Source organism: uncultured Draconibacterium sp., assembly GCF_913063105.1.
GTDB lineage: Bacteria > Bacteroidota > Bacteroidia > Bacteroidales > Prolixibacteraceae > Draconibacterium.
Genome location: NZ_CAJXYQ010000015.1, coordinates 57672 through 115342, shown reverse-complemented (window position 1 = coordinate 115342; position 57671 = coordinate 57672). Strand labels below are relative to the sequence as shown.

General features: G+C 39.9%; 61 protein-coding genes (2 of these 61 cut by a window edge). 29 read left to right on the top strand and 32 right to left on the bottom strand.

Translation table 11 applies throughout. From position 1 onward, the window contains the following. From QZ574_RS14490 to QZ574_RS14455, 8 genes are all read right to left on the bottom strand, one after another. Positions 1–162, bottom strand: the 5' end (the start) of a protein-coding gene (locus tag QZ574_RS14490) for a glycosyltransferase (protein WP_297090759.1). It extends 1677 nt beyond the left edge of the window; the window shows 162 of its 1839 coding nt (coding positions 1–162); it begins with the start codon at positions 160–162; its stop codon lies off the left edge, out of view. A gap of 347 nt (positions 163–509) precedes the next feature. Continuing rightward, on the bottom strand, positions 510–1034 hold the full coding sequence (locus QZ574_RS14485; RefSeq protein ID WP_297090757.1) for an OmpH family outer membrane protein: 525 nt from the start codon (positions 1032–1034) through the stop codon (positions 510–512). A 200-nt stretch (positions 1035–1234) separates the two neighbouring features. Continuing rightward, positions 1235–1747, bottom strand: a complete 513-nt coding sequence (locus QZ574_RS14480; protein WP_297090755.1) for an OmpH family outer membrane protein — start codon at positions 1745–1747, stop codon at positions 1235–1237. A gap of 66 nt (positions 1748–1813) precedes the next feature. After that, positions 1814–4534 carry a POTRA domain-containing protein gene (locus tag QZ574_RS14475; RefSeq protein ID WP_297090753.1) on the bottom strand — a complete coding sequence of 907 codons (2721 nt, stop codon included), beginning with the start codon at positions 4532–4534 and terminating at the stop codon, positions 1814–1816. A gap of 4 nt (positions 4535–4538) precedes the next feature. Next, positions 4539–5285: an isoprenyl transferase gene (locus tag QZ574_RS14470; protein WP_297090751.1), complete on the bottom strand. Its 747-nt coding sequence runs from the start codon at positions 5283–5285 to the stop codon at positions 4539–4541. Then, a complete protein-coding gene (locus QZ574_RS14465) occupies positions 5285–6052 on the bottom strand; it encodes a DUF6089 family protein (RefSeq protein WP_297090749.1) in 768 nt (255 codons plus the stop codon). Before QZ574_RS14465 ends, QZ574_RS14470 begins: the two co-directional genes overlap by 1 nt. A gap of 315 nt (positions 6053–6367) precedes the next feature. Continuing rightward, the gene (locus QZ574_RS14460; RefSeq protein WP_297090746.1) at positions 6368–7249 is read right to left on the bottom strand and encodes an NAD kinase; all 882 of its coding nucleotides are present in this window, start codon (positions 7247–7249) and stop codon (positions 6368–6370) included. Positions 7250–7262: 13 nt separating this feature from the next. Continuing rightward, positions 7263–7925, bottom strand: coding sequence for a CBS domain-containing protein (locus tag QZ574_RS14455; RefSeq protein ID WP_297090745.1), 663 nt, complete (start codon positions 7923–7925; stop codon positions 7263–7265). 71 nt (positions 7926–7996) lie between these two features. Between QZ574_RS14455 and QZ574_RS14450 the strand changes: the two genes are divergently transcribed. Both QZ574_RS14450 and QZ574_RS14445 read left to right on the top strand, forming a co-directional pair. Then, positions 7997–8710, top strand: coding sequence for a pyridoxine 5'-phosphate synthase (locus QZ574_RS14450; RefSeq protein WP_297090743.1), 714 nt, complete (start codon positions 7997–7999; stop codon positions 8708–8710). A gap of 36 nt (positions 8711–8746) precedes the next feature. Further along, complete coding sequence (locus tag QZ574_RS14445) at positions 8747–9550, top strand: alpha/beta fold hydrolase (RefSeq protein ID WP_297090741.1); 804 nt, start codon at positions 8747–8749, stop codon at positions 9548–9550. Positions 9551–9709: 159 nt separating this feature from the next. On the opposite strand, the gene malQ is transcribed toward QZ574_RS14445, so the two are convergent. The 4 genes from malQ to QZ574_RS14425 form a co-directional block, all read right to left on the bottom strand. Next, entirely contained in the window at positions 9710–11188 is a 1479-nt protein-coding gene (gene malQ / locus QZ574_RS14440) for a 4-alpha-glucanotransferase (protein WP_297090739.1), read from the bottom strand. Next, positions 11178–12278 carry a Gfo/Idh/MocA family oxidoreductase gene (locus tag QZ574_RS14435; protein ID WP_297090737.1) on the bottom strand — a complete coding sequence of 367 codons (1101 nt, stop codon included), beginning with the start codon at positions 12276–12278 and terminating at the stop codon, positions 11178–11180. The genes malQ and QZ574_RS14435 overlap by 11 nt, the downstream gene beginning before the upstream one ends. A 116-nt stretch (positions 12279–12394) precedes the next feature. Next, a complete protein-coding gene (locus QZ574_RS14430) occupies positions 12395–14479 on the bottom strand; it encodes a S9 family peptidase (RefSeq protein WP_297090735.1) in 2085 nt (694 codons plus the stop codon). Between the two features lie 124 nt (positions 14480–14603). After that, a complete protein-coding gene (locus QZ574_RS14425) occupies positions 14604–15302 on the bottom strand; it encodes a NigD-like protein (RefSeq protein WP_297090733.1) in 699 nt (232 codons plus the stop codon). Between the two features lie 188 nt (positions 15303–15490). Between QZ574_RS14425 and QZ574_RS14420 the strand changes: the two genes are divergently transcribed. Next, the gene (locus tag QZ574_RS14420) at positions 15491–15985 is read left to right on the top strand and encodes a thioredoxin domain-containing protein (protein WP_297090731.1); all 495 of its coding nucleotides are present in this window, start codon (positions 15491–15493) and stop codon (positions 15983–15985) included. A gap of 76 nt (positions 15986–16061) precedes the next feature. Here the strand turns inward: QZ574_RS14420 and hutH are convergent, their stop codons facing one another. The 4 genes from hutH to QZ574_RS14400 form a co-directional block, all read right to left on the bottom strand. Further along, positions 16062–17564: a histidine ammonia-lyase gene (gene hutH, locus QZ574_RS14415; RefSeq protein ID WP_297090729.1), complete on the bottom strand. Its 1503-nt coding sequence runs from the start codon at positions 17562–17564 to the stop codon at positions 16062–16064. Positions 17565–17789: 225 nt separating this feature from the next. Further along, complete coding sequence (gene hisS, locus QZ574_RS14410; RefSeq protein ID WP_297090727.1) at positions 17790–19151, bottom strand: histidine--tRNA ligase; 1362 nt, start codon at positions 19149–19151, stop codon at positions 17790–17792. A gap of 79 nt (positions 19152–19230) precedes the next feature. Beyond that, positions 19231–19707: a WbuC family cupin fold metalloprotein gene (locus QZ574_RS14405; protein ID WP_297090725.1), complete on the bottom strand. Its 477-nt coding sequence runs from the start codon at positions 19705–19707 to the stop codon at positions 19231–19233. Position 19708: 1 nt separating this feature from the next. Further along, a complete protein-coding gene (locus QZ574_RS14400; protein WP_297090723.1) occupies positions 19709–20065 on the bottom strand; it encodes a DUF4870 domain-containing protein in 357 nt (118 codons plus the stop codon). 90 nt (positions 20066–20155) lie between these two features. On the opposite strand from QZ574_RS14400, the gene QZ574_RS14395 reads away from it, so the two are divergent. From QZ574_RS14395 to QZ574_RS14380, 4 genes are all read left to right on the top strand, one after another. Continuing rightward, positions 20156–20617, top strand: a complete 462-nt coding sequence (locus tag QZ574_RS14395) for a GAF domain-containing protein (RefSeq protein WP_297090721.1) — start codon at positions 20156–20158, stop codon at positions 20615–20617. A 351-nt stretch (positions 20618–20968) separates the two neighbouring features. Further along, on the top strand, positions 20969–22270 hold the full coding sequence (locus QZ574_RS14390; RefSeq protein WP_297090719.1) for an aminotransferase class I/II-fold pyridoxal phosphate-dependent enzyme: 1302 nt from the start codon (positions 20969–20971) through the stop codon (positions 22268–22270). A 236-nt stretch (positions 22271–22506) separates the two neighbouring features. Beyond that, positions 22507–23268, top strand: coding sequence for a 23S rRNA pseudouridine(2604) synthase RluF (gene rluF / locus QZ574_RS14385; protein ID WP_297090717.1), 762 nt, complete (start codon positions 22507–22509; stop codon positions 23266–23268). A gap of 135 nt (positions 23269–23403) precedes the next feature. Continuing rightward, a complete protein-coding gene (locus QZ574_RS14380; protein ID WP_297090715.1) occupies positions 23404–24672 on the top strand; it encodes a metallophosphoesterase in 1269 nt (422 codons plus the stop codon). A 15-nt stretch (positions 24673–24687) separates the two neighbouring features. On the opposite strand, the gene QZ574_RS14375 is transcribed toward QZ574_RS14380, so the two are convergent. Then, positions 24688–27237, bottom strand: coding sequence for a TonB-dependent receptor (locus QZ574_RS14375; RefSeq protein ID WP_297090713.1), 2550 nt, complete (start codon positions 27235–27237; stop codon positions 24688–24690). Positions 27238–27448: 211 nt separating this feature from the next. On the opposite strand from QZ574_RS14375, the gene QZ574_RS14370 reads away from it, so the two are divergent. The 5 genes from QZ574_RS14370 (at position 27449) to QZ574_RS14350 (ending at position 31005) form a co-directional block, all read left to right on the top strand. Next, positions 27449–28969, top strand: coding sequence for a serine hydrolase (locus QZ574_RS14370; protein ID WP_297090712.1), 1521 nt, complete (start codon positions 27449–27451; stop codon positions 28967–28969). Positions 28970–29059: 90 nt separating this feature from the next. Beyond that, positions 29060–29635 (top strand): hypothetical protein, encoded by a 576-nt coding sequence (locus QZ574_RS14365; protein ID WP_297090711.1) that lies wholly within the window; start codon positions 29060–29062, stop codon positions 29633–29635. Between the two features lie 52 nt (positions 29636–29687). After that, entirely contained in the window at positions 29688–29984 is a 297-nt protein-coding gene (locus QZ574_RS14360) for a DUF6787 family protein (RefSeq protein ID WP_297090709.1), read from the top strand. Next, entirely contained in the window at positions 29981–30574 is a 594-nt protein-coding gene (gene msrA, locus QZ574_RS14355; RefSeq protein ID WP_297090707.1) for a peptide-methionine (S)-S-oxide reductase MsrA, read from the top strand. The genes QZ574_RS14360 and msrA overlap by 4 nt, the downstream gene beginning before the upstream one ends. 26 nt (positions 30575–30600) lie before the next feature. Next, entirely contained in the window at positions 30601–31005 is a 405-nt protein-coding gene (locus tag QZ574_RS14350; RefSeq protein WP_297090705.1) for a YciI family protein, read from the top strand. Between the two features lie 65 nt (positions 31006–31070). Here QZ574_RS14350 and QZ574_RS14345 read toward each other — a convergent pair whose 3' ends face one another. From QZ574_RS14345 to rfbA, 5 genes are all read right to left on the bottom strand, one after another. Next, the gene (locus QZ574_RS14345) at positions 31071–31829 is read right to left on the bottom strand and encodes a DUF1080 domain-containing protein (protein ID WP_297090703.1); all 759 of its coding nucleotides are present in this window, start codon (positions 31827–31829) and stop codon (positions 31071–31073) included. A gap of 136 nt (positions 31830–31965) precedes the next feature. Next, entirely contained in the window at positions 31966–33708 is a 1743-nt protein-coding gene (locus tag QZ574_RS14340; RefSeq protein WP_297090701.1) for a phospho-sugar mutase, read from the bottom strand. 2 nt (positions 33709–33710) lie between these two features. After that, positions 33711–34568: a dTDP-4-dehydrorhamnose reductase gene (gene rfbD, locus QZ574_RS14335; RefSeq protein ID WP_297090698.1), complete on the bottom strand. Its 858-nt coding sequence runs from the start codon at positions 34566–34568 to the stop codon at positions 33711–33713. Between the two features lie 5 nt (positions 34569–34573). Next, on the bottom strand, positions 34574–35128 hold the full coding sequence (rfbC, locus tag QZ574_RS14330) for a dTDP-4-dehydrorhamnose 3,5-epimerase (protein ID WP_297090696.1): 555 nt from the start codon (positions 35126–35128) through the stop codon (positions 34574–34576). Positions 35129–35150: 22 nt separating this feature from the next. After that, positions 35151–36032, bottom strand: a complete 882-nt coding sequence (gene rfbA, locus QZ574_RS14325; protein ID WP_297090694.1) for a glucose-1-phosphate thymidylyltransferase RfbA — start codon at positions 36030–36032, stop codon at positions 35151–35153. A gap of 365 nt (positions 36033–36397) precedes the next feature. On the opposite strand from rfbA, the gene rpsA reads away from it, so the two are divergent. Genes rpsA through QZ574_RS14310 form a run of 3 tightly spaced genes read left to right on the top strand, consistent with a single transcriptional unit; the run spans position 36398 to position 39647 of the window. Beyond that, the gene (gene rpsA / locus QZ574_RS14320; RefSeq protein WP_297090692.1) at positions 36398–38335 is read left to right on the top strand and encodes a 30S ribosomal protein S1; all 1938 of its coding nucleotides are present in this window, start codon (positions 36398–36400) and stop codon (positions 38333–38335) included. A 39-nt stretch (positions 38336–38374) separates the two neighbouring features. Continuing rightward, entirely contained in the window at positions 38375–38728 is a 354-nt protein-coding gene (locus QZ574_RS14315) for an STAS domain-containing protein (RefSeq protein WP_297090690.1), read from the top strand. 7 nt (positions 38729–38735) lie between these two features. Further along, positions 38736–39647 carry a ribonuclease Z gene (locus tag QZ574_RS14310; protein WP_297090688.1) on the top strand — a complete coding sequence of 304 codons (912 nt, stop codon included), beginning with the start codon at positions 38736–38738 and terminating at the stop codon, positions 39645–39647. Here QZ574_RS14310 and QZ574_RS14305 read toward each other — a convergent pair. Next, on the bottom strand, positions 39640–41076 hold the full coding sequence (locus tag QZ574_RS14305) for an AAA family ATPase (RefSeq protein ID WP_297090686.1): 1437 nt from the start codon (positions 41074–41076) through the stop codon (positions 39640–39642). The two genes, QZ574_RS14310 and QZ574_RS14305, sit on opposite strands and share 8 nt — an antisense overlap. A gap of 92 nt (positions 41077–41168) precedes the next feature. Between QZ574_RS14305 and QZ574_RS14300 the strand changes: the two genes are divergently transcribed. Genes QZ574_RS14300 through QZ574_RS14290 form a run of 3 tightly spaced genes read left to right on the top strand, consistent with a single transcriptional unit; the run spans position 41169 to position 43183 of the window. Beyond that, positions 41169–41801, top strand: a complete 633-nt coding sequence (locus QZ574_RS14300; protein ID WP_297090684.1) for a hypothetical protein — start codon at positions 41169–41171, stop codon at positions 41799–41801. 3 nt (positions 41802–41804) lie between these two features. After that, positions 41805–42617, top strand: coding sequence for a DUF3822 family protein (locus QZ574_RS14295; protein WP_297090682.1), 813 nt, complete (start codon positions 41805–41807; stop codon positions 42615–42617). 5 nt (positions 42618–42622) lie between these two features. Then, positions 42623–43183 carry an RsmD family RNA methyltransferase gene (locus QZ574_RS14290; RefSeq protein WP_297090680.1) on the top strand — a complete coding sequence of 187 codons (561 nt, stop codon included), beginning with the start codon at positions 42623–42625 and terminating at the stop codon, positions 43181–43183. Positions 43184–43276: 93 nt separating this feature from the next. Here the strand turns inward: QZ574_RS14290 and QZ574_RS14285 are convergent, their stop codons facing one another. Beyond that, positions 43277–43885 carry a thioredoxin family protein gene (locus QZ574_RS14285; protein ID WP_297090678.1) on the bottom strand — a complete coding sequence of 203 codons (609 nt, stop codon included), beginning with the start codon at positions 43883–43885 and terminating at the stop codon, positions 43277–43279. A 143-nt stretch (positions 43886–44028) separates the two neighbouring features. On the opposite strand from QZ574_RS14285, the gene pdxH reads away from it, so the two are divergent. Next, positions 44029–44664, top strand: a complete 636-nt coding sequence (gene pdxH / locus QZ574_RS14280; RefSeq protein ID WP_297090675.1) for a pyridoxamine 5'-phosphate oxidase — start codon at positions 44029–44031, stop codon at positions 44662–44664. 10 nt (positions 44665–44674) lie between these two features. On the opposite strand, the gene QZ574_RS14275 is transcribed toward pdxH, so the two are convergent. Both QZ574_RS14275 and QZ574_RS14270 read right to left on the bottom strand, forming a co-directional pair. Continuing rightward, positions 44675–45253, bottom strand: coding sequence for a hypothetical protein (locus QZ574_RS14275; protein ID WP_297090673.1), 579 nt, complete (start codon positions 45251–45253; stop codon positions 44675–44677). A 68-nt stretch (positions 45254–45321) separates the two neighbouring features. Further along, positions 45322–46425, bottom strand: a complete 1104-nt coding sequence (locus tag QZ574_RS14270; RefSeq protein WP_297090671.1) for a DNA polymerase III subunit gamma/tau — start codon at positions 46423–46425, stop codon at positions 45322–45324. A gap of 97 nt (positions 46426–46522) precedes the next feature. On the opposite strand from QZ574_RS14270, the gene QZ574_RS14265 reads away from it, so the two are divergent. Continuing rightward, a complete protein-coding gene (locus QZ574_RS14265) occupies positions 46523–47074 on the top strand; it encodes a glutathione peroxidase (protein WP_297090669.1) in 552 nt (183 codons plus the stop codon). Here QZ574_RS14265 and QZ574_RS14260 read toward each other — a convergent pair. Together QZ574_RS14260 and QZ574_RS14255 are read right to left on the bottom strand one after the other, a co-directional pair. Continuing rightward, positions 47071–47388, bottom strand: coding sequence for a hypothetical protein (locus QZ574_RS14260; RefSeq protein ID WP_297090666.1), 318 nt, complete (start codon positions 47386–47388; stop codon positions 47071–47073). The genes QZ574_RS14265 and QZ574_RS14260 overlap by 4 nt on opposite strands. Positions 47389–47394: 6 nt before the next feature. Further along, positions 47395–48069, bottom strand: a complete 675-nt coding sequence (locus tag QZ574_RS14255; protein WP_297090664.1) for a GPP34 family phosphoprotein — start codon at positions 48067–48069, stop codon at positions 47395–47397. Between the two features lie 64 nt (positions 48070–48133). Here QZ574_RS14255 and QZ574_RS14250 point away from each other — a divergent pair, with 64 nt between their 5' ends. The 5 genes from QZ574_RS14250 to yajC all read left to right on the top strand — a co-directional run bounded on the left by QZ574_RS14250 (position 48134) and on the right by yajC (position 51951). Further along, positions 48134–49168 carry a low specificity L-threonine aldolase gene (locus QZ574_RS14250; protein WP_297090662.1) on the top strand — a complete coding sequence of 345 codons (1035 nt, stop codon included), beginning with the start codon at positions 48134–48136 and terminating at the stop codon, positions 49166–49168. A gap of 167 nt (positions 49169–49335) precedes the next feature. Then, positions 49336–50025 carry a rhomboid family intramembrane serine protease gene (locus QZ574_RS14245; protein ID WP_297090660.1) on the top strand — a complete coding sequence of 230 codons (690 nt, stop codon included), beginning with the start codon at positions 49336–49338 and terminating at the stop codon, positions 50023–50025. Positions 50026–50240: 215 nt separating this feature from the next. Next, positions 50241–51188, top strand: a complete 948-nt coding sequence (gene nusB / locus QZ574_RS14240; protein ID WP_297090658.1) for a transcription antitermination factor NusB — start codon at positions 50241–50243, stop codon at positions 51186–51188. Next, positions 51188–51616, top strand: a complete 429-nt coding sequence (locus QZ574_RS14235; protein ID WP_297090656.1) for a DUF1573 domain-containing protein — start codon at positions 51188–51190, stop codon at positions 51614–51616. Before nusB ends, QZ574_RS14235 begins: the two co-directional genes overlap by 1 nt. 11 nt (positions 51617–51627) lie before the next feature. Further along, positions 51628–51951: a preprotein translocase subunit YajC gene (yajC, locus tag QZ574_RS14230; RefSeq protein ID WP_297090654.1), complete on the top strand. Its 324-nt coding sequence runs from the start codon at positions 51628–51630 to the stop codon at positions 51949–51951. A gap of 100 nt (positions 51952–52051) precedes the next feature. Here yajC and ychF read toward each other — a convergent pair whose 3' ends face one another. Next, positions 52052–53152 carry a redox-regulated ATPase YchF gene (gene ychF / locus QZ574_RS14225; RefSeq protein ID WP_297090652.1) on the bottom strand — a complete coding sequence of 367 codons (1101 nt, stop codon included), beginning with the start codon at positions 53150–53152 and terminating at the stop codon, positions 52052–52054. 154 nt (positions 53153–53306) lie between these two features. Between ychF and QZ574_RS14220 the strand changes: the two genes are divergently transcribed. From QZ574_RS14220 to QZ574_RS14205, 4 genes are read left to right on the top strand one after another with little or no spacing between them, the layout of a single operon-like run. Then, positions 53307–54053: a hypothetical protein gene (locus QZ574_RS14220; protein WP_297090649.1), complete on the top strand. Its 747-nt coding sequence runs from the start codon at positions 53307–53309 to the stop codon at positions 54051–54053. Positions 54054–54099: 46 nt separating this feature from the next. Beyond that, entirely contained in the window at positions 54100–54648 is a 549-nt protein-coding gene (locus QZ574_RS14215; RefSeq protein ID WP_297090647.1) for an RNA polymerase sigma factor, read from the top strand. 55 nt (positions 54649–54703) lie between these two features. Continuing rightward, positions 54704–55153, top strand: a complete 450-nt coding sequence (locus QZ574_RS14210) for a hypothetical protein (RefSeq protein WP_297090645.1) — start codon at positions 54704–54706, stop codon at positions 55151–55153. 6 nt (positions 55154–55159) lie between these two features. After that, a complete protein-coding gene (locus tag QZ574_RS14205; RefSeq protein WP_297090643.1) occupies positions 55160–55633 on the top strand; it encodes a hypothetical protein in 474 nt (157 codons plus the stop codon). Between the two features lie 47 nt (positions 55634–55680). Here the strand turns inward: QZ574_RS14205 and QZ574_RS14200 are convergent, their stop codons facing one another. From QZ574_RS14200 to QZ574_RS14190, 3 genes are all read right to left on the bottom strand, one after another. Continuing rightward, on the bottom strand, positions 55681–55971 hold the full coding sequence (locus QZ574_RS14200; protein ID WP_297090641.1) for a hypothetical protein: 291 nt from the start codon (positions 55969–55971) through the stop codon (positions 55681–55683). Positions 55972–56070: 99 nt separating this feature from the next. After that, positions 56071–57348: a PQQ-binding-like beta-propeller repeat protein gene (locus tag QZ574_RS14195; RefSeq protein WP_297090638.1), complete on the bottom strand. Its 1278-nt coding sequence runs from the start codon at positions 57346–57348 to the stop codon at positions 56071–56073. Between the two features lie 28 nt (positions 57349–57376). Continuing rightward, positions 57377–57671 carry the 3' portion of an arylsulfatase gene (locus tag QZ574_RS14190; protein WP_297090637.1) on the bottom strand. It continues 1247 nt past the right edge of the window, so 295 of the gene's 1542 nt are visible here — the last part of the coding sequence; its start codon lies beyond the right edge, outside the window; it ends in the stop codon at positions 57377–57379.

The window sequence follows — 57671 nt, the reverse complement described above, 5'->3', positions numbered from 1 at the left end:
ATTATCGTGCCCCCTCTGTGTGATTACCGATGGAACTTTTGAACGTATAACCGTATATATACCACCAACCTGGTTACATACTTCCCAGGCGATTTCAAATAAAATGGTTTTGTCTGTTTGTTCGTTCGTATCCTTTTCCTTTTTTAATTTAGTTGCTGCCATGTGTTCAATTTAGTTAGATCTTTGTTTTTCATTTGAGCATTCAAATACTCTCAACTGCTCATTCTTCCTGCCATTTTAATTCCAATAAATATAGTTTTTATCTATTATCATTGCAATATGTTTTAAAATAAAAAAGATTATTCGCTACCAATACCTAAAATATGCTTAAAATTTATTACATCAAACAGCCTTCTTTTCTACCGTGTACTTTTGGCACAGTTAAAAATGATAGTGGCAATCTACCGCTCGCAAAATTCTTCCGGTCGCTATTTTTATATTAAAAAAAGGCATAAAAAAACCGCTTAACTTTCGATAAGCGGTTTTTTGTTATATGCTAATGGTATGTTTTACTGTATACCTAATTTTGCTTTAACCAATGGAAGAACATCCACGCTCTGGTTTGATTTGTACAAAATTGTTCTGTTTCCTGTACCTGCGTCAAAAACATAAATTAACCCTTGTTCTTTTGCTACTTCTTCAATTGCCTTTTCTGCTTTATCAAAAACAGGAGTAAGCAGTTCGGCTTGTTTTTGCTGAACTTGTTGTTGAGCTGTTACCTGGTAATTCTGAATGCGTTGTTGTACATCCTGAATTTCTGCAATTTTTGCATTTCTTTTTATTTCTGATGCTGCTTCTCCCAATGCTTCAAATTCGGCTAATTTCGCCTGATAGTCTTTTTGCATTTCGCCAAGAATTTCTTCCAGTTCTTGTTGAAAGGTGTTAAATTCTGCTTCTGCAGCAGCGCGCTCGGGCATTACTTGTACCAGGGCTTGCAAATCAATGTGTCCAAACTTTAAGGCTTGCGCATTGGCAGCAGTATATGATGCTACAGTGAACACGAGCACTGCCATTAGTTTCATTAAATTCTTCATAATCAATGTGGTCTTAATTTTTGCTTGCAAATATAGTATTTAATACCAATTATAAAACGAGCATTTCAAATAATTACACTCAAAAGTTTAATTAAACAAAAGCCCGTTCATTACTATACTGCTTAAAATAAATAATTAATTTTTATGGTATAAAATAAATTCTGCGATTCAATTTGAATCCACCATCCTATTTCGGTCTATTACTTGTATCCCAGTTTTTGCAATACCTGGTCGCTCAAATCGTAGCGCGGGTTGGTAAAAAACAATGTTGCATCGCCTGATTTATCAAAAATAACAGCATAACTGCCATCGGTAGCAATTTCCTGAACGGCATTAAAAATGTCGTCTTGAATAGGTTTAATTAAACCCTGCCGCTTTTTAAACAAATCGCCGTTAGGGCCAAAGTATTTGCGCTGCAATGATTTATATTCTTTCTCTTTTGTAATAATAACATCTTCGCGTTTGCGTTTCATATCTTCCGATAACAGTACGCTTTCAGCCTGAAAATCCTGGTACATCTGTTCTATTTCCGCGTGCATGGATTCCAGTTCTTTTTGGTACTGCGACGACAATTGGTTCAGCTGCTCCTGTGCTGCGTTAAACGAAGGAATGTTTTCCATAATATATTCTGAATCGATGAAAGCAAATTTTTGTGCATTTGCAAAAACGGTAACTGAAAATATTACGGCAAGTGTTAAAATTATTTTCTTCATGGCAAATTCTTTTTTAGTTAAACTGGTTTTTGTCTATCATATTTTATGCCAAACCTGTTTCTTGGTTTAAAACTGTTGTCCGATAACAAAGTGGAACTGACTGCCTGCAGCATCGGTAACACCAGGTACTTCGTCGAAACCATATCCCCAATCGATACCCATTAATCCAAACATTGGCAAGAAGATACGAACACCAACACCAGCCGAGCGGTGTAATTTAAATGGTACATAGTTTTGGAAACTTATACCTGCATTACCGGCCTCAAGGAAAGCCAGGGCATAAATGGTTGCACTGGGTTTCAAGGTTATTGGGAAGCGCAATTCGGTAGTAAATTTCGAGTACATATTCGATCCGTTGTTCGGGCTTAAGCTGTAGTCTTTGTAACCACGCAGGGCAATATAATCGGTACCGTAAATATTGTACCCCGACATACCCGAGCCACCAACAATAAATCCTTCGAATGGCGATTTTCTGCCTTCGTCAAAGTAGCCAAGAAATCCCATCTCGAGTGCGGTTTTAAGTACCAGTGTATGATCGCCTCCCGGGTTGGTAAGAGGTGTAAACCATTGGGCCTTTAACAACCATTTGTGGTATTCAATCCACTTGTAACGCTCTTCGTTTGAAATGCTTTCATCCGAGTAGTCTTTATCGTTAAACCACGAGTATGGCGGTGTAACTTTCAATGCCAATGAAATGTTCGACCCTCTCCTTGAATACAAAGGATTATCAACCGAGCTTCGTCCGAAAACGGTTTTAAAACTCAGGTTATTAAAAGTACCGTTCACCTGTCCGGTTTCGTCGGCAAGGAAGTAAAAATAACTTCCCATGTTTCTTAAGTTATAGTGCTCGAGCGACAACTCGTGATAAACCGTAAAGTAGTCATCGGGCCACGATAAGCGGTAACCATATCCCAGGGCAAGCGCTGTGGTTTCCCAAATCTGGTCATCTTCCTCGTTGTCATCTTCCGAATCGTAATTGTAAGTATATTGCGGATAGCCATAACCTCCGTATCCGCCATACCCATAGGGCGAATAACCGGAACCATAGGGCGAATAACCATAACCTCCATAGCTGCCACCGTAGCCATAAGGCGAATAGCCGTAACTGCTTCCGTACCCGTATGGATTGTAGCTTTGGTAATATTTATTAGCACTGTAGTTTATGCGCGAATGTGAAAGAGATACCGAGAACGAGTTTGGTTTTTTACCACCAAGCCAGGGCTCGATAAACGATAAACTGATTGTACGGTAATATTTTCCACTGGTTTGATAACGTAAACTCAGTGTCTGCCCGTCACCGGTTGGCAACGGACGCCAGGCTTCCTTATTAAAAATGTTACGAACCGAGAAGTTGGCAAATTTTAAACCAACCGAGCCCACAAACATACCGGCTCCCCAACCTCCTGATAATTCAATCTGGTCGTTGGCTTTTTCCTGCAACTGGTATTCAATATCAACAGTTCCATCTTCGGGGTGAGGTTGTACATCTGGATTAATGGCTTCAGGATCGAAGTGCCCGAGCTGTGCCAGTTCCCTGTACGATCGCATCAACAAGGTTTTGCTAAACAAGTCTCCCGGATAAGTACGAAGTTCGCGTCGGGCAACATGCTCGTGTGTTTTTGTGTTTCCAACAATTCGCACTTCGTTAATGGTTGCCTGTTTTCCCTCGAAAATACGCATTTCGTAGTTTATGGTATCGCCGTTTACATTTACTTCAACCGGATCGAGATTAAAAAACAGGTAACCACGATCGAGGTAAACGTTATTTAAACCTTCTTCATTATCAAATAAGCGTTTATCCAAAATTTTCTGGTTAAACACATCTCCTTTTTTTATTCCTAAACGTAAATCAAGATAATCAGATGGATAAACCGTGTTTCCCACCCAGCGGATATCGCCGAAGTAATATTTGTTCCCTTCTTCAATGTCAATATCTATATTTACCCGTGGTTTGTTCTTCCGCCCCACCTCTACCTGGTAAATCGAATCATTTGTGATTATAGCATCACGGTAACCTTTTTCGTTGTATTTATCAATAAGGTTAGCCTGATCGTTCTCGTATTCTTCCTGCAAAAACTTTTTGGTTTTAAAGAAGTTGCGCAACGATTTTTCGTTGGTCTTTTTCATGGCCCGTTCAAGCGTAATATCCGTTAGCGCCTGGTTGCCAATAATGTCAATATTATTAACCTTTACTTTCTCCTTTTTATCCACATAGATATCGAGCACCACACTGTTGTTTTGTGTTGTGTCATCGCGCTGAACAACGTTTACCTCGGTATTTAAGAATCCTTTCCCGTGGAAGAGGTTCATAATGGTTCGTTCGGCACTGTTTACCTGATGATCAGTAATCTGACTTCCCCGAAGTAGTAATACTTTTTCGGTAATATCATCTTTCTCTGATTTTGATACCCCGTAAAAATTTACATCTGCCAAACGCGGACGTTCCTGCAGGTAAATATCCAACCAAATCTGACTTCCAACTATTTTTGTGGCCTGAATTTTCACATCGGAAAACAGGCCCTGCTGCCATAGTTTTTTAATTGCCAGTGTAATCTCGTCTCCCGGCACCATAATTTCATCGCCAACCTTTAAACCTGATAGCTGAACCAAAACGGTTTTATCCAGATACCGGATTCCTGAAACCTGCACGTCGGCAATGGTGTATTGGCGTGCACTGGAATAATAAATCGAAAAGTTTGTACTATCAGCGTCTTGTGCAAATAGCTGTGGTACAAACACCGTAAAAAGGAATAAAAAGGCGACTAATGGTCTTTTAATTCTACTCATAAAATTAGCTCGTTAACTGTTCACTTGTTTTTCCAAATCTTCTCTCTCTGTTCTGATAATCAATAATGGCTTCAAATAAATCCTGTTTTCTAAAATCGGGCCATAATTTATTTGTAAAATGTAATTCAGAGTAAGCTATTTGCCACAGTAAAAAATTGCTTATCCGGTATTCACCGCTGGTTCTAATCAGCAGTTCCGGAGCGGGCATTTTTGCTGTTGACAAATAATTCTGGAACAGTTCGTTATTTATTGTTTCTTGTGTAATCTTGTTTTGTTGCACATCTGCAACCAAATGCTTCACGGCATTTACAATATCCCATTGTCCGCTATAACTCAGGGCTAAAACCAGGTTTAAGCCGCTGTTGTTTTTTAATGCGTCAATGCATCCGTTTAGTTTATGGCGTACTTCTTCGGGCATTATTGCCACGTTACCAATTACGCTTAAACGAACGTTATTTTTATTTAGCTCATCGGTTTCTGCTTCAATGGCATGTACCAAAAGCCCCATAAGCGCATCCACTTCTTCTTTGGGACGATCCCAGTTTTCGGTTGAAAAGGCATAAAGCGTAAGGTGTTTAACGCCAATTTCACCGGCACCTTCCACTACTGAGCGAACAGACTCAACACCATTCTCATGCCCCATAATGCGCGGCTTGCCATATTTAGCAGCCCAACGTCCATTGCCATCCATAATTATGGCAATATGTTTTGGAATATTGTTGTTATCTATTTTTTCAGACACTGTTTTCATTACCAATTTTTAGCATCGTAAGCCGGACATGCCTTTTTCCCTATAAAAATCATGTACGTGAGATGCACTCCCAAGTACCCTGCCCAATCATTATTATGCGAACCGTCGTTATAAATTATGGTTTCGCCAAATCCGTTGACATGTGCCAATGGATCGTCCAGGTCATCCAGCTTATCGCTCATGTATTTTCTCATCTGGTACTCAACGCCTAATCCTAACCTATCGCCAATGGTGTATTTAAAGCCAATACCAAAGGGAATAGTTGGTGTAACTACCGATTCTTCATAATCAGTTACAATAATTTGCCCGGTTGCCGGATTGTATTCCAACTCTGGATGGTTGGGATTAAATTCTGCGATTTCCCTGGCTTTAAAATTATAAGGGAAATAGGCAACACCTATTCCTGCGGTAACATAAGGACTAAAGCGTAATTTCTTTTTTCCTAATATATACCTCAGGTAATTAATTTCTGCCTGCAGGGATAAATCCTGAACCATTTTATCAAACTCCCACGGAGCGCTTTCTACTTCTCCGGTGCTCGAAAAAGTACCGGTTAAAAACATGGCTCGCATCGCCACGCGGGCATTAAAATTATACCTGAAATAAGCTCCAAAATTTAAATTGAACGATTGAAACGGGGTATCGTCATCCATGTCGCCATGTACCGAAGTTAACGAACCTCCCCAAATTCCTATGTCAGCCGTTTTTTGTGCATGTACTGAAACAGTCAGAAAAACTGTAAGCAACACCAATAATAATTTCTTCATTTTGGTATTAAATTTTGTTTTTTTCACAATGGTCTCAGACATGTTATTTTCTTTCATTTTACTCAATTGAAAGGGTGTTCTTTATTGTTGAATCAAAATGAATTTATACCAGGCAAAAAGCCTCAAATCACACTTAAAATCCGAACAAAAATAAACACCATAACCAACTGAATATCAATGAACTTATAGCTTAAAAAACGCTTTAACTTTTGCTTTCAAAAGCTACAAAAGTAATATAATTCTAAAAATAACATGCTCCTTTGCTATTATAAAACCCAAACAAAGATTAAAAATTGTTAAGTAGGCCAATGAAATTCAGTTCCTCCGGTCGATTCCCCACATTAACTTGGTTCGTAGGGTGTGAAAAAATGGCTGTTCAGGCAGCTGAAGTGTTTTTAATTTAAAGGCGGCCTTTTTAACCGTTATTTTTGTTGAAAACTCAACAGCTACCGAGCGCGAATCGAGTGAAGTCAGGTAGTTTGTTCCCCTGCCCTCTACTTCCAACTCAATTTCACTGTCGTCGGGAACTACAATGGGCCTGATGGTTAAATTATGCGGCGCCAATGGTGTAATAACAAAGTTGGCAGAATTTGGTGTTAAAATAGGCCCACCCACACTAAGCGAATAGGCTGTTGAGCCCGTTGGTGTAGAAATTATTAAACCATCGGCCCAATAATTATTCAGAAAGTCACCATTAATTCGTGCAGTAACATTTAACATCGAAGCGTTATCGGTTTTTAACACCGTCATTTCGTTTAGTGCAAAATTGAAATCAAGGTTTTCACGGTTCGAAAACTCAATCTCTAGCATCGAACGCTCAACCACCTTGTAATTTCCGGTAAAAATATGTTCCAGAGCACTGTGCACTTCATCTTCCGAAATATCGGCCAAAAACCCCAGCCTGCCGCCATTTAATCCAATAACAGGAATATTAAAATTTCGGATATTTAACACGGACTGCAAAAAGGTTCCATCGCCACCAACACTAAAAACAAAGGAATTATCAGGATCAAAATCGGAGTACGAATGAAAAAATGAAGTGTAATAAGTGGAACTGTTTAACTCTTCAACCAGGTGCGAATAAAACGGTTTATACAACTGCACCTGAATATTTTTTGTGCGAAGAAAACTGAAAAACTCCTGTAAAACAGGAACAAAATCATCTGAGACAATAGTGCCAAACACTGCAACTTTCACAATGGGTCGTAGTTTAAATGTTCATAAATTTCATAAACTGATCGAAGCGATCCTGGTAAAGATCGTTTAACATCGACCGATCCTGATAAATTGCTTTAACATTGTAATCGTATCGCATAAGGGCCTGCACCACCCCCGACAACTCCTCCGAATCAAGTTTAATAATAACATCAAGCACATTCGCTCCCGGCTTCCGGTCGATAAAGAAACTCAGTATTTTTACATCGTTGCTTTCTACAATCTGGCTTATTTGAGCAACCGAATAATCGGTAACATTCATTTCTACAACCACAACACCGCCCACTTCCTGCAGCGAAAACAGGTTGGCAAACCTACGCGCCAAATCATACAGAGTAATTGCCCCAAGGTAATAATGATCGACATCCAACACCGGCAATACGCTAATTTTTAGTTTGTACATCACCACGGCCAGTTCAAAAATATGCTGATCCTTGTGTGCATGAGTGGTATTTAACTTATCGAGCGCTGTTGAAATAGGAACTTCCACCAGGTTCAGGTCGTAAACTAATTTATCAGAAACAAGGCCAAGATATTTTGTATCGTCAACCACCGGAATATGCGACACACGATACACATCCATATGACTCAGCGCCTTACGCCCGTTATCGGAACTGGTAACCGCCGGAATTACATCTGATATTAATTTTTCTGCCAACAAAACTTTAGTGTTTAATGTTATTCGTTCAGTCTGAAAATAGTAACTTGCATTATTAAATATTATCGTTTATGACCAGACTAAGTGTAAATATAAATAAAATTGCAACACTGCGAAACTCTCGCGGAGGCAAAGTTCCCAGTGTAAAAGATGCCGCCATTAATTGTCAGAAATTTGGAGCACAAGGCATAACCATTCATCCGCGACCTGATGAACGCCACATTACCCGTAAAGATGTTTATGAAATTAAGCCCGTTATTACCACCGAGTATAACATTGAAGGTTATCCGAGCGAAGAGTTTTTAAAGATGGTTATTGAAGTGCAGGCCGACCAGGTTACACTTGTTCCTGATACAGATGCGCAACTTACCAGTGATCATGGCTGGGACACCTGGCAGCATCTTGGGTTTTTAAAAGAGGTAATCAGCCGTTTGCAAGAAGCCGGAATTCGTACTTCGGTATTTGTTGATCCGGATGAAAAAGCAGTGGAAGGAGCTGCCGAAATAAAAACAGATCGTATTGAACTATACACCGAACCCTATGCATCAATGTATCCTTTGGATAGAGCAAAGGCGATTGAGCCCTTTGTTGCAGCGGCTAAACTTGCCGAAAATTTGGGAATAGATGTAAATGCCGGTCACGACCTGAGCCTTGAAAACCTGAATTATATGTATCAAAAAATCCCGAACCTGAAGGAAGTCTCCATTGGGCATGCATTAATTGCCGATGCGCTTTACATGGGACTTGAAACAACAATAGAAAAATACCTCAATTGCCTGAAATAAAACTTAATGAGGCAAAAATTCAACAAAGCAAAATAAATGGATTTATTTTTCAGGAAACAAGGAAATGGAACACCTTTGGTGGTCGTTCATGGCCTTTACGGGTCGTCTGACAACTGGATAAACATTGCCAAACGGCTGGCAGAAAAACACACAGTTTACCTTGTTGACCAGCGCAATCATGGCCGTTCGCCATTTGCCGACTCGCATACATATAATGATATGCGCAACGATCTGGAAGCCTTTTTTGAAAAACACGGTATTGAGAAAGCCATTTTACTTGGGCACAGCATGGGCGGCAAGGTTGCGATGTGGTTTGCTGCTGATTTTCCCGAAAAAGTGGAAAAACTGGTAATTGCCGATATCGCTCCAAAAGATTACCTCCAATTAAAAGAAGACAGCCAGTTTTACCTGCACCAGAACATTCTTTTGGCCATGCAGGAGATTGATTTCTCGTTGGCAAAATCGCGAAAGGATGTTGATGATTTTATGGCAGAAAAAATTGACAATGAACGCATAAGACAGTTTCTGCTGAAAAATGTGGAGAAAAACAAAAAAACAAAACAGCTGCAATGGCGCTTAAATGCCGAAGTACTTTATGATTACCTTGAAGAGATTGTAAGTGGTGTGAATATTCATTGGTTAGACGACAGGATTCCAATAACCGCTTACCCTGTTATTTTTATTCGCGGACTGCTTTCAAAATACATTCTTGACAACGACAAGGAACTGATAAAAGAGATTTATCCGGAGGCCCGCATTGTTGATATCCCCGAAGCAGGACACTGGTTACATGCTGAACAGCCCAAAAAGTTTGCCGAAGCAGTATTTATGTGTTGTTGATTGAGGAAATTGTTGCAATGCTTGAATGCGGTAACGCTGCAATGATTTAATGAGCGGTAACTTTGCTTGTCGCTATTGCTCGGAAGCCTCCCCCTTCGCCAAACACAATTGTAAAACGGTTAACCCCATATTACACCGATACGTCTCTGTTTTGCATTGCTAGCGGTTATACTTCAGCGTGGTTTCCCTCAAAAAGTTTTTCTGCCTTGTTTTCAATTGTTTCCACTGAAATCGCCATCCCCAGTTCCCGGTAGGTGTTCCCGGGGTGTTCATTCGCGAACGCTCGTCAAGCTCCAGCACATCCTGCATAGGTAAAATAGCGGTTTCGGCAACCGAAGACATGGCCATTTCCACCAGCTCTCTTATCGAGTCATAAGTTGAGAAATATTTGCTTACCATTTCCTTTTCCTCTTCAGCAACTGCATTTAACCAGCCAAGTGTGGTATTGTTATCATGCGTTCCGGTGTATACCACAAAGTTTTTATCGTAGTTATGCGGTAAGTCCTTATTGGTAGCATCAGTGGTAAAAGCAAATTGCAACACTTTCATTCCGGGTAAATTAAAGCGTTCGCGCAAGTGGTCTACCTCAGTGGTAATTATTCCCAAATCTTCAGCAATAAAAGGCAAAATACCAATCTGGCTTTTTATCAAACTCAACATTTCGTAGCCATGCGCCGGAATCCATTTTCCGTTAATAGCCGTTTCCTCATCAGCCGGAACCGACCAAAACGACTCCAAACCGCGAAAATGATCGATACGCACCAGGTTAAACATATTTAAATTAAAATGCAGTCGGGCCATCCACCAATCGTATTGGCGCTCTTTTAGCCGGGGCCAGTCGAACACCGGGTTCCCCCATAGCTGGCCGGTTTCAGAGAAGTAATCGGGTGGTACGCCTCCTACTTCTGTTGGATTTAAATCCTCATCCAAAAGAAAAATATCTGTATTGGTCCAAACATCAGAACTATCACCCGACACATACAAAGGAACATCGCCAACAATTTGCACCCCATTTTCGTTGGCATAGCGTTTTAACCCATGCCATTGCCTGAAAAAAAGAAACTGAATAAATTTTTGATAATCAATCTGTTTTTTCAATTTAGCCGTAAGAGCATCCAGCGCACCCTGCTCCCTGAATTTAATGCCCCTATCCCATTCGCTCCAATGCAATCCGCCAAAATAATTGCGTGCTGAAATAAACAAGGCATAATCATTTAACCACCAGCCATGTTCATTCAAAAAGTGGGAATACTCATTGCTGTAATCATTAAAACGATTTTCCTGAAATCGAATAAAAGCCTTTTCCAGCAATGATTTTTTCCAATTCGTAACCTTGTCAAAATCTACTTTCTTCGCACTAAACCGTGGCATTGCCTGAAAATCGTCAGGTGTTAACAAGTCTTCCTGCATTAACAACTCACTATCAATAAGCAAGGCATTTCCACCAAAAGCTGAAAAACACTGATAGGGAGAATTACCTGCGCCAACCGGCCCAAGAGGCAGAATTTGCCATAGTTTTTGCCCGGTTTCTACCAAAAAATCGACAAAGGCATAGGCTTCTTTTCCAAGGGTACCAATTCCTTCGGCCCCCGGTAACGAGGTAATGTGAAGAAGAATTCCACTTTTTCTATTGTTCATTTTTAAAATTTTCTCTGAATTGTTGTAAATGCGCCGCCGTTTCTCTTACAATTCGCTGAACTGCCAACCCATGGTTTAAATCAGCAATTGCGGCTTCCTTATCGTCACCGGTAAAAAACTGGTAATGTGCATGAACCATCGATCGCAACCACCCCGGAGGCACATGCCCCGAAGGAAAGCTGCTTACCGGCTCGTACCTGCTCCCAATCATTTGTTTCACCCATTGGTTTGATCCTTCGGTGTAAAACTCAAAATAATCGGGATGTTCCGAAGAATAGCGCAAAGCTCCTTTTTCGGCATAAATCTCCAGGCTAACGAGGTCGCCCGAGCCTGAACTGATGCGACTTGCCGACATATTGCCAACCGCCCCACTTACCGGCTCGAATAACGCCAGCGAACTAAACAAATCAGAATCTGCCGGCACACCTGAAAATGTTCCGCCCTGTAAAGCGCTTGTTATTTGTAATTTATCGCCCATAAAAGCCATCAACAGACTAATTCCGTGCGATCCAAGATCAGCCATTGCGCCCCCATCAGGGGCAGGAGTTAAACGGGTAACCCGCTTTTTCCGATAACTTTCCTGCAGGTAGTCGCCATGGTAATATTTTAAATCAAAATGAATGGGATTTCCCAGCTTACCTGATTGCCACAATTTCAAACATTGGCGCACCGAGGCAGTTTGCAAATACTGAAATCCTACCTGTATTTTTACATCCGAGCCAACACTTTCGAGCAACGATTTCATTTGCTCTTCTTCAGCAAGCGAAGCGCACACCGGTTTTTCCAGGTAAATTGACTTTACATGAGGCATTCTTATTGCCAGTTTAAAATGCTCGAAATGTACCTTGTTGGGCCCCAGTATAAAAACGGCCTCAATGTTTTCATTCCTGCTGAATTCCTCAACCGACTGCGCTTCAAAAAATCCCATTTCGGTGGCAAATTTTGCTCTGCTTTCCTGTCGGGCAGAAGCCACTGATTCTAAAATAATATCAGGAACATTTCCATAGTAAAATTTTAAAGCCTGAATGGCGTAAACATGTGCACGGGCAATTCCTCCTGCCCCAATAAAACCAACATGTATTTTCCTCATGAATGTTGTGTTTAATTTCATTCAAAAATAAGGGAATTAACCAAAAAAGAATGCTGCCGGTTAGCTTTAAACAGATCCCCGACAGCATTCTCCTCATCCAAAACCACTTATGCAAACTATTTTAACCATTTATCCAGCCAGTTAAAAAATACGCGTTGCCACAGAATTCCGTTTTGCGGTTGCAACACCCAATGGTTTTCTTCCGGAAAATATAACATTTGAGCCGGCACCCCACGCAAAACAGCTGCATTAAATGCTGCCATTCCCTGCTCGGGAGGTACACGGTAATCTTTTTCTCCCTGCACAATTAATATTGGGGTGTCCCAGTTTTGAATGTATTTGTGTGGAGAGAAAGTATACGATCGTTGGGCAGCAGCATTTTCTTTATCCCAATAAGCGCCGCCATAATCGAAATTCACAAACCACATTTCTTCGGTAGAGGTATACATGTGTTCGAAGTTAAAAATACCATCGTGAGCAATAAATGCACCAAACCGCTTATCGTGATTTCCGGCCAGGTACATTACCGAAAAGCCGCCATAGCTGGCCCCAACAGCACCAAGTTTTGTTTCGTCAACGTATGGTTCTTTAGCCACTTCATCAATAGCAGTAAGCAGGTCTTTAATATTTTGACCACCGTAATCTTTCGATATTTGTTCGTTCCATTCCTGTCCGAAACCCGGTAAACCTCTTCGGTTAGGAGCAACAACGATATAATTGTTGGCCGCCATCATTTGAAAATTCCAGCGGTACGACCAGAACTGACTTACTGTCCCCTGTGGTCCACCCTGATTATAAAGTAAAGCCGGGTATTTTTTGTTCGGGTCAAAATGTGGTGGGTAAATAACCCAAACAGCCATTTGTTTGTCATCGCTTGTAGTTATCCAGCGCTTTTCAACTTTACCCATTGTTAACTGATCAAGAATCCCCTTGTTTACTGCTGTTAGCGCTTTATCCGTTCCGGTATTCGGGTCGACCAAATAAAGCTCAGCCGGGTGCGACATGGAAACTTTTTGCGCCAGCAACTGATTTCCAACAGGCACAACACTTTGGTAATTATGAACGCCATCAGTTATTCGGGTAAAATTACCATCTGCCAAATCCAGATGATAAATCTCGTCGGTTGCATGAATATCGCTGATAAAATAAATCGACTTTCCGTCGGTACTCCAGTTTAGTCCATGGGCATTCTGATCAAAATTCAGAGTATAATCTTTTTTCTCACCATTGGCAAGGCTGGCTACAAACAATCGGTTTTTATCCGACTCGTAGCCATCGCGCTCCATACTTTCCCAGGCAAGGTATTTGCCATCGGGCGAAAAAACCGGATTCTGATCGTAGCCCATCATTCCTTCAGTAAAATTGCTGGTTTGACCATTCGCTGTATCATACAAATAAATATCAGAATTGGTTGACAGCGAATATTCCAGTCCCACTTTCTTTTTACACACATAGGCAAGCGTTTTCGAATCGGGGCTCCAAACAATCTGTTCGTTACCGCCAAAGGGTTTCATCGGCGAATCGAAGCGTTCTCCGGCCATAATATCAGTTCCTTGGCCCACTTTACCGTTTTCATAATCGGCAATAAAAATATGGTTGTAGGTATAATCGTGCCAGGTATCCCAATGCCGGTACATAATATCGTTTTCCAATCGGGCATTTGCCTTGGGTAAATCCGGAAAAAGATCATGAATGTCATCATCAAGCTTAACCGCTTTTAGGTAATATATTTTCGACTGATCGGGAGCATATTGAAATCCGAATATTCCTCCGTCAATGTCGGAAACCTGCTTTTGCGAACTTCCATCAGGATTCATTTCCCATAGCTGCACACTACCCGAAGCAGCCGACAAATAACCAATTTTTTGGCCATCGGGCCGCCACAAAACATTGTACTCGTTGGCAGCTGTGTTGGTAATATTTACTGCTTTGCCGCCACTAACCGGAATGGAATAAACATCGCGGTACGATTTATTCTCTTCAATGTTGTAATAAGTAACCGTATACAAAACAGTTGTGCCATCAGGCGAAACCTGGGCGCCCCCCAAACGACCAAAGGACCAAAGCACCTCAGGTGTCATCACATCGGAGCTTAACCGGGGCGTTTCCGGCACATAGTTTTTTGAAGCCTGACCCGCTTCTTTTTGGGTACAACTAACTACCAAAAAGGCAGCAAATAATAAAAGTGCAATGTTCTTCATGATTTTATCTTTGAAAGATTTAAAAGTCAAAATAAAAACTTTTGAATGCTTCTGGCAATGATTTTTGCACAAAAAAAGGTGTCCATGCAGACACCTTTAATTTTACACTGTTTAACTTTTATGACTATGGTAATTCCAAATTGCTATAATCAAACACTCCACTGTCGAAATAGGTCTCACCATCGTAATCGCTTGCTGTAACCTCAAACTGTACCGAGTCGAGTCCGGCTATACGCAAACTGTTCAAACTAAACGATACATAAGCGGTGTAAGGTATCGATTCCTGATCGTTGTTTGCATTGTGCCGCAACTCCAACTGAATAGGTTGGTCGTTGGCAGTAATTTCGCCCGGTTGTTTTATCAGGTTCAGAAAATGAATTTCGTTGTACCCCCAATACTTTAACCGAAAACTCAACAAACTGTCTTTTATCCAGGCTTTTTCAACAATAATTGGGTCGTTGCCAATACTATCCTCAATTTCTTCAGTTATGTCCAGCACTCCTTTCATCAACACATCGTTAATATTGTTAACTTTTACGTAGTAGCGGGGTGTAGAGCTGCTTGTTTGGTCTTCGTCTAAAATGGTATAATTTACCAGAACACGATCCCCATCCGAAAAATCTTCAAACCACCGTGGGTTTGTTGCAGCCAACGGAACCAATACATCGTCACTGTCCATCACTAAAGTTCCAGAACTTTCGCCATCTCCTTTGTATATCCCAAAACCAATCCAAACATCGTTGAGCGAATATCCGTCATCATCTAAACATCCGGTAATAAAAACCGTTAATCCAATTAAAATTCCTAATGCTATCTTCTTCATCACTGTTTAAATTATTTAATCTCAGCTGTTAGATTTACGAAAAAGCAAAAAGGTTGCGTTGAAAAGAAAATATTGTAGTTTTATTGAGATAACTTTTGGAACAATTATTGCATACACATATTTAAATATTTATATATTTGAACAAATTTTGATTTTCTACCGTTGATAACAATAAAAGCACAAATACAATGAAAACAAAGATTACAACTTTAATGCTTGCATTTATTTTGGTATTGGGCTACACCTCGTGTGACGCCAAAACCGAAAATTCAAATTCAAACAATCCTTCGGTAGCATCAGCCGATAAGGCCACAACAATGCTAACCAAAGCCATGTTTCTTGAAAAAATATGGGATTACGAGAATTCGCCAAAAGAATGGAAATATAAAGGTGACAAACCTGCCTTAATTGACTTTTATGCCGACTGGTGCGGGCCATGCAGAACAGCTGCACCAATTTTGGAAGAAGTAGCCAACGACTTTGAGGGCAAGGTTCATGTATATAAAATTGACACGCAAGTTGAGCGTGAGCTGGCTGCGGTATTTGGAGTTAAAGGCATCCCTGCCTTTTTGTACATCCCAATGGAAGGAAAACCTACCATGACATCGGGCATTGCACGCACTAAAGAAGACACAAAAAAGATGTTTACCGAAAATATTAATACGATTCTGTTAAAACAATAACAGAATAGTACCAAAAGGGTGAGTGAGGGGTAATAAACAGGCTGTCAGATGATTTCTGCATCCTGTTTTTTTATGCTTATAAACGATTGATTTTGGTGCTGTTTAAAAACGCAATAGTTTTATTTATCCCTTCGTACATTACCAAATCCTCTTCCACAAAACGTACCTTTCGGCGGTACTCTTTTACAAAATTTTCGATAAATGGTGATGATTTCATGGGGCGGCGAAAATCCATAGCCTGGGCTGCATTGTATAACTCAACAGCCAGTATTTTCTCGGTATTCAGAATTACTTTTAAGGCTTTTGTTGCAGCATTACCGCCCATGCTAACGTGGTCTTCCTGTTCGTTTGACGATGGTATAGAGTCGACAACACAAGGTGTACAAAGCTGTTTATTCTGACTTACAATTGAAGCAGCGGCGTATTGTGGAATCATAAAGCCCGAATTTAAACCCGGGTTGGCAACCAGAAACTCTGGCAAACCTCTTTCTCCCGCAATCAGGCGATAGGTCCTACGCTCGGAAATACTTCCCAGCTCGCTAATTGCCATTGCCAGAAAATCAAGCGACAAGGCCAGGGGTTCTCCATGGAAATTCCCCCCGGAAATAATCAAATCCTCATCCGGAAAAACCGTTGGATTATCGGTTACCGAATTAATTTCAGTCTGTACCACTCCGGCCACATAATGTACCGCATCTTTTACGGCACCGTGTACCTGCGGAATACACCTAAACGAGTATGGATCCTGAATATGTTCTTTGGGTTTGGCCTGCATCTCGCTTCCGGCAAGTACATTTCTAAAATTTTTGGCTGTTTCAGCCTGGCCTTTGTGTGGTCGAATTCGTTGTATGTTTTCTGAAAACGGTTCCAACAAACCATCAAAAGCATCAAGCGACAGTGCTGCAATAATATCTCCCTGGTCGATAATCCGGAAGGTTTTTAACAAGGTATAAACAGCATGCGCACTCATAAACTGGGTGCCGTTAAGCAAGGCCAGTCCTTCTTTTGCTTCAAGCTTTATGGGCTCCCACCCCAACTGCTTTAATACCGGTCCTGCCGCCTGTTTTTTTCCTTCAAAATTTACTTCCCCAAGGCCGAGTAATGGTAGAAACAACTTAGCCAAAGGTGCCAGATCGCCACTGGCACCAAGCGACCCTTGTTCGCAAACTACCGGTAAAACGTTGTGGTTAAACAAGTCTAAAATGCGCTGTACCGTTATTAATTGCACCGCCGAATTTCCTTTCGCAAGGGCATGCGCTTTTAACAAAAGCATCAGCTTAACTACATCGCCAGGTATTTCGTTTCCCAGGTTGCAGGCATGCGAAACAACAAGGTTTTCCTGTAGTTTACTTAACTCATCTTTCGATATTTCAATGTCGCACAAAGCTCCAAAACCGGTATTAATACCATAAAGCGGCTTTTCTGCCCGCTCAAGTTTATTATCAAGATACCTTTTACTTTTATGAATAAGCTGAATTGAAATCTCGGATAGTTTGAGTTTTACTTTGTTTTCGAGAATATCCTGAATAATTTCAAAAGTGAGATTTTTGGGTGTAATCTCAAAAATACGATTTGCCATGATTTAAACTGTAAAATTACTAAACTGAAGAATTGAAAAAATGCGGAAGAAAAGCAAGCGCAAAATCACAATGAATTTTCGTAATACTTAATCGCTAATCTTAAAAAGGGGATAATATTTTTCAGGGGAAACGCACATCGCCTCCCAGTATTTTTACAGTACGTTTTGAAACTGTTACAATCATTGCTTCCAACATTTTGGAGCAATATCGGATAATTCAATCAGCTATTTCAGGATATTTATCAGTTCTTTAGGGTCCAGCAATTGCTGCTCGCCAGTTTCCATATTTTTGAGCGTAAACTTGTTGGCCTCAATTTCGTTATCGCCTGCCAAAATTACAAACGGAATAGCTTTACGGTTGGCGTAGGTCATTTGCTTTTTCATTTTCGCACTTTCGGGAAATATTTCGGCATTTACACCACTTTTTCGCAACAGGTTTAAAACAGGCAAACAATAGGCTTCCTCTTTTTCGCCAAAATTTACAAATAACACCTTTGTTGTCTCAAGCGATTCTTCAGGAAAAGCATTAAGTTGCACCAAAACATCGTAAATACGCTCCGCACCAAACGAAACACCAACTCCCGAAACATCGGGCATACCAAAAATACCGGTCAAATCATCGTAGCGTCCGCCACCGCAAATGCTGCCAATTTTAACATCGTTTGATTTTACCTCGAAAATAGCTCCGGTGTAGTAGTTAAGTCCTCTTGCCAGCGTGAGGTCGAGTTCAACCGTGGTATTTAAATCGATGTTTTCCAAATAATTAAACATGGTTCTCATCTCGGCAATTCCCTTTGCTCCAATTTCTGTTTGGCCAATAACCGTTTCAATTTGAGCCAGTTTTTCCGGAGTTGTTCCTTCAAGTAATAAAATGGGTTGAAGTTTTTCAACTGCTTCCTGTGAAATGCCTTTTTCAATCATTTCAGCATTTACTTTCTCCAAACCAATTTTATCCAGTTTGTCAATAGCCACAGTAATATCCACCATTCGTTCTGCCTCGCCAATAGCTTCGGCAATCCCGGCTAAAATCTTTCGATTGTTAATTTTTACGGTGGTGTTTATACCCAATCGGTTAAAAACATCATCAATAATCTGCACTAATTCTACTTCGTTAAGCAGGCTGTTGCTACCTATAACATCCACGTCGCACTGATAAAATTCGCGATAACGTCCTTTTTGCGGACGATCGGCACGCCAAACCGGTTGAATCTGGTAGCGTTTAAACGGAAATGCCAAATCGTTTCGATATTGTACAACGTAACGGGCGAATGGCACGGTAAGGTCGTAGCGCAATCCTTTTTCCGAGAGCTTTGTGGTAAGTTTATTTGAGTTTTTATCGTCGAGCATTTCCTGCGGCACTTTTGAAATAAAGTCACCCGAATTCAGGATTTTAAATAACAATTTATCTCCTTCTTCGCCGTACTTTCCCATTAAAGTTGAGAGGTTTTCCATTGCCGGAGTTTCAATAGGCTGAAATCCATACAAGCGAAAAACTTCTTTAATGGTATCGAAAATATAATTTCTTTTCACCATTTCTACCGGTGAGAAATCGCGTGTACCTTTTGGTATTGACGGTTTTTGTGCCATTCTGAAAAATTTTATAAGGCTGCAAAAGTAAACATTTCTAACAAACTATCAGGAATACAGCCTGCCGAATGATTAAGAATTAAAGCTGAATATTAAGTTGATCTAAAATTCCGGCTATATAAACAGTACAGCCGGTTTCGCCTTCCTTGGGTGCCCAGGCTGCAAAATTTTTATCGTCGGCGGGTAAATACGGCCCATCTTTTATTTCGTATACCACTGTACCGCTTTCAAGCGAAATAATAGTGTGCCATGTGGCCGGGGGAATTTCAACACCAAAATGTTGCTTTTTATCCAGAATAAGATGGTCGCTAATAACTCCCTCGTTAGTAAAAAAAACAACCAGCAACTTTCCTTCTAACAAAAGAAACACCTCGCGTTTATCAGGGTTCTCGTGTTTATGAGGCTGCACATACGAGCCTGGCTCTACAGCATTTAACATCCGGTTAATGGGATCGTTAAAATCAGGATGATAATTGTAATTTTTTCTGAGCCTGCCTGATTCCCCTGCTTCTTTGCTTATTTGTTCCAGTATTGCTTTGTTAATTTTTTTTATCATTTTATTGCAAAAAACGAATGGTAAACGGATAATAATAAGCTGTACCGTTACTGGCCGAAACAGCGCCAACAATTACCAAAACCAACCAGGCTATTCCAAAACCAATAAGCATTAAAACGCCAATTCCCACAAAAATTAAAATTACAGATATGAAAAAAATAATGGACCACGTAATCTGAAAATTTAATACTTCCTTTCCTTGTTCATTTACAAAATCATACTCATCCTTTTTCATCAGATAAACAATAAGCGGGCCTATTATATTTCCAGCAATAGGAAGAATAAACGTTGCCAGCGCAGCAATGTGCACCAGCATTCCCCATTGTCGCTCGTTCGGATCGTCGATAATACGGTACATTTTTCAAGTTTTGTTCAACTAAACTAATGATTTTTTGTTTATTCGTGCTAAAAAGAAAAAAGCTTTTTATTATAACAGAAAGAACAACAGATGGAAGACAAAAAGAAAGATGGCAGATACGGCAGGATTTACAAACAATTAAGCGAACTGGTTTTAAAAAGCAACAACACACAGGCCCGGATGGCTACCATTATTGCGGTTTTACATCATAAAATGGAATATTTTTTCTGGACAGGTTATTACTTACTTGAAGATGGTAAAATGACAGTAAACTCGTACCAGGGACCGGTAGCCTGCCAGGTTTTGGAGAAAAATAAAGGCGTATGCTGGGCTGCTTTTAACCAGCAAGAAACAGTTATTGTTGAAGATGTTCATGCTTTTCCCGGACATATTGCCTGCGATTCCAGATCAAACTCGGAGATTGTAGTTCCTTTAAAAAATACCAATGGAAAAATAATTGGAGTACTGGATGTTGACAGCTCTGAAAAAGCTGCATTTACTAAAGTTGATGCGCTTTGGCTGGAAAAGATTTTAGAACTGATTCACAGCTAAGTTGCTCGAACTTTTACCTAACAGAACCATCAATTAAATAGATTCCAAACAGTGTTTAACGACATACAAACTTTCGTTTTTTGGGTTGTTTAAATGTATTGTTGGTCGCCAACATTACCGTTATCCATAAAAAATGCAAATGGCAGGCTAAAATACGTCTTGTATAAGGCCATAGTTTTTCCAGAATCAGTAGGCTTCCTGTCCATCGTTATTTAAAATTACCAAATATCAACAGAATGTTAAAATAGTAGATCACATTTCCACAAAACCACACGAATATTGTCTTTTTGAAATCCAATTGCTATTTTTGATACCATATTGAATTATTTAATCAATTAAAATAGCAGTAAGATGGAAAAAGGACTAAAAAGCAATCATTTTGTAAACCTCAACTTAAATGTTAGAGGGTTAAACCAGTCGGCAACCTTACTTATTAACGAACGAAGCAACGAACTCATTAAAAAAGGAGAAACGGTATACAAATTGGGACTTGGCCAATCACCTTTCCCGGTACCGGAAATTGTACAGGAAGCTTTGCGAAAAAACGCCCATCAGAAAGATTATTTGCCGGTTAAAGGCCTAATTCCCTTGCGCGAAGCAATAGCTGAATTTAATTACCGACACCAGGGCTTGGAGGGCTCGGCTGATGATATTATGATTGGCCCAGGGTCGAAAGAACTTATTTTTATCTTGCAGTTGGTTTATTACGGAGAACTTATTATTCCCACACCAAGCTGGGTTTCTTACTCTCCACAGGCACGTATTGCGGGTCGCCATGTTACATGGGTTCCCACATCAGAAGAAAGCGAATGGAAATTGAGTCCGGAAAAGCTGGACCTGATTTGCCGCACCGACCCCGACCGACCGCGCGTGGTTATTTTAAATTATCCATCGAATCCAACAGGGGCAACCTACTCTGAAAATTGGTTGAAAAAACTGGCCGAAGTAGCCAGGAAATATAATATTATATTGATTTCGGATGAAATTTACAGTTTACTCGACCACAACGGAGAGCATGTATCGATAGCAAGATATTACCCTGAAGGCACCATTGTAAGCAGTGGTTTAAGCAAATGGGCAGGAGCCGGTGGCTGGCGACTTGGCACCTTTACTTTCCCATCGAACTTAAAATGGCTGCAAAACGCCATGGCTACTGTTGCCAGCGAAACATTTACATCAACAAGTGCGCCAATTCAATACGCAGCCATAACGGCTTTTGAAGATCATCCTGAGATTGATGAATACCTGCTACATTCGCGCCGTATTTTAAAAACACTTGGCAGCTATTTTGCCAACCGGCTACGTGCAAAATACATTACAGTACCCACGCCGAAAGGTGGATTCTACTTGTTCCCGAATTTTAATCTCTACCGTGAGCGGCTTGCTGCACGGGGTATTCTAACTTCGTTTGAATTGTGCGAGGCCATTCTTCGCGAAACGGGCGTGGCTTTTCTTCCGGGCATGGACTTTGGGCGTCAACCCGAAGAGCTGACCGCTCGAATTGCCTATGTTGATTTTGATGGTGAAAGTGTTCTGAAAACAGCCATGACAGAATACAAAGACACTCCTTTAACAGAAGCATTTCTGAAAAAATATTGCAGCAAAATGGTTTACGCCATAAAAAAACTGGAAGACTGGTTGGATGAATTATAAACAGGCTGCCACATTTAATGCTACAATTGCGTGCTTATGCTGCAGGCAAATAGAAGCTGTTTTATGTTTTAATATAACTAAATTAACACTTTGTATTTCAAACACATATGATAGCAATTTAATATTTACTGCTCGATACCCGTTAAACTCGGATGATTAATTTATTCATGTCCTTTTGTATTCCTTATACCATGCTTGTTTCATTATCTTTTTTATGACAGAAAAAATTACAACTGGTGGTTGTAGATTTTCTACCTTTGCCACCAGTGGAAAGCAAACGATTAAATAAAGCAATTTCAGAAACCGGCTTTTGCTCGCGGCGCGAGGCCGACCGTTTTATTGAAGCCGGACAAGTGAGGGTGAATGGAGCCGTAGCAGGTTTGGGAGTAAAAGTTACCCCCGACGATAAAATTGAAGTAAACGGAGAAATGATAAGTAAAGAGGTACCCAACATTTATCTCGCTTTCCATAAACCCGTGGGAATAACCTGCACAACTGACACCAGCAAAAAAGACAACATTATTGATTACATTAATTTTCCTGAACGGATATTTCCAATTGGGCGCCTGGACAAACCAAGCGAAGGCCTTATTTTTATGACCAACGATGGCGATATTGTAAACAAAATACTGCGCGCCGGCAATAATCACGAAAAAGAATACATCGTTAGCGTCAACCGAAAAATAACACAAGCTTTTATCCGGCAAATGAGCAACGGCGTTCCCATTCTCGACACGGTAACAAAAAAATGCAGGGTCGAACGAATCAACGATTTTACCTTCCGCATAATACTTACACAGGGGCTGAACCGGCAAATACGGCGAATGTGTAAACACCTGGGCTACGAAGTTACGCGATTGAAGCGCATGCGTATAATGAATATCAGCCTTGGTAAATTAAAACCAGGCCAATACCGCCACTTTTCTCCAAAAGAGTTACAAGAAATTAACCGCCTGGTGGCTCATTCTATTAAAACAAAAGAAGCGTCTGAGGATTAAGTCAGAATTATACCGAATCAACTGCTGATTCGAGCATTCATTTAAGTTTTTTTGTGATTATTTGAATTCTGATTCAAAAACAATTAAGGAATAAAAGCGTTTATTTGCAACCACTTAAAACAAAGAGGCAGTTTTATGAGAGCAAGTGCGATGTTATTAATTCCGATGTTATTATTTATGCTACTGGTAGATATATACACCTTTCGTGGCATAAAGCCTTTGCTCGCCAAGCTCAGATTACGGATTTTAAAACGAGTGCTCAGCCTACTTTTCTGGGGAATTTCAGTTGCAATTTTTGCAGGCTTTTGCCTGTTTATGTTTGGGATAGAACATGTAAAACAGGCCGATGCCTATATTTACGCCGGCTATCTGGTGGTTAGTTTTGCCTTGTTTTATATTCCAAAGTTTGTATTCATTGTTTTTGTACTACTAAAAGATATTCAGTTGCTGTTTCAAACTGTTATTAACAGGATAAAGGGAAAAAGGAAAAGAAGTTTTACACCAAATAATTCGGGGAGGAAAATGGAGCGAGCAGAATTTTTATATCAAATGGGACTGGTTTTGGCAGCTATCCCATTTGCGTCAATCCTTTACGGAGTTACAAAAGGGAAATTTAACTACCGCGTAATGCGCGAAAGTTTGTATTTTGAGAACTTGCCAAAACCATTCAGAGGATTAAAAATTGTACAGTTATCAGACATCCATTTGGGTAGTTTCAACAAAAAATACGACCAGGTGGCAAAAGCCGTTGAGCTGATTAACGAACAAAAACCCGACATTCTGTTATTTACCGGCGATCTTGTAAATAATTTTGCTGAAGAAACCGAAGGCTGGGCACCGGTACTTTATAAACTGAAAGCCACCATTGGCAAATATTCCGTTTTGGGTAATCACGACTATGGCGATTACTCGGAATGGGAATCACCTGCTGCCAAAGAAAAGAACCTGGCTGCAATAAAACAGTTTCACAAAAAAATTGGATTTCGCTTACTGCTTAACGAAACCGAAACCATTAGCATTAACGATGAAGAAATTGCATTGATTGGTGTGGAAAATTGGGGTAAACCTCCCTTCCCTCAGCATGGCGATTTACAAAAAGCGGCAGAAAAAGCAATTGGCCAGCCCGTAAAAATTCTGATGAGCCACGATCCTTCGCACTGGGACGAAGAGGTGATAAAATCAACCGATATTGATCTCACCTTTGCCGGACACACACATGGCATGCAGTTTGGCATTGAACGTGCCGGAATTAAATGGAGCCCCGTGCAATACAAATACCCCCGCTGGGGTGGATTATACCGCGAAAAAGATCAATACCTTTATGTAAACCGTGGTTTTGGTTACATTGGGTTTCCCGGGAGAATTGGTATGCCTCCCGAGATAACCGTAGTTGAGTTGGTATAAATATCTGAAAATGGTTTAAAACTGCCCTTTACCAAAAATACTACCCGCATTTTTCTTCGACTTGCCGTTTAGGTTGAGCGAGTATGTCACCCCCAGCTCCACAATGGGGCCATAGCGGTCGTACTCTACTTCCTGGTAAAATATTTGTTGTTGCTGAGCATTGTAGGCACGCGTATTTAACCCGGTTTGATTGGATCCAAAAATATCCAGAACTTTTACCGAGAAATCCCATCCGGCTAGCTTCTCCGGGGTGTAATTCAAAGCAGTATTGCTCATCCAAAAGTTGTAATTCTCGCCTTGTGTTGTAACCGTCGACGAGCGGGCATCAAAATCAAGCGTAAATTTTATCTCCTTCGTAAAAAATAAATTCATATTTCCCTTTATGCTCCAGTTGGTGCTCGAATTATCTTCTTTGTAACCAAACACCTCGCCCTGTGCATTAAAATTATACAAAGAGCCACCAATAAAAAATTTGGCAAATTGCCCAGCACTCAGGTTGGCGTTTAGCTCAGCACCCAATGACTGCACATTGCCCGAGTTGGTATAACTGCGTATCAGTACGTTTTCTTCTTCGTAAACGGTGTTCACACGGAAAATTGCATTATCGGTTCCACGGTAAAAACCGGTTAGGGTAAAACTTTGTTCGCCCACTTTTTTATCCAGCGAAAGCTCAAAATTAGTCAGGTATTCGGGTTCCAGTTCCGGATCGCCAACCAGGTAGACCTCGTAATGACGGCGGTACAGAAAAGGCGCCATATTTTTTGTTGGCGGACGGTTAATCCTTCTACTCGCAGCAAAGGTGAGTACATGCCTTTCATTAAAACCGTATTGCGTGTGTAATGTTGGAAACCAATCGAGCTGCTGAACTTTGTATTCGGTCTGCTGTGGACGTTCAAAAATATCTACATAATCCGGGTTACCAATCTCCAGTAACTGATCGGTATATTCCAGACGTAAACCGGCAACCAGGTTTAATTTTCCGAAAGTTCCTGAATAATCAATGTAGCCGGCATAAATAGCCCGCGATAATTCCACATCATTATTAAATTTATTGTTGGTACCCCAGGCTCCGGTGTTTACATTTAAGGTATCGTAATTGTATCCACCCTCCTGTTTCACAAACTGCGGCTGAAAACCAATGCCTAGTTTTCCCTCATTTTCCAGTTCTTTCTCCCACTCAATCGAAGTACGAAAACCATCCAGCGGAGTGGCATCAGTTTGCTGATAATGTTTTAGCAACTGGCCTGGCTCATCGTTGGGTTTATCAAAATCGTAATCCAGGTTATCCAGGTGGCGGCTTAAATTCGAGTGTTCGTACAACAACGACAGTTTCACCTGCGATTTATTGTCGAACTTTTGAATGAGGTCGATGTTTGCCGTATGGAATTTCCCAAAACGGTCGTCGGTATTCGGATTGTAAATCCAATGGTTTTCAGCATCAATTCCCTGAATCGGATTTTTTTCCACATCGCCATAAAAATTGTTGTACACATAAAAAGCCGAACGCCCTTCTGTGCGATTTCCGTAATAATACGAGGCTGAAACCGTACTATTTGCTGAAAGCTTATAATCGATACCCCAATTAGCCGAATAGTTTTCATACCATTCCGGGCGTTCGCCATCAGCCACCATGTGATAATACGATCCATTGCTTTGTAACAGTCGCGCATCGCCAACGCGCAGTCCGTTCACATTTTTATAGTTGTAATTTACCCCGCCAAATAAAGCAAAGTCGTCTTTCCGATAGACCATATTTAGTCCGGCACCATAGCGGTCGTCTTTCATTTTGTAGCCACTATATTTATCTGTTTTATTTCCCCAGGGCGAGCCTCCAAGCAAGCCATTAGACGAAATAGAGAAGCCGTCGGCACCACTTTTTTTCGTCTCAATATTTACAATTCCACCTTTACCTTGGGCATCGTAACGTGCAGTTGGCACTGTAATTACATCAATATTTTCGATATTGCTTGCCGCAATTTGGTTTAACAAAACCGAAGCCTCCATCTGTGTTGGTTTTCCATTCAAATAAACCATAAAATCACTTGTTCCGCGCAAAGAAACCGTCCCATCCGGATCAACCGATACCGATGGTAGTTTATTCAGCACATCAACAGCAGTCCCCCCACTGGCAGTTTCAAAGTCGCCGGCCCGGTAGGTTTGTCTATCTATTTTTCGCGAGGTAGCCTTGGCATTTCCCCGAACTTCAACCCCCTCGAGTTCGATTGATGCTGCAGAAATGGCAATCTCACCCAAATGAGCATGTAGTTTGTTCGCTTCAACCAAAACCGCATTTATGGTATCGGTTTGGTAGCCAATAAACGACACCACCACTTTATAATTACCATTTTTAAGATCATCAATCTTAAAACGTCCTTTATCGTTCGAAACAGCTCCGCCAATGGTCTCGCCAGAGTTTTCAGAAACTACTGTAACAGAAGCAAAAGGAACCCTGTCGCCCGAATCGTAATCTTTAACAACACCTGAAATGCTTCCTGTTTGGGCAAATACACCGCTTAAAAATACTATAAAAACTGCGGTTAAAAGTATTTTAAGAAAATTGGTCATCTTCTGATTGATTTAAGTTATAAACATTGAAAAACAGCGCGCAAAAATAAATGTTCAAGCTCAATTTCAATTTCTGAACATTCAATTTAGTTGCTACGTTAAGGTAATGTTTCGAATCTTTTTTGAATTAAGAACCATGGTTTGCAACAAGCGTCGTAAATTATATTAATCGAAAAAATAATCTACTTTTACTCGTCTTAAAATTATTATTATGAAGTGGTTTATATCGGCTTTACTAACATTGGCATGCACGCAACTTTTTGCACAAGAAGTTGACCTTGATAAACTGGATAACTATTTTGAAAAAACGACAAAAGACTGGGGAATTCCGGGTATGAGTGTAGGGATTGTAAAAGATGGCCAAATTGTTTTTAATAAAGGATATGGTGTAATGGAAGTTGGAAAAACCGGCCGCCCCGATGGCAATACCCTTTATGCCATTGCCTCGAATACCAAAGCTTTTACAGCTTTTATAATTGCACAGCTGGTTGAAGAGGGCAAATTAGAATGGAACGATCCGGTGCAAAAACACCTGCCTTACTTTGAATTATACGATCCGTTTGTAAGTAGCCAAACCACTATTAAAGATTTGCTCTGTCACCGGGTGGGGCTCGGAACTTTTAGTGGCGATATCATGTGGTATAAATCGGATTTAACTTCGGAAGAGATTATAAAAAGAATAAAACATTTGGAACCGGCATTTGAGTTTCGCGATGGATTTGGCTATTCAAACCTGATGTATATTACTGCTGGCGAAGTTATAGCAAAGGTTACCGGAAAAACATGGGGAGTTAACGTGCAGGAGCGTATTCTAACGCCCCTGGAAATGAAGCGCACCATTTATTCGCTGCAACAATTAGAGCCACAAGGAAACTTTGCAACGCCTCATGCATTTGAAAACAACGAAAACCACCCTATTTCGTATGTAGATTGGGAAGAAGTAGCAGCATTGGGCGGTTTAATATCGTCGGTTAACGACATGGGCAGGTGGATGATTTTCAACATGAATCACGGAATAATTGGCAACGACACCCTGCTTACGACTGATTCGCGAAACATGATGTGGAAAATGCACAACAGCTACACCGTAGACCGAACAAAAACAAATGATTTTAACGCTCACTTCCGTGGTTATGGACTGGGCTGGGGACTGGCTGATTATTACGGCCGACTGCGTGTAAGTCACGGTGGCGGATACGATGGAATGATTTCGAGCGTAAACATGATACCCGATGAGAAACTGGGCGTAGTAGTTCTTACCAATGGCATGAATGCCCCAACAGCAGCGGTAACTTATTATGCACTGAATGCATTTCTTGGAGAAGAAGAAAAAGATTGGTCGGCAGAAATACTCGAGCAAAGTAAAAAGCAAATGGAGCAGGACACCCGGATTTCATCGCGCGAAGAAAAAAGGGTACCGAACACCGCTCCATCACTTCCCATCGAGAAATACGCAGGTATATACAATTCTGCTATTTACGGCAAAATTGAGGTAAAACTGGAAAACAATACACTCAGAATTTATTTTGAACATGCACCAGAACTTGCCGCCACGCTGGAACACTGGCACTACGATGTTTGGAAAATAAATTGGGATTACACCCATGCCTGGTTTAGCTTTGGTACGGTAAAATTCAATACCACCAACAATTTAGAAATATCAGGACTCGACTTTGACGTACCCAACAATGATATATTTTTTGATGAATTAAAACCAATACGCGTGAATTAAAGTAAAACGTATTGGGGAACAAACTTTCAACACCACCTTAATTCACTTAGAAATTATTGTAACTTCACCGTTTTAAATCTAAAATCAACTATGAGGCTCAGTCCACGCATGCAATTTCTTCTTCGAAACGGTTTTAAAGGTTTTTTATGGCTGATTATTATCCTCGGAGCCTACTTCCTTTTTAAAGAACTGGTAATTTCTCACGCTCCCGACGAGTGGATGGAGAAAGTTTACGCAAAACCTGTGCTGGTTTACCTGGTATATTGTTTCTCCGAATTTTTCTTTGGCATCATTCCGCCTGAGCTCTTTATGATTTGGGCCATAAACAAAGATACGCTGGCGCATTATTTTATGAACCTGGCTTTTTTTGCTGTGGTTTCTTACCTAATGGGTTATGCCACATTCTTAATTGGTCGTATCTTTTATCATCGTGATGGTTTTAAACGATTCAGAAACACGCTATTAAAAGAGCAGTGGCCCTTACTCAAAAAATATGGATTGTTTTTAATTATTGTTGCCGCCCTTACCCCTGTACCGTGGGCTGCCGTAAGTCTTTTGGTTGGCTCTGCCGGTTACCCCTCAAAACGTTATCTGAAATACGCCCTTTTTCGTTTGCTGCGATTCGCTGTATACGGATACATCATTTTTCAAACCCACATAATTTAAAGTTTAACAAAACATACCTCAAGCTCTTTTGTTATTACAAACAAAAAGAGTAATGATTGAGCGACTAAAACAGAGGTGGAATATCAACAACAACTTTCAGGTACTGGTAATACTGATTGTATTTGCAGTAACCGGAACCTCAACTCTTTACGTTAAGCGTGTTATTTTCGAGTTAATTGGCTTTTCCGATTTTGCCAGCCTATGGCTTAAAATACCTTTATACATTATTGTAATTTTTCCCGTGTACCAGATTTTATTTTTGATTGTTGCCTTTATTTTTGGCCAGTTTAAATTTGCATGGAATTTTGAAAAGAAAGTTTTTTCACGCTTTATTCCGAAAAAGAAATGAAAACAATACTTGTAATTATTTCCATATTAATAATACCCAATTTACTGATGAGCAAGAATATACAAAAAGCTACACTGGGCGGTGGGTGTTTTTGGTGCACCGAAGCCATTTACCTGGAATTAAAAGGCGTTACAGACGTAAAACCAGGCTACAGCGGAGGCCATGTAAAAAACCCTAAATACAAAGAAGTTTGCGAAGGCACAACGGGTCATGCAGAAGTAGTACAGATTACTTTTGATGCCGATATTATAAGCTTTTCAGACATACTGGAAGTGTTTTTTATGACACACGACCCAACTACCCTGAACAGACAAGGAAACGATGTTGGCACACAATACCGCTCTGTTATCTTCTATCACAGCAAGGACCAAAAAGAGGTGGCTGAACGCGTTATCAACCTTTTTGAAAAAGAGGAGGTTTACAGCAAACCAATTGTTACCGAAGTTACCGAATTTGATAAGTTTTATATTGCCGAAGATTACCATATTAACTATTTTGCACGCAACAAAACACAAGGATACTGCCAGTTTGTGGTGGCTCCAAAGCTTGAAAAGTTTAAAAAAATATTTAAAGATCAACTAAAAAAATAAGCAAAATCCATTATAAAATTACTTGCATGAAAGCCATTATTTTTACACTAGTTCTGTTTGCTTTTGCCATTTCTGCCTCGGCGCAGAATCAGCGTGAATTTTCGTATACCGAAGGGGATACGACCTACACCATGAAGCGCTATGTTTTTATGTTGCTGAACAAAGGCGAAACCCGCAGCCAGGATTCCATTCAGGCGGCCAAAATACAGGAACAGCACCTGGCACATTTAAACAAGCTATCGGAAGAAGGTAAATTAATAGTAGCCGGCCCCTTTGAAGAAGGTGGCGACCACCGTGGGCTGTTAATTTTTGACGTAGCAACAGTTGAAGAAGCGTTACAACTTGAGGGTGCCGATCCGGCTGTAAAAGCCGGGCGCTTAAGCATGGAAGCTTTTTATTGGTGGGGAGCAAAGGGGACGGTTATTAAATAGAGACTTTAAAGAAAAATAATACAAAAAAGAGCAGGAAATTTAAGGTTCCTGCTCTTTTTCATTTTTTATAATTCGCGTATCCAAATATTACGGTAACTCACCGGATTTCCGTGATCTTGCAACTGAATAACATCAGCACCGTGTTTTTTAACACTATACTCCGGAATGCCAATATACTCCGTAGGGCCTCGCAACTTCGAATTGTTCTGTACCAAAATGCCATTATGCAAAACGGTTACGGTAGGCGGGGTAAAAAAGGTACCATCGTCGTTAAAACGTGGAGCCGTATAAATTATATCGTACACCTGCCACTCTCCCGGTGCTTTACAAGCATTTACCAGGGGCGCATGCTGTTTGTACAAACTACCGGCCTGTCCGTTACGGTAGGTGCGGTTTTCAAAATTATCAAGCACCTGCACTTCGTAGCGGCCTTGTAAAAATACACCACTATTACCACGGCCCTGGCTTTTGCCAACCACTTCTGCCGGCGTACGCCACTCGATATGCAGCTGAAAATCGTCGAAAACGCGTTTTGTTTTAATAATACCGGTGCCTTTTTTAACCGTTACACATCCATCGGCGACCACCCACTCTACTGCACCGCCATCTTTGTTGGTCCACTCGCGGTTAATATCTTCTCCGTCAAATAATACAATCGCATCCGACGGTGCGTCCATAGGGCTTTCGCCAGGAGTAATTATCCGCACCTCCGGATCCCAGATTTCAGTCATCTGTGGTTTCATTTCCATCGACTCATCCTCTTCCTGAGCCATCGCAAATCCTGCAGAAAAAATTAATGCAAGCGTTAAAATTTTAATCTTCATTTTTTGTTGATTTAGGTATTTTAAATTGCCCCTCGCTAAAAACGAGGGGCATATTCTTAATTGTTAAAAATTTCCTTTCGATTGAAGGTTGGATTTCCAGCTGTTTTATGCATTAACAGCGAGGGTAAATGATTTATTACAATCCAAGTTCTTCCATTATCGCATCAATTTTTGCATCGGCCTTTTGTTCTTCGGCATCAAAATCTTCACGCGAATTTAGTTTTCCGGCTACTTCAAAATAGAATTTAATTTTAGGTTCTGTTCCCGATGGACGTACCGATATTTTTGTTCCGTCCTGCGTAAAAAACTGCAGCACGTTTGAAGTAATTTTCTGGTCAATTTTCTTTTCCTCGCCTGTTAACAGATTTTTAGCCGTGAGGTTCGAATAATCTTTAACCCACTCCATTGGCGAACCACCCAGTTCTTTTGGAGGATCGTTACGGAAGGTAGTCATAATCTGCTGAATTTCTTCGGCACCAGATTTTCCTTTACGTACCACGTATTTCATTTTTTCGCGCGAGAAACCATACTCCAGATAAATATCCTGAAGCAGCTCGTACAAAGTTTTTCCCTGGTCAATTGCCCAGGCTGTAATTTCGGCCATTAATGCACACGACGAAACAGCATCTTTATCCCTTACAAAATCAGAAGGCATAAAGCCAAAACTTTCTTCGCCACCACCGATGTATTTTTTCTGACCTTCGAGGTCGCGAATTACCTCGGCAATAAACTTAAACCCGGTGTACACATCAAAGTATTCAATATTGTTTCTGCGGGCAACTTCGGCAATCATTTCTGTTGAAACAATTGTTTTTACCACAAACTCATCGCCTTTCAGTTTGCCGGCTTCTTTCATTTTTACAATAATGTAGTAAAAGAAAAGCAAAGCTGTTTGGTTACCGTTTACAATGATGTATTCGCCTTTATCGTTTTTACATACCACGCCAATCCTGTCCGAATCAGGATCAGAGGCCATTACCACGTCTGCATCAATTTCTGCGGCTTTTTTCATGGCCATTTCCATTGCAGCAGGTTCTTCCGGGTTTGGCGAAACTACCGTTGGAAAATCACCACTCACCACATCCTGCTCCGGAATATTGAAAATATTGGTAAAACCAAATGCACGCAAGGCTGCCGGAATTAGCTTTACACCTGTTCCATGAATTGGCGTATAAATAATTTTTATGTCTTTGTGCTTTTCAACCAAATCAGGAGAGATGGACACCTTTTTTACTTCGGCAAGGAATTTATTATCCATTTCTTCTCCTAAAATTTCGATTAGGTCTTCCGGCCCATCAAATTTGATGTCTTCTGGTTTAATTTTAGCTACTTCGTTTACAATATTTACATCGTGCGGGCCAACAATTTGTGAACCATCTTCCCAATAAGCTTTGTAGCCGTTATACTCTTTCGGGTTGTGCGAAGCTGTTAAAATAATGCCGCTTTGGCAACCCAACTCGCGAATGGCATAAGATAATTCCGGTGTAGGTCTTAAATCATCAAACAAATAGGCTTTAATACCGTTGGCTGCAAATATTTTCGCACTGGTTTCTGAAAACAGGCGGCTGTTATTTCTGCAATCGTGGCCAATAGCCACTTTAATCTCATCAAGGTCGGCAAAGTTCTTTTTCAGGTAATTACTGAGTCCCTGTGTTGCAGCGCCAACTGTGTAAATATTCATTCGGTTGGTGCCTACGCCCATTACACCGCGCAATCCACCGGTTCCAAATTCAAGGCTGCGATAAAAAGAATCGATTAACTCTGTTGGGTCTTCATCATCAAGCAAGGCCTGTACCTGCATTCTTGTTTCTTCATCATAAGTATCCGAAAGCCATTCCTGCGCTTTCGCTCTTACTTCCATCAATTCCTGATTTTCCATGGTTATTTTTTTTCTAATTGTTTTATACAAATCTTTAAACTATCGCGCCAATAAGGGATTTTCAAATTATAGGTATCTCTTATTTTCGACTTATTTAAAACGCTGTAAGCCGGACGTTTTGCCGGCGTTGGGAAATTTTCGGATAATACCGGGTTAACCGAACAAGCTACTTCTGAGAGTTCAAAAATTGCCTTTGCAAAATCATACCAACTTGCCACTCCTTCGTTTGAATAATGGTAAACTCCGGCAACAAATTTTTCGTTTGATACGATAGCTAAAATAGCTGCAGCCAAATCGGCAGCAAAAGTTGGCGAACCAACCTGGTCGTAAACAACGCCAAGTTCTTCGCGCTCTTTCCCCAGGCGGAGCATGGTTTTTACAAAATTATTTCCAAACGAAGAATACAACCAGGCAGTTCTAATTATTACCGATTCCGGATTTTCTACCATACAAAGTTGTTCTCCTTCAAGCTTTGTTTTTCCGTAACTACCATTTGGGCCTACTTCATCATTTTCGGAGTAAGGCAAATGGGCATCTCCGGCAAAAACATAATCGGTTGATACCTGAATCATTCGGGCATTATGCGCTTTTGAAATTTTCGCAAGAATCTGAGGAGCCAAAGCGTTAACCTTCCGTGCTGTTTCAACAGCTGTTTCGGCTTTGTCAACAGCTGTGTAGGCGGCACAATTAATTACGCAATCAAACTTATTGGTGCGAAAAGATTTTTCAACGGCCTCTTCATCGGTTATATCAAGGGTATCTACATCTGTAAAAATCAGTTTTACCCCCGGATATTTCGGTGCCAGTAACTTTATTTCGTTACCAAGCTGTCCGTAAGCACCTGTAACTAATACTTTCATTCTGGTTAAAAAACAAAATTTATTTGGGCACTGTCAAACGATGGGGCCTTCGTATCTTTTTCTGAAACAATACATTCTTCAGTACCCAATTGCCAGTTAATACCCAGTTTTTCATCAAACGGATTTATCGAACGTTCAGCATCCCGATTGTATACGTTATCGCATTTGTAGGTAAAAATAGCTGTTTCACTCAAAACAGAGAAGCCATGAGCAAAACCACGCGGAACATATAACTGTTTTTTATTATTCTCGTCAATTTTTAATCCAAACCACTTTCCAAAAGTTGGTGATCCCTGGCGCAAATCTACTGCCACATCGTACACACAGCCCTGCACCACTCTAACCAGTTTTGCCTGTGATGCTTCTCCCAGCTGATAGTGCAATCCGCGAACAACACCTTTTACCGAACGCGATTCGTTATCCTGAATAAAAGGTTTTACAATCCCTGCCTCCAGGTACCTGTCGCGCTGATAGGATTCAAAAAAATACCCTCTGTCATCTTCAAATACCCGTGGTTCGATAACAACCAAGCCGGGCAACCCTGTTTCAATAATCTTCATTCAATAGTATTTCAATAAACTTTTAAAATGTATGCGATTTTTTGTTGGCAATTTTAAGTAAATACTGACCGTATTGGTTTTTACTTAATGGTTGTGCCAAATCAATAAGCTGTTCTTTACTTATATATCCCTTTTTCCACGCAATTTCTTCAATACATGAAACTTTTAATCCCTGGCGTTGCTCTATGGTTGATATAAAATTTGATGCTTGTAATAAACTATCATGCGTACCGGTATCGAGCCAGGCAAAACCACGACTTAATAATTTTACATTCAATCTGTTTTCTTCAAGGTACAAACGATTTAAATCGGTAATTTCCAACTCGCCTCTTTTTGAAGGTTTTAAATTCTTTGCCTTTTGCACTACATCATTCGAATAAAAGTATAGCCCGGTAACCGCGTAGTTCGACTTAGGCACCTCGGGTTTTTCTTCAATGGTAATTACTTTTCCTTCTTCATCAAACTCCACAACGCCGTAGCGCTCCGGATCGGTTACATAATAACCAAAAACGATGGCTCCATCTTCCAATGTAGCTGCTTGTTCTAAAATTCCACGAAACTTATATCCGTAGAAAATATTATCTCCCAAAATCATACAAACATTGTCGTCGCCAATAAATTCTTCACCCAAAATAAATGCCTGTGCCAACCCATCGGGCGACGGCTGTATTTTATAGGCCAGTTTTAATCCCAACTGCGAACCATCGCCAAACAACTTCTCGTACAAACCGATATCTTCGGGAGTTGAGATAATCAAAATTTCGCGTATTCCTGCCAACATTAATACCGATAGCGGATAATAAATCATGGGTTTGTCGTAAACCGGAATGATTTGTTTCGAGATCGATCGAGTAATAGGGTAAAGACGCGTGCCTGATCCACCGGCTAAAATTATTCCTTTCATATTTTTATATTTAATTAATTATTGGGCACCCTGAGATTTTTAAAATATCAGGCAAAAAACCGCCTGAGAAATTCTGTCCAATATTTATTAGTTGTTGCAAGGTCTGTAAATGATTTGCGGATAAATTTATACATTTAAATTGTAGGCTTCAAAAATAATTAAAAGAAAGACGCTACACAATCAAAAGTAATCGCATTCCTATTTACATTGCCAGCTTCCCGTTTTTTTGTTTTTAATGGGCATCAATCTGTCTCTCTTTCAATAAAATAACACAAATCTTTTGTTTTAATTAATTTTAATACTAATTTTGCGCGCGCATTTTTAAACAAATATAAAGTCTAACTTATTAATTTAATTAGAATTACATGACTGAAGAGAAAAAAGAAAATCTTGAACAAGAAGTACAGGAAACTCCTGTTCAGGAAGAAAAACAAGAAGTTGTAGCAGAAGTTGCAACAGAAGAAACCACCGAAGCAAAAGCTGAAGAGGTTACTGAAGAAAAAACTGAAAAAGCCGTTGAAGTAAAAGCTGAAGAAGCTGAATTTGACTGGGACAGCCTTGAAGAAGGAAAAGACGCCTATTCTGCAAAAGAAAGAGGTGATTTAGAAGACCTTTACAACAACACTTTAAACACTGTTTCTGAAAAAGAAGTTTTGGAAGGAAGTGTTATTTCATTAAACAAACGCGAAGTTGTTGTTGACATAGGCTACAAATCAGACGGTATTGTAAGTTTGAACGAATTCCGCTACAATCCTGAATTGAAAGTAGGCGACAAAGTAGATGTTTACATCGAAAGTCTTGAAGATAAAAAAGGACAGATGATCCTTTCGCACAAAAAAGCACGTGCAACTCGTTCTTGGGAGCGTGTTAACGAGTCGCTTGAAAACGATGAAATCATCAAGGGATACATCAAGTGCCGCACAAAAGGTGGTATGATTGTGGACGTATTTGGTATTGAAGCATTCTTGCCAGGTTCGCAAATTGATGTTAAACCAATCCGCGATTACGATATTTACGTTGGTAAAACCATGGAATTCAAAGTGGTTAAAATCAACCACGAATACCGCAACGTTGTTGTTTCGCACAAAGCACTTATTGAAGCAGAGCTTGAACAACAGAAGAAAGATATTATTGCTAAGCTTGAAAAAGGTCAGGTACTGGAAGGAACCGTTAAAAACGTTACTTCATACGGTGTATTTATGGACCTTGGTGGTGTTGACGGATTAATTCACATTACCGACTTAAGCTGGGGACGTATTTCTCACCCAAGCGAGATCGTAGAATTAGATCAGAAATTGAATGTTGTAATTCTTGATTTCGATGATGACAAAAAACGTATCGCTCTTGGTCTGAAACAATTAACTCCTCACCCATGGGACAACCTGGATGCTGAGTTGAAAGTGGGCGACAAAGTAAAAGGAAAAGTAGTTGTTATTGCCGACTACGGTGCATTTGTTGAGATTGCTCCTGGAGTAGAAGGTTTGATCCACGTTTCAGAAATGAGCTGGAGCCAGCACCTGCGTAGCGCACAAGACTTCTTAAGCGTAGGCGACGAAGTAGAAGCTGCCATCCTTACTTTAGACCGCGACGAAAGAAAAATGTCACTTGGTATCAAACAGTTAAAAGAAGATCCTTGGGCAAAAATTGATACTGAATACGGTGTTGGAAGCAAGCATACTGCAAAAGTTCGCAACTTTACCAACTTTGGTGTATTTGTTGAAATTACTGAAGGTGTTGACGGCCTGATTCACATCTCAGACCTAAGCTGGACTAAGAAAATCAAGCATCCATCAGAATTTACTGCAATTGGTGAGCCAATCGAAGTAGTTGTTCTTGACATTGACAAAGACAACCGTCGTTTAAGCCTGGGTCACAAACAATTGGAAGAAAACCCATGGGATGTATTTGAAACTATTTTCACTGCCGATTCAATTCACGAAGGAACTGTGGTTGAATTGATGGACAAAGGTGCTGTAATTGCATTACCATACGGTGTTGAAGGTTTTGCAACGCCACGTCACCTGGTTAAAGAAGACGGTACTTCTGTAAAACAAGATGAAAAATTGGATTTCAAAGTAATCGAATTCAACAAGTCGGCAAAACGAATCATTGTTTCTCATTCTCGTATTTTCGAAGATGTAAAACGTGCAGCTGAAGGCGAACAACGTAAAACTCAGAAGAGTACTACAAAACGCGCAATGAAATCAGTTAGCGACAACATCGAAAAAACGACTCTTGGCGATATCAGCGAATTGGCTGCTTTGAAATCGCAAATGGAGAAAGAAGAGAAAAAAGACAAATAAGCACTTGGTGTATTTAATTTGAATTTCGTAAATTGAAGCATGGCATTCGAGATTCGAAAAAACGGGAAGTATACCTTAGTAAAGGTAAACGCCGACAGATTAGACACCAATAATGCACCCGACCTAAAATCGGAGCTGGTAGTTATAAATAACGATGGTGAAAAAAACATCATTCTTGATTTAAGCAGTGTAAATTATTGCGATTCGTCAGGATTACGATCAGTTTTAGTAGCCAACCGCTTATGTGAAGATGCAATTGGAACTTTTATCCTTTGCGGTTTGCAGCCCGATGTAGAAAACCTGGTACAAATTTCAATGCTTCATACCGTACTTTTAATTACCGGTACAGTTGAAGAGGCAGAGGAATTATTGACAAAGAAAGAAAATCTGTAAGCACAGAATGCCTTTCGAGTTAACCATACTAGGTAGTAACTCAGCGTTACCAACTTCAAACAGATATCCAACTGCCCAGGTACTTGAAGTACCTGGGCGTTGTTTTTTAATTGATTGTGGCGAAGGTACCCAAATGCAATTGCGCAGAAACAAATTCAGTTTCAGCAAAATACAGCATATCTTTATTTCTCACCTGCATGGCGATCATTATTACGGCTTAATTGGCCTGCTTTCAACCATGAATTTGCTGGGTGTAAAAACCGATGTCCACATTTATGCCCCGTCCGAACTAAAGGAGCTCATCAAACCCCAGCTTGATTTTATCAGGGGAGAAATGAGCATAAATCTCATTTTTCATCCGCTAAATCAGAAAAAACCAGCTACCATTTTTGAGAACAAAACTATCGAGGTAATTTCATTTCCGGTAAAACACAGCATACCTACACTAGGTTTTTTGTTTAAAGAAAAACAGAAACCTGCCAATATAAAGAAGGAAATGATTGCTTATTACAATATTCCGCTGGCGAAAATTAAAGCAATTAAAGCAGGTAACGATTTTATCACAAACGAGGGAGAAGTAATTCCTAATGAAAGACTAACCACACCTCCACCCCGCCCCAAATCATACGCTTTTTGCACCGATACCGCCTTTCATCCCCCGCTGTCCGAAATCCTTCAGCATGTTGATTTGCTTTACCACGAGGCTACCTTTTTGGAAGAATTAAAAGATTTAGCTGCCAAGACTTTACACTCCACCGCTCGACAAGCAGCAGAAATGGCACAATTATGCAAGGCATCAAAACTGCTGATTGGGCATTTTTCAAGCCGATTTAAAAATCTGGAGTACTTTAAAACTGAAGCTCAGGAAGTGTTTGCAAATACAGAGTTGGCATTGGAAGGCAAAAAATATATTATCTAAATTCTTCTTCGCCGTTAAAAAATCCTTTATCAAAATTTACCAGGTATAACTTTTCCGTTGGCCGGGTAAATGCAGTATACAACCACCTGTAGTATTCAGTGTTCAGCATATCCTCGGTTAAATATCCATGATCTATAAATACCGCTTTCCATTGACCTCCCTGGGCTTTATGGCAGGTTAAAGCATAAGCATATTTTACTTGCAAGGCATTAAAATAGGGGTTCTCCTTTATCTTTTTCCAACGCTCCTTTTTATTCCTGATTTCCATATAGTCTTCGGCAACCGCATGAAATAGCTCGGTGTTTTTTTCATACGAAAATGACGCAGTCTCAATACTCAGCGTTTCTAAAAATATCTTACAATCCAGCTCAACATCTTCATAATCAACAAAACGCAGGCAAACATCAGCAAATCGAAAGCCATACAGTTCTTCGTAGCCATAGATGGAAATAATTTCTGCAATATCTCCGTTGGCAATAAAATCAAGCTTAGTGTCTTCGTCGGGCCAGAAATAATTATTCTTTACCACCATTAACAAATCACCCCGTTCAATCTCGTTTTCTTTGTATAAAATAGAACCTCTTATTCCTTTATTAAAAAGGTTTGCACGTTTGTTTGACCGGGTTACAACCGTAGTATCAAAAAATCCATATTTATCGTAACACGATGAAATCGTTTCAATTAGCTCGCCTCCGGAAATCCTTTCAACATCATCAAAGTCACTCGTTTCAATCGGAAAGAACCCTTCAAAATGCTGCTCGGCTATAATGTTTCGCATTTGCGTAGCATTTGATAAAACCCCCGAACCCGCAGCCTGTCGCACCACTTCTTTTAGTTCCTCTTCAATAACGGTAAAACCATATTGCTCGAGACTGAACACCTCCAGTGCCGGACTTACACTTAACCCAACAGGCGGTAACTGGGCTGTGTCTCCCACCAAAACCAGGTGGCAGTTTTCTCCGGAGTACACGTATTCCAATAAATCATCGAGTAGACGACCACTACCAAAAACTGCATTTTCGTTCAATTCGTTCGAAATCATGGAAGCCTCATCAACAATGAAATAGGTATTTTTATATAAATTTTTATTTAACACAAAACGCCCCATTCCATCAGCCGACGATTGTTGCCTGTAAATTTTTTTATGAATGGTAAATGCAGGCATTCCGGAGTATCCGGCCATAACTTTTGCAGCCCTACCCGTTGGAGCCATCAAAACGGAACGAATTTTGAGCGAAAGTAAACATTGTGTCAAGGCGTGTATCATTGTTGTTTTTCCGGTACCGGCATAACCTTTTATCAACATTATGCAATCGGGTTCGGCAGCAACGATAAACGAAGCAAGACTTTCAACCAGCCGGGCCTGGCATGTAGTTGGTTGAAAACCCAGTTTTTCAGATAATAACGCTTTTAAATGTTTTTTAATCATACCGGCTAAAATAACATTAGGTAAAAGAAGCTAGTTTATTTTTTTTTTTAAATTTGCAGGCAAACGAAAAATGAACTTATAAAAAAATAAAAATGAGAACCGTAATTCAGATTGTACTATTCCTCGTAGCCGTTGTGCTAACATATTTTATCTATCAAAGTATTCAGCGCCCTATCACTTTCGAGAAAGCAAAAGATGCGCGTTACGAAGCAACAGTTGCAAAGTTAAAAGATATTAGAAAAGCGCAATTGGCCTACAAAGATGTTTATGGTCAGTTTACCGGCAGTTGGGATACATTAATTCACTTCGTTACAACCGACTCGGTAAGAAATGTAAGAGCAATTGGCGAACTTACTGATAGTATGATTGAAGCCAAAATAACCGAGAAGAAGGCAATTGAAATGGGGCTTATTATTCGTGACACAATTAAAGTTGGTGTAATTGATGCACTTTTTGGTGGCGATTATGATGCCAATAGCCTGCGTTACGTTCCGGTACCCGGAGAAACAACTGAATTTCACCTGGGAGCAACAATTATTACAACTGGATCAGGCATTAAAGTACCTGTATTTGAGGCGAAAGCACACAACAATACCGTTCTTAGAGGTCTCGACCAACAACTTGTAATCAACTTAAATGATCAGCGTAGAACAAATGAAAAGTATCCTGGGTTAAAAGTTGGTTCGCTTGTTGAAACAAACAATAATGCAGGTAACTGGGAATAGAACATGCATGAATTTGTAGACGAAATTTTTCAACCGGAAAATTCCACTGAAAATATATTATCCATTCAGGTTAGCCTGAATGGATTTTCTTTTTCTGTTATTTACCCAACACAAAAAAAACTACTCTACTTTAAAACAAACGAGCAAAAGATAAGTAGCGAAGCATTGCTGTATCGGCATTTTGAGTCGTGGTTCACCGCAGAATCCTTATTGCAACAATCGTATAAAAACGTATTTATTATTTATCATGCTGAAAAAAGCATGCTGGTACCGGATCAGTTGAAACCCGGCAAAGCTATTCATAAGCTCGAAGCCTTATTTTTTGATGCTAACCCTAAATCTATTTGGGTAAACAATTCAATCAATCAATTTGGTGCCCACTTATATTTTTCTGTTCCTGAAGAATTTAGCAAAGTAGTTGATAAACTATTGCCCACTGCGCAATTTATACATCCGGTAAAATGGATTTCTGAGCGGGTATTTACTGCGGATAACCGGGAAAAAATGTTTCTGCTGTTTGAAACCAACCAATTTACACTACTTCTTTTTGAGAAAACGCAACTAAAGCTGGTAAATAATTTTACGTTTAAGCACCCTAACGATGTTATTTTCTATGTTTTAAGCAGCATAAAACAATTCGGCATAAATAAGGCTGAGCTCGATATGCACTTCGCAGGCAACCTTTACACGTATTCCGGCCTCGAGCAGCTTTTATACAAACATTTTCCGGGTGCGAGTAAAATAGCACCTAAAACTCTTGTGCCGCCTTCTATTACTGAAGAACAGGTTTTAAAAAACATTAGCTTATTTTTATAGTTGAAATGAGAATTATTGGAGGAATATTTAAAGGAAGGCATTTTCATCCGGGCAAAAAATTTAAAGCCCGGCCAACAACCGATATTGCCAAAGAAGGCTTGTTTAATATTCTTGCCAACCGCTATGATCTTTCGAATAAGAACATTCTTGACTTGTTTTCGGGTACCGGTAGTGTAGCTTACGAATTTTTAAGCAGGGGCTGTCAATCGGCTACGCTGGTTGAAAACAACTTTTCGCATTATCGGTTTATTGTATCTGTTTTAAACGATTTACACGTTGAAAATGCGAGGGTATTTAAAGCTGATGTTTTCAAATATGTACAAAAGTCAAGCGAAGCATACCAAATTATTTTTGCTGATCCGCCGTTTGACCTTGCGCGTTTTTCGGAAGTTCCGGATGCCGTTTTAAACAGTAAAGCACTGGCAACCAACGGACTGTTTATTCTTGAACACCCAAAAGAATTCGATTTTACGAGCCACCCTTGTTTTAAAGAGCTCCGAAAATACGGCAAAGTAAACTTCAGCTTTTTTGAGCCCATTGAAGTTCCTGATGCCACTCAGGAATAACACCTTATTTTGCCTGAGACCGACATTAAACCATAAAAAAAGCCCTTCTCTGCCGAACAGAAAAGAGCTTTACAAAAACCATATAAAATTTAATTATTCTGTTTTTCGCTTGATTCCACATCCCAATGGTTTGGTCTCGGTAACGGCAATCTGGCTATTGCTTCCTAAACTGTTCAAAGCGTCTTTCAGATACGATTTCTCAACTTTGTCGGCACTTTTATAGTTGTCATCAATTGCCCCTTTGTAGGCCAGTTTAAAGTCACCGTCAAACAAAAACACATGTGGTGTGGTTTGTCCGCCAAATGCATTGGCAATTTTACTACCCTTATCAACCACGTAACTAAAGGTATACCCCTGCTCCTTAGCTTTTTTCTTCATTGCTTCAAAACTGTCGTCGCCATCGCGTTTCAGGCAGTTTGAGTTTAACACAATCATCCCGACGTCGTTACTATCTGCCCATTTTTTAACGGCGTTGTAGCGATCTTCCCAGGCCACAACAAACGGACAGGTATTGCACGAGAACAGCACCAGTAAACCATTTTCTTTTTTTGCATCATTCAACGAAAGTTCTTTTCCTGATACGTCGGGCATTTTAACCTCAGTTAAAACTGCCTTGTCGCCAATAGCCAATTGTTTAAAATCTCCGGCAAATGCCAAATTCACAACGAATAAAATTCCAATAAATAAAGTTAACTTTTTCATGACTAATTATTTAAATACTGTTTTGTCTTTATATACCTCAAAAACAAGGGATTTAATAAATGGTTCAAGGAGTAAACAAATAAGTGCGCCGGTGGTTATTTCATAAATAATTTAACAACGAATAAAACGATTACCATTTACATATGGAATTAAACAAAATCAGGAGAGAATATCGTTATTCAGCTTTGACCAGAAAAAATGCCACGGCACATCCAGCTGACCAATTTCGTATATGGCTAAATGAGGCAAGGCAAGCTAATGTTAATGATTTTTCTGCCATGAACTTAATCACCTGCTCTCCCGGAGAATTCCCGCAGTCGCGCATTGTTTTGCTAAAAGATTATAATAAAGACGGCTTTACATTTTTTAGCAATTACACCAGTGCAAAAGCAAAGGCGATGGAATTAAACAATAAGGTTGGGCTGCATTTTTTTTGGCCGGAACTGGAACGGCAAATTAGAATTGAAGGACTGGCCGAAAAAACCCCCCGACAGGTTTCGGAAGATTATTTTAAATCGCGTCCACTGGATAGCCAGATTGCAGCATGTGCCTCAAGTCAGAGTTCGGAAATTGACTCAAGAGAAACGCTTGAAAAACAATACCAGAAAGTAAAGGATTTGTTGGCCGGACAAGCTCCTGAATGTCCGGAAAACTGGGGCGGTTATTTTGTTCGAGCTGTTAGAATTGAATTTTGGCAGGGGCGCGAAAACCGTTTGCACGACCGTTTGGTTTATGTGCACAATGAAAACGGCTGGAAAATCAAACGTTTATCACCATAAGCACCGGGCACTAAAAGTCGAGATTTAAAGTGCGTTTTAACAAGGCCAGGTTTGGGTTTTTCTTCGCCATTTCCTGGTATTTTTCGATGTCAGAATAAATAATCTTTTCGTGTTTAATATCCGTAACTACCGTTTTCAGGTTGATTTTTGAATTACGCAGTTCTTTTCGCAAAAACGATATCAGCTCCGGCTTAACACTTACCAGCAGTTCATCCTGTATTCGGTTATCAACGGGTAAAAGTAAGGTCCAGTCTTCTTGTATTTCTGGCAGGGTAGATAAGGTAGCTTTTAAACTCGGGCGATCATCAAGTCGTGGTAAAAAGGCATTCCACTTTTCTGTTAGCTGATCTTGATCAAATGGTTCAATTTCATCAGCTTTTGAATAGAGTTTAAACTGTTCTTTTGCCGACAATTGTTTTTGCTCGTCTTCAAATTCGCCTTTTAAGGCCTTTTTTATCGAAGTGGTTCCGAGTCCACGCCCCCCTCGTTTTACAAGGCGTTTTGGGGGTGCTGTTTGTTGTATTGATGGAGCCGGGTTGGGGCTACTGCTTTTTACCGGAGTTTTCTGTACTGCATTTTCAGTATTCACCGGAGCGTTTGTATCCGTTAAAACCTTTCCCGAAAAAATGGGTTCAAGAATATCTTCCTGATCTTCAGCTATTTTTTTTTTAAGGTTAGCTGTGCTATCCGTATTAATGCGAGCTCAATAAGCAGGCGTTTATTCTGACTTGTTTTGTATTGTATATCGCAGGTATTTGCAATTTGCATGGCATCCAGTAAAAAATCGGTATTGGCAGCTGCTGCCTGTGTGCGATACCGTTCTTTAATGTCTCCTCCAACTTCCAATAATTGAATGGTAACCGCATCTTTACAAACCAGTAAATCTCTGAAATGACTGCTTAAACCGGTTATAAAATGATGGCCATCGAAACCATGATTCAGAATATCATTAAAAATTACCAACACCTCGGTTACATTATTCTTCAGAAACTCGTCAACTAAACGGAAATAGTAGTCGTAATCCAGTACATTCAGGTTGGTAATAACATCCTGGTAGGTAATTGATTTGCCCGAAAAGCTAACAATCTGATCAAAAATTGAGAGGGCATCACGCATCGCTCCATCTGCTTTCTGAGCAATAACATTCAGCCCTTCAGCTTCAAAGGCAACACCTTCATTTTTTGCCACATATTCCAAATGCTCCGAAATGTCAGAAACGCCTATCCTGTTAAAATCAAAAATCTGGCATCGCGACAAAATGGTTGGAATAATTTTATGCTTTTCGGTAGTTGCCAAAATAAAAATGGCATGTTTTGGCGGTTCTTCCAGCGTTTTCAAAAAAGCATTAAAGGCCTGGCTCGATAGCATATGAACCTCATCGATAATGTATACGCTGTATTTGCCCATTTGTGGAGGAACCCGAACCTGGTCGGTTAGATTACGAATATCATCAACCGAATTATTTGAAGCCGCATCAAGTTCATGAATATTAAACGAACGGCTGCTGTTAAACGAGGTACACGACTCGCATTTGTTGCATGCTTCTGTTTCGGCGGTAAGATTCGTACAATTTATTGTTTTGGCAAAAATGCGCGCACAGGTAGTTTTTCCGACACCACGCGGACCACAAAATAAATAGGCATGTGCCAATTGATTGCTTTTAATCGCATTTTTAAGGGTGTTGGTAATCGATGCCTGCGCAACAACAGTCTCAAATGAGTCGGGTCGGTATTTTCGTGCTGATACAATAAAGTTCTCCATAATCTGCCTCAGAAGTTGACCAAAGATAATTAAATATGGCTTTTTTGCATGGTTTTTTTATTAACATCAATTGTGGTATTTTTAAAACCGTTTGATTGTGAAAAGATTACTATTTATGAAAACCTGTATCTTTTTGATTTTCTTTTTCTGCATTACTTCGGTTACAGCCCAGAATAAGACCTTACATAACTTTTCGGCGCTGACACTTGATGGCGACACCTTGCACTTTTCAAGTTTTGCCGGCAAAAAATTATTGCTCGTCAACACGGCTTCAGAATGCATGTTTACGCCTCAATATACCAAACTTCAGAAACTTTATGAAGAATATGGGCGAAACAACTTTGAAGTTATTGCTTTTCCGTGTAACGACTTTGGGAAACAGGAACCCGGCAACAACCAAAAAATAAAGGAATTTTGTGCCCAATATAACGTTAGCTTTACCGTTATGGCGAAAATTTCGATTAAAGGAGAAGCAATACATCCGGTATATCGGTGGCTAACCTTAAGAACAGAAAATGGCGTGCTCGATGCAAAGGTTAGGTGGAATTTCCAAAAATTTCTGGTTGATGAAAACGGGAAATTAGTTAATAGCTTTGGCCCTTCGGTTAGTCCGCTAAACCCAAAAATAATTGAATGGATTACCGATTAGTGCTTTTTGTTGAAAAATTTTCCGGGAGCCTGTGTTTTTGTAGGAACTTTGCCATGGATGTTTCCTCCACGCCATTCTACACGGTTTTTAGGCTTACTAAAAGTAATTTTTTTAGCATCCTTTTTTTTAAATTCCTGCCTAAAATATTCAACAGAATACAAGGGAATAAAAACCACAAAAAACACGACGAGTCCGCCCACTAAAAAGGGTTTCGTATTTTTTTCGGTAAAAAGATGAATAAACAAGGCTACGAGTTCAAAAAACAAAACTCCGGGACCTGAAACATAAAGCACTATTTTCTTCAAATTTTCCATACCAATTTACGATGTTGCTGCCGAAGTAGCCGCAACGCTAACTGCCACCGACGCTGCTATTGCCTGAGAAGCGGTTATGGCATCGGCAACGGCTCCCGATACCCGGTTTTCAAGCATTAACTTTTTAAGTTGCTGCTTTGCCTGTTTCCGTTTTTTTCTATCGCTGAATAAGCGGTGCAGTATCCCTGCCGGTTCAATAAACGACAAAAAAATCAAGTCTTCTTCCGCCGAACTTCCTTTAAAAATATCGTTTTCAATTTTGCGCTCCAGTTTAAATAAATATTGCTTGTTGGTAGCTACCGGTGTTTTCCATTTAAAAAACAAAAAGCGCCGTGACTCCATTTTTATCAGGTGCTGATTAACCAAACCGCTTTGCACTTCTTCTCGTATCTGTTTTAACGAGAAATAAAACTTATTAATCCAGGTGCCAATTTTACGAGGCGATTTTGCCTTGCTCATTTTTTGCAGTAAAAAACGGTGTAGCTGATTATCGGAGGAGGTGGTGCGCACAATAATTCGTTTTTCATCGAAGCTAATTTTCTTTTCGAGATACAACTCCATAAAAAGTGTACCTAAAAGTACATAATCCATAGCTGTATACGAACGCGAACTTATACCTCCTTTTCCGGGGTTTATTCCCAATAAATATATTTTTTGAGACAAAGGAATTGGTCTATCCATCCTGATTTTGATTTTTTCTTACTTAATTCGTACCAAAATACAACTAAAGTTACAAATAAGAATTATGAATAAAGGTTTTGCGAGTGATAATAACTCCGGAGTACATCCGCAAATACTGAAGGCGATGGAAAATGCCAACACCGGGCACGTTGTTGGCTATGGCGACGACCCGTATACCCAAAAAGCTATTTCAGTTTTTAAAAATAAGTTTGGCCAAAACACCGGGGTATTTTTTGTTTTTAACGGAACTGGGGCGAATGTGTTGGGGCTTGCAACAGTTACCCACAGTTTTAACTCGGTAATTTGTGCCGAAACCGCCCATATTCAGGAAGACGAGTGTGGAGCACCCGAAAAATTTACAGGCTGCAAACTCATTCCGGTTGAACCAGTAAACGGAAAAGTAACACCCGAAGCGGTACTACCCCATTTAAAAGGTTTTGATTTTGAGCACCATTCGCAAGCCAAGGTAATTTCTATTTCGCAGGTTACTGAAATGGGAACAGTATACACGCCCGATGAAATTAAAGCACTGGCAGAACTGGCGCACAAACATCAGATGTATCTGCACATGGACGGTGCCCGAATTGCCAATGCAGCGGTTGCATTAAATATGGATTTTAAAGAATTTACCGTTGATTGTGGTGTTGACATACTATCGTTTGGAGGTACAAAAAACGGCATGATGATGGGCGAAGCGGTTCTGTTCTTTAATACTGAGTTGACAAAGCAAACCAAATACCTGCGCAAGCAAAGTATGCAGCTGTTTTCTAAAATGCGTTTTGTTGGTGCGCAGTTTGTGGCCTATTTCGAAAACGACCTATGGAAAAAAAGTGCTTTGCATGCAAACAAAATGGCAAAACTATTAGAAGCTGAAGTGGCAAAAATTCCGGCAATAAAAATTACACAACCTGTATCGGCAAATGGGGTATTTGCAATAGTGCCAAAAGAAATAATAGAACCCCTGCAGCAACAATTTTTCTTTTATGTTTGGGATGAAATAAAATCGGAAGTACGCTGGATGACTTCGTTTGATACCACGGAAGAGGAGATTACTACGTTTGCTGCTTTAATAAAGCAACTAATTAAAGAAAGGTTATAATCTGGAATTTTTAATAAACCAGCTAAAACAACAATTTACAGCGACCAACGTAAGATTTACCGAAAACTTTTCGCTGCTTTTGCCTTTTTATTACTTATTTGAATCTCAATTAGTGTAGCACAATGGCATTATTTCGGTATTATCCTAGCAACCCCAAAAATCTCGATATGGAGGTAGAGAAGAAAATATTCTTTCACAGCCTCTTGTTTCCGGCCATTTTTGTATTGCTTTTATGGATAGTTAAAATCATCGAACAAACTGCAGGATTGAGTTTTGTTAAATTTGGTATTTATCCGCGGCATGTAAACGGATTGCAGGGCATTCTGTTCTCCCCTTTTATTCATTCCGATTTTAGCCACCTTATTTCCAATTCGTTACCTTTTTTTATTCTGGGATTTATGCTCGTTTACTTTTACCGGCGCATATCGTACCGCATTTTTTTTCTACTGTATATTTTATCGGGCATCAGCACCTGGTTTATGGGGCGCGAAGCCTGGCATATTGGCGCCAGTGGTGTGGTTTATGCACTGGCAGCTTTTCATTTTGTTAGCGGAATTATACGGTCTGATGTGCGTTTACTCACCCTTTCGGTAGTTGTGGTTTTTCTTTACGGCGGCCTGGTTTGGGGCTTGTTGCCCATCCGGCCCGAAATTTCGTGGGAAGGTCATCTGTCGGGAGCAATTTTTGGCGTAGCACTGGCCTTTTATTACCGAAAATACATCATCCGGCGCGAGAAATTCGACTGGGAAGATGAACCTGATGAGGAGGAAGTAGATGATTTTACAACCGACACCGGAGAAATTGCCTTCTCCGAACCAAGCTCAACTCGTGATGAAGATGATAGAATCAATTTTTAGACAAATTTCATTGAATGAATAAAAGATATCCTCGATTATAGCTTTATAAATAAGTTAAGAGAAATCCTTTTGTCACCCCAAATCCTCTAAATCAGCTTTATCCACAGCTGGCCTCCTTCACATTAAAATAACTTTCTCCATTTGCATTATTTTCTGAGCCGAGATTCAAAAAAAGGTGTAATTTTGCAGCGAAATTTATACGAAGTTCATTAAAAATGATTAGCAGAAGGATTATCCGCACAAAGGTTCTACAAGTATTGTACGCCTACTACTCCACCGACGAGAAATCGATTAACAACACCGAGAAAGAACTTTTCTTTTGTATTCACAAAGCTTACGACCTTTACCACTACCTGTTTTCACTGGTAACCGAAATTGCGGATTACGCAGAAGGACGCATCGAAATCAGACGTAACAAACATCAGCCAACCCACGAGGATTTGCATCCGAATACCAAGTTCATTTCCAATCAGCTTATTCAGCAACTGCGCAACAACAGGCAACTTGAGGCTTACCTCGACCAGAAAAAGCTGAACTGGAAAGACCATCCAGAGCTGATTAAGGAGTTGTACCTGATGATGATTGAATCGGACATTTACAAAGAATATATGGCCGACAAAACCCGCTCTTATCTTAACGACCGGAAGTTTATTGAAAAGCTTTTTAATAAAATCATCCTTGTTTCTGAAGACTTGTACATTCTTTTGGAAGAAAAAAGCATTTACTGGAACGATGATGTGGAGTTTGTAATTTCAATGATTGTAAAAACACTGAAACGCTTTAACGAACTTTCAGACTCCGACCAATCGTTAATGCCTTTATACAAAGACCAGGAAGACAGAGACTTTACCAAAGAACTCCTGCGAAAATCCATCATTAACCACGAAGAATTACGAACACTAATTCGCGAACACTCGCGCAACTGGGATGTAGAACGTATTGCTTTTATGGATATCCTTATAATGCAACTGGCCATTACTGAGTTCCTGTATTTCCCTACCATTCCAACCAAGGTTTCGTTAAACGAATACATCGAATTATCGAAGTTTTACAGTACCGAGAAGAGCCGCAATTTTATTAACGGAATCCTCGATAAAACATTAAAAGATTTAAAACGAACCGAGAAAATTAATAAAGAAGGACGCGGTCTGATTGGCGAATAATGTACAAATTTGTTGTAATAGCGGTTCTGATGTTTTTTGTTTCGTGCGAAGCAGAAAAACAGAAGGATAGCGCAAAAAAAGTTAGCAACACCAACAACTTAACCGAAATTAGCATTGAAAAACCAATGCATGATTTTGGCCAACTTACAGCAGGCGAAATTGTGTTACACACTTTTATACTGCACAATACCGGCAAAAACAATTTTATTTTAGCTGAGCTGGTTAGCGATTGCGGCTGTATTACGGCACAAGCAAAACAACAGGTAATAAAACCTGGTGCCAACACCATAGTTGAGGTTGAATTTAACACCGCCGGCCTTGCCGGAAAAGAATACAAAACAATTGAAGTACATGGAAATAGCAAAGAATTAAAACATTTAGCTATTTTTGCCGAGGTTAAAAACGAATTTATTGATATTAAATACTAAAAATTATAGTCATGTTGAATTCTATTTTATTAATGATGCAACCACAAGACGGCTCAGAAGGAAACCCATTAATGAGCTTTCTTCCGCTGTTACTGATTATTGTGGTTTTTTACTTTTTTATGATTCGCCCGCAGGTAAAACGCCAGAAAGAAACACGTAAGTTCCGCGAAAGTCTGCAAAAAGGCGACAAAGTAGTTACAACCGGTGGCATTTATGGCAAAATTGCCAAAATCGAAGAAACCTCTATCCAGCTTGAAATAGCAAAAGATGTTGTTATTAAAGTAGATAAAAACGGTATTGTAAAAGATATGAGCGACGTTCAGCCTCAGAAATAAACGCTTTACCGTATATGAAAAAAAGGCTTGCAATTCATAAATTGCAAGCCTTTTTTATTTCTTCAGACTTCGGTCTCCCGACTTCTAACTTCTGACTTTCTTACACATTAAACCTAAAGTGCATAATATCGCCATCGTGCACCACGTACTCTTTCCCTTCAATCGCCATTTTTCCTGCTTCTTTACAAGCCAGCTCCGAGCCCAGGCTTACAAAATCGTTATATTTAATAACCTCTGCACGAATAAAGCCTTTTTCAAAATCAGAATGAATTACACCGGCTGCCTGTGGTGCTTTACTTCCTTTTCGGTAAGTCCACGCTCTAACTTCTTTTTCGCCGGCGGTAAAATAGGTTTCTAATTGTAAAAGTTTATAGGCCGATTTTATAAGCTTGCTTACGCCTGGTTCATCAAGTCCAAGGTCGTCAAGAAACATCTGACGTTCTTCATAATCATCCAACTCCGAAATATCGGCTTCAGTTGCTGCTGCAATCATCAGCATTTCAGCATTTTCATCCTGAATAGCCGCTTTTACAGCCTCCACGTGTTTGTTTCCTTTTAACACCGCGGGCTCATCAACATTACAAACGTATAAAATCGGTTTGTTGGTTAACAGCTGCAAACCATTTACTGCTGCTTCGTCTGCCGGGTCTACTTCAACTGTACGTGCCGATTTTCCTGCCATCAGCACCTCTTTATAGCCCGAAAGTATTCGGTACATTCGTTTGGCCTCGGGATCATTACCGGTTCGTGCCTGTTTTTCAACCTTGGCAATTCGACTTTCAACTGTTTCAAGATCTTTTAACTGTAACTCAATATCTATAGTCTCTTTATCGCGTACCGGATTAATTGTTTCATCAACGTGTGTAATGTTTTCATTTTCAAAACATCTCAACACATGAATGATGGCATCGGTTTCCCGAATATTTCCCAAAAATTTATTCCCTAAACCTTCGCCCTTACTTGCACCTCTCACCAAACCGGCAATATCAACAATTTCAACAGTTGTTGGAACCACTCTTTGAGGTTTTACCAGTTCTTCAAGTTTTGATAAACGTTCGTCGGGCACCGTAATTACTCCCAGGTTGGGTTCTATTGTACAAAAGGGAAAGTTAGCCGATTGTGCTTTGGCGTTCGACAAACAATTAAACAATGTAGATTTACCCACATTTGGCAAACCAACTATACCACATTTTAAAGCCATTTTACTTATTTAAAAATTGCGGTGCAAAGGTAATTTTTTTTTACTATTTCTAATTTAGTTAAACGGGCAATACTTTTAAGCTTATTGTATAGTTTACAGCCTATTCGTTAGTTTTTTTAATTTCAGTAATTACCTTTGCACAAACTTTTAACTCATGATACTAAAACACCTATCAATCGACTGTGTAATTTTTGGTTTTAAGGACAACAAACTGTGTGTTCTGTTATGGCAATCGGATAGTGATGTTGCTAAACGCTTTTTTAGCGAAAAAGACAATTACGATAACGTAGAAGTGCTTTTTACCGAAAACCCAATGCACACCCAACAAAACTACTGGGGATTAATTGGCACTCATTTACCTGAAGAAGAAGATATTGACGAGTATGCCCGTTTTATACTCTCGAAAAGTACCGGGCTTGATAAAGTGTACCTGAAACAGGTAAAAACATTTGGGAAGGTTGACCGCGTGCCATACATGCGCGTATTAACTACAGCATATTACGCCATTATAAATCCCGAGTATCATGACATGAAGCAATCGGAAATGGCTAGAGTAATTAACTGGTTTGAAATTGATAAACTGCCGAAATTACTTTTTGATCATAAAAAGATTATTGAAGCAGCTCTGAAAAAATTGCGCGACGAAGTAAAGTACCATCCGGTGGGCTTTCATATGCTTCCCGAAAAATTTACCTTAACCGAGCTGCAAACCTTATACGAAGTTATTCTGGACACCGAACTCGACACCCGAAATTTCAGAAAGAAAATCCAGAATATGGGTTTATTGGTTGATACCGGCGAGAAACAAACCAATGTTGCACATCGGGCAGCCAAACTTTATTCGTTTGATGTTGAAGTATACGATAAATTAAAAGAAGAAGGATTAAACTTCAGAATCTAAAATTATTTTAAACCTTTAACGGCAATTGTGGTCTGACTGATACAAAATGCAGGATATCGATAAACATATTATTGCCGGTTTAAAGGACAAAAACAAGCGCGACCTTGCTTTTCATCAACTGGTATCCACTTACCAGGAACGTTTGTATTGGCACATCCGAAAAATTGTGTTGAATCACGACGACACGGATGACGTACTTCAAAATACCTTCTTAAAAGTATGGAAGAGCATCGATAATTTCAGAGAAGAATCGAGTTTGTTTACCTGGTTGTACCGCATTGCCACCAATGAATCGATTACATTCATTAACTCAAAAAAGAAAAAGAGTTTTATGCAAATGAACGAGGTGAGCGAGTTTTTAATGGACAACCTCGAATCGGACCCATACTTTGAAGGAGACGAAATTCAGTTAAAACTTCAAAAAGCCATACTAACCTTACCCGAAAAGCAACGAATTGTTTTTAACATGAAATATTACGATGACCTTAAATATGATGATATGGCGCAGATTCTCGACACTTCGGTGGGCGCATTAAAAGCCTCTTATCATCATGCAGCTAAAAAAATAGAACACTATTTAAAAAGTACCGATTAACGGTTTGTTTTTAAACCTTTTAATTAAAAATGAGTCAATAGATAAAAATGCCACAATGGAAGAATTTAAAAAAATAGCACCAGAATTATCGAAAATAAAAAAGGAGAACGCTTTTGGCACTCCTCCGCATTATTTCGATGATTTTTCTGCCCGATTACAAATGAAAATTGAAGCAGAAAAGCAAGTGGCTGAGAAAAAGGAATTTAAAATTATAAACATTTTAAAACCTGCTTTAGGCCTGGCTGCCAGTTTTGCCATTATTTTTATGCTGGTTTATATTCCGGTAAAAACATTTATGCCACAGCAGGCAGTTGTCGGAAACCTGGCATCAAACGAATATTCGGATAATGAATTTGAAACCATATTGGAAGAACTCGATGAAAACTCTTTCTTTGCATTGCTCGAAAATGGCGATGAAGAAGAGAGCTTTAGCGATGAAGAACTTATAGCATATGTAAGCAGCAATTTTAGCTCGTACGAAATTTTTGAATACACCGAAAAGTAGCAAATCATGAAACAACTAATTGGCATATTAATTTTCACCCTCGCGGCGTTTTCCTGTCTTCAAAGCAACGCACAAAAAGATAATGAGCATCAGGATCGTTGGGAACGCTATAGAACAGAAAAAGTAGCTTTTTTAACTACTACCTTGGATTTAACACCTGAAGAAGCTCAGAAATTTTGGCCCGTTTACAACGAAATGGAAAAATTAAAAGCTGATTTTCAGCGTAAACGTCGTGAAATGGAATCGGAAGTGCGCGATGCGGAAGGGAAACTTTCAGATAAAGAAATGATTGCACTTACCCGTGCACATGTTGCGGTTAATAAAGAGGAAGCAAATTTACATGAAAAATACAACGAGCAATTCCTGAAAATACTTCCGCCTGTTAAAGTGATTAAACTTTACAAGGCCGAAAATGAATTCAGAATGCATATGTTTAAAAAATATAGAGAAAAGCGACGAAGCGACGAAGAACGCAAATAAAAAAAACAGGCCAAAAGCCTGTTTTTTTTATTTTGTTTTTTGTAGAACTACAATGCCTTAAACCAATCCTGGAAAAGCTTCCCAACCCATGGAATTTCTTTTTGTTCTCCGTTAATTGCTCCGATTAAACTTATAATCCAAAACACCAGGGTAATAATCCAGCCAAAAATATTTATGATTGGAATAAAGGTGATTACTAAAGAGAATAACCACAAACCAAGCATTTGACGAATGTAGAAACTTGCCAGTTCATCTTTTTCATTCGAGTTAATAATCAGGGCAATAATCCAACCAATCCAGGTAATGTGTGCAACAATTGCTTTTGTTTTTCCATCCATTTGTTTTGAGATTTAAAATTTTAGTAAATGTACATAATAATATGCTTTTATTAGAATTCAAACCCAAATAATATTTGGAAGACGACAGGCAATACCACCTTATTTCTGCAACGAAGCACACACCAGTTCTTCATCGTTTCTGATAAATATATGTTGGTTGGCAAAAGCCGGATGCGACCAACATACACCACGCCCCAATTGCTTACGTGTTGGTGCTATTAAAAATGTTCTGCTAATTTCGTTAAAACCATTGGGCGATAATTGAGTAATTAAAAGTTCGCCTTGTTCGTTAAACATCCAAATGTTTTCTTGGTGTTGTACAAAATGAATATTGGCCCATCTTGCCTTTTTCACTGCCGTTTGATCCTCCCAAATTCTATCGCCTGTATTAAAATCAAGACAGCGCAATTCGCCGTAACTATCAACGCCATAAATGTACTTGCCCAAAATTATTGGAGTATTCATCACACAATGCAGGGCATCTGTTTTTCGTTCGCTTTCTCCTTCGCGTTGCCATACTTTTTCGGCAGTTGTATAGTCGTTACCCAGTTTTATCAGAAGCGAGCCGCTGTAAAAAGCGCTAACAAAAATATGGTCATCAGATAAAACCGGGGTGGCAATGCTCATTCCCGAACCTGTTTGCCACGGAAAACGCCAATAAACTTCGCCGGTTTCCGGGTTTAAACCCGAAAGGCTATGTTCGGTCCAGTTTACAACAACCTGCTTCCCATTCTTTTCAATTAGAATTGGTGCCGAATAACCTGCGCGGTCGTTTAAATTTCGCCAAATTTCGTTTCCGGTGTTTTTATCAAAAGCAACAATACCTGCATTATTGTTGCCGCTTACATGAACAATCAGCTTGTTTTTAACAATTAGCGGGGTGGAAGCAATACCCCAAATGGGCATGTTTATTTCGTAAGCTTTGTTCAGGTTCTTTTCCCAAATTACACTTCCCTTTTCTGCATCAAAACAAAACAAATCCCCCATGCTTCCCAGAGTATAAGCTTTATTTTCATGAATAACAACAGAGGCTCTGGGGCCTGCAGGATAGCCAATTCCCGAATATTCACAATCATAGGTAAATTCCCAAAGCATTTTTCCACTTGTTTCATCAAAGCACAGTACGCGCTCTTGCGAAACGGGTTTTTCAATTCTATCGCTTAAATACACTTTTCCGTTTGCCACGGTAGGCCCCGAGTAGCCCGGATTTATTGGCACTCTCCATTTTATAGCGATGGTATCCGATTCAAATTTTTCAATAATATTTTCTGATTTCCATATGGCATCTCTATTGGTTCCTCGCCAGTCGGGCCAGTCCTGGGCCACAACTGATCCAACAAAAGCAAACAATAGTATTAAAACAGGTAGTATTTTCATGATTGTATATTTGATTTTCGGCAGAAATTTAATCAATTCCTTTGTAAACTGAGCGCCAATCTGTGATGCGTTCTTGCTCAGAGCGTGCATCTTTTGGGAAATTGGGGCTGTAAAGCAAGGTGGTTTCGCGTTTAACCAGTTGCTTGTTTTTTACAAAACCATCTCCTCTTTCTGCCAGGTGCTCAACCATTTTGCGTTGCCAGGTTTTTATTTGTTCTTCTTCAACAGCTGCCAGGTTTGTTAATTCTCCCGGGTCTTGTTCTAAGTTAAATAGTTGCTCCTCTCCTGTTCTAAAAAACCAGATGTATTTCCATACACCATCT

What these genes read in the sequence shown, in the direction of transcription:
- QZ574_RS14365 (WP_297090711.1), top strand. Translation starts at nt 29,060, where the DNA reads ATGAGGCTCAGTCCACGCATGCAATTTCTTCTTCGAAACGGTTTTAAA.
- QZ574_RS14475 (WP_297090753.1), bottom strand. Translation starts at nt 4,534, where the DNA reads ATGAGTAGAATTAAAAGACCATTAGTCGCCTTTTTATTCCTTTTTACG.
- QZ574_RS14435 (WP_297090737.1), bottom strand. Translation starts at nt 12,278, where the DNA reads ATGAGGAAAATACATGTTGGTTTTATTGGGGCAGGAGGAATTGCCCGT.
- QZ574_RS14270 (WP_297090671.1), bottom strand. Translation starts at nt 46,425, where the DNA reads ATGGAGAACTTTATTGTATCAGCACGAAAATACCGACCCGACTCATTT.
- QZ574_RS14485 (WP_297090757.1), bottom strand. Translation starts at nt 1,034, where the DNA reads ATGAAGAATTTAATGAAACTAATGGCAGTGCTCGTGTTCACTGTAGCA.
- QZ574_RS14405 (WP_297090725.1), bottom strand. Translation starts at nt 19,707, where the DNA reads ATGATAAAAAAAATTAACAAAGCAATACTGGAACAAATAAGCAAAGAA.
- rfbD (WP_297090698.1), bottom strand. Translation starts at nt 34,568, where the DNA reads ATGAAAGTATTAGTTACAGGTGCTTACGGACAGCTTGGTAACGAAATA.
- rpsA (WP_297090692.1), top strand. Translation starts at nt 36,398, where the DNA reads ATGACTGAAGAGAAAAAAGAAAATCTTGAACAAGAAGTACAGGAAACT.
- QZ574_RS14395 (WP_297090721.1), top strand. Translation starts at nt 20,156, where the DNA reads ATGGAAGACAAAAAGAAAGATGGCAGATACGGCAGGATTTACAAACAA.
- QZ574_RS14235 (WP_297090656.1), top strand. Translation starts at nt 51,188, where the DNA reads ATGTACAAATTTGTTGTAATAGCGGTTCTGATGTTTTTTGTTTCGTGC.
- QZ574_RS14220 (WP_297090649.1), top strand. Translation starts at nt 53,307, where the DNA reads ATGATACTAAAACACCTATCAATCGACTGTGTAATTTTTGGTTTTAAG.
- QZ574_RS14345 (WP_297090703.1), bottom strand. Translation starts at nt 31,829, where the DNA reads ATGAAGATTAAAATTTTAACGCTTGCATTAATTTTTTCTGCAGGATTT.
- malQ (WP_297090739.1), bottom strand. Translation starts at nt 11,188, where the DNA reads ATGAACAATAGAAAAAGTGGAATTCTTCTTCACATTACCTCGTTACCG.
- QZ574_RS14400 (WP_297090723.1), bottom strand. Translation starts at nt 20,065, where the DNA reads ATGTACCGTATTATCGACGATCCGAACGAGCGACAATGGGGAATGCTG.
- hutH (WP_297090729.1), bottom strand. Translation starts at nt 17,564, where the DNA reads ATGGCAAATCGTATTTTTGAGATTACACCCAAAAATCTCACTTTTGAA.
- yajC (WP_297090654.1), top strand. Translation starts at nt 51,628, where the DNA reads ATGTTGAATTCTATTTTATTAATGATGCAACCACAAGACGGCTCAGAA.
- QZ574_RS14305 (WP_297090686.1), bottom strand. Translation starts at nt 41,076, where the DNA reads ATGATTAAAAAACATTTAAAAGCGTTATTATCTGAAAAACTGGGTTTT.
- QZ574_RS14210 (WP_297090645.1), top strand. Translation starts at nt 54,704, where the DNA reads ATGGAAGAATTTAAAAAAATAGCACCAGAATTATCGAAAATAAAAAAG.
- QZ574_RS14465 (WP_297090749.1), bottom strand. Translation starts at nt 6,052, where the DNA reads ATGAAGAAATTATTATTGGTGTTGCTTACAGTTTTTCTGACTGTTTCA.
- QZ574_RS14425 (WP_297090733.1), bottom strand. Translation starts at nt 15,302, where the DNA reads ATGAAGAAGATAGCATTAGGAATTTTAATTGGATTAACGGTTTTTATT.
- pdxH (WP_297090675.1), top strand. Translation starts at nt 44,029, where the DNA reads ATGGAATTAAACAAAATCAGGAGAGAATATCGTTATTCAGCTTTGACC.
- QZ574_RS14480 (WP_297090755.1), bottom strand. Translation starts at nt 1,747, where the DNA reads ATGAAGAAAATAATTTTAACACTTGCCGTAATATTTTCAGTTACCGTT.
- QZ574_RS14470 (WP_297090751.1), bottom strand. Translation starts at nt 5,285, where the DNA reads ATGAAAACAGTGTCTGAAAAAATAGATAACAACAATATTCCAAAACAT.
- QZ574_RS14260 (WP_297090666.1), bottom strand. Translation starts at nt 47,388, where the DNA reads ATGGAAAATTTGAAGAAAATAGTGCTTTATGTTTCAGGTCCCGGAGTT.
- QZ574_RS14200 (WP_297090641.1), bottom strand. Translation starts at nt 55,971, where the DNA reads ATGGATGGAAAAACAAAAGCAATTGTTGCACACATTACCTGGATTGGT.
- QZ574_RS14250 (WP_297090662.1), top strand. Translation starts at nt 48,134, where the DNA reads ATGAATAAAGGTTTTGCGAGTGATAATAACTCCGGAGTACATCCGCAA.
- QZ574_RS14380 (WP_297090715.1), top strand. Translation starts at nt 23,404, where the DNA reads ATGAGAGCAAGTGCGATGTTATTAATTCCGATGTTATTATTTATGCTA.
- QZ574_RS14295 (WP_297090682.1), top strand. Translation starts at nt 41,805, where the DNA reads ATGCATGAATTTGTAGACGAAATTTTTCAACCGGAAAATTCCACTGAA.
- QZ574_RS14300 (WP_297090684.1), top strand. Translation starts at nt 41,169, where the DNA reads ATGAGAACCGTAATTCAGATTGTACTATTCCTCGTAGCCGTTGTGCTA.
- rfbA (WP_297090694.1), bottom strand. Translation starts at nt 36,032, where the DNA reads ATGAAAGGAATAATTTTAGCCGGTGGATCAGGCACGCGTCTTTACCCT.
- ychF (WP_297090652.1), bottom strand. Translation starts at nt 53,152, where the DNA reads ATGGCTTTAAAATGTGGTATAGTTGGTTTGCCAAATGTGGGTAAATCT.
- rfbC (WP_297090696.1), bottom strand. Translation starts at nt 35,128, where the DNA reads ATGAAGATTATTGAAACAGGGTTGCCCGGCTTGGTTGTTATCGAACCA.
- QZ574_RS14290 (WP_297090680.1), top strand. Translation starts at nt 42,623, where the DNA reads ATGAGAATTATTGGAGGAATATTTAAAGGAAGGCATTTTCATCCGGGC.
- QZ574_RS14370 (WP_297090712.1), top strand. Translation starts at nt 27,449, where the DNA reads ATGAAGTGGTTTATATCGGCTTTACTAACATTGGCATGCACGCAACTT.
- QZ574_RS14445 (WP_297090741.1), top strand. Translation starts at nt 8,747, where the DNA reads ATGGATTTATTTTTCAGGAAACAAGGAAATGGAACACCTTTGGTGGTC.
- QZ574_RS14430 (WP_297090735.1), bottom strand. Translation starts at nt 14,479, where the DNA reads ATGAAGAACATTGCACTTTTATTATTTGCTGCCTTTTTGGTAGTTAGT.
- nusB (WP_297090658.1), top strand. Translation starts at nt 50,241, where the DNA reads ATGATTAGCAGAAGGATTATCCGCACAAAGGTTCTACAAGTATTGTAC.
- msrA (WP_297090707.1), top strand. Translation starts at nt 29,981, where the DNA reads ATGAAAACAATACTTGTAATTATTTCCATATTAATAATACCCAATTTA.
- QZ574_RS14285 (WP_297090678.1), bottom strand. Translation starts at nt 43,885, where the DNA reads ATGAAAAAGTTAACTTTATTTATTGGAATTTTATTCGTTGTGAATTTG.
- QZ574_RS14215 (WP_297090647.1), top strand. Translation starts at nt 54,100, where the DNA reads ATGCAGGATATCGATAAACATATTATTGCCGGTTTAAAGGACAAAAAC.
- QZ574_RS14390 (WP_297090719.1), top strand. Translation starts at nt 20,969, where the DNA reads ATGGAAAAAGGACTAAAAAGCAATCATTTTGTAAACCTCAACTTAAAT.
- hisS (WP_297090727.1), bottom strand. Translation starts at nt 19,151, where the DNA reads ATGGCACAAAAACCGTCAATACCAAAAGGTACACGCGATTTCTCACCG.
- QZ574_RS14360 (WP_297090709.1), top strand. Translation starts at nt 29,688, where the DNA reads ATGATTGAGCGACTAAAACAGAGGTGGAATATCAACAACAACTTTCAG.
- QZ574_RS14375 (WP_297090713.1), bottom strand. Translation starts at nt 27,237, where the DNA reads ATGACCAATTTTCTTAAAATACTTTTAACCGCAGTTTTTATAGTATTT.
- QZ574_RS14245 (WP_297090660.1), top strand. Translation starts at nt 49,336, where the DNA reads ATGGAGGTAGAGAAGAAAATATTCTTTCACAGCCTCTTGTTTCCGGCC.
- QZ574_RS14315 (WP_297090690.1), top strand. Translation starts at nt 38,375, where the DNA reads ATGGCATTCGAGATTCGAAAAAACGGGAAGTATACCTTAGTAAAGGTA.
- QZ574_RS14205 (WP_297090643.1), top strand. Translation starts at nt 55,160, where the DNA reads ATGAAACAACTAATTGGCATATTAATTTTCACCCTCGCGGCGTTTTCC.
- QZ574_RS14350 (WP_297090705.1), top strand. Translation starts at nt 30,601, where the DNA reads ATGAAAGCCATTATTTTTACACTAGTTCTGTTTGCTTTTGCCATTTCT.
- QZ574_RS14450 (WP_297090743.1), top strand. Translation starts at nt 7,997, where the DNA reads ATGACCAGACTAAGTGTAAATATAAATAAAATTGCAACACTGCGAAAC.
- QZ574_RS14340 (WP_297090701.1), bottom strand. Translation starts at nt 33,708, where the DNA reads ATGGAAAATCAGGAATTGATGGAAGTAAGAGCGAAAGCGCAGGAATGG.
- QZ574_RS14255 (WP_297090664.1), bottom strand. Translation starts at nt 48,069, where the DNA reads ATGGATAGACCAATTCCTTTGTCTCAAAAAATATATTTATTGGGAATA.
- QZ574_RS14195 (WP_297090638.1), bottom strand. Translation starts at nt 57,348, where the DNA reads ATGAAAATACTACCTGTTTTAATACTATTGTTTGCTTTTGTTGGATCA.
- QZ574_RS14310 (WP_297090688.1), top strand. Translation starts at nt 38,736, where the DNA reads ATGCCTTTCGAGTTAACCATACTAGGTAGTAACTCAGCGTTACCAACT.
- QZ574_RS14420 (WP_297090731.1), top strand. Translation starts at nt 15,491, where the DNA reads ATGAAAACAAAGATTACAACTTTAATGCTTGCATTTATTTTGGTATTG.